We start from the raw sequence: 57671 nt of genomic DNA on the forward strand, positions 1-57671 counted from the left end.
TTGCACGGTACTGCTTGAGAGGATCTTCGCGTGGAAGCAATGACCAAAACACTCAAACTGGTAGAGCCCTAATGCTTTTGTTCTTCCCGCTGCATGTGTTACCGAAAATGTTTCTTCTCTCTTAACGGAGACTGTTTGCGGATGGCCTGAAGGCCATCCCTGACACACAGCCTGACCAATGGTTGCAACGACCGAAATTGCTGTTATGTTTTGTTGTCCTTTATTGGTATCCTTCACAAGAAATGTGGAAACTCCAGCGTCCGCAAAGCGGACTTCGCACGGAGCTATTGTCGTGGCATCCCTACCGGGACGTCCCTTGCGTGACGTTGGCAAACTCTCATGATCTATCAAAGCCCCGATTGTTGCACAGATATTCTCTGATATCTATTTCTGCAATCATGCTCTAAAACGACTGCCTCTACATGTGTTTGAACGCGATCTTTACCTCGATTGGTTTCCCTTCCATATCGATCACGTTGCAGAAGGTGCGATTGCGGTGCCGCAGAAACTCCAGGCTGACCGTGCTCTCTCCGATGCGGAGGTTTCTCAGCACGAGTCGGTTCAGGGATTCGGGCAGCAGCGGATTCACAATTCCAAGCTGATGATTCGGAGCATCCGGGCGTAATCCCAGCAGCCCGGTCAGCATCAGCAGGAAGGTCCCTGAAGCCCAGGCCTGCGGCGAACACGACACGGGATAATGCACCGGCTCGTCATGCTCCTTGCGCTGCACTCCGCAGAAGAGCTCCGGCAGGCGATAGTCGCGGAAGTGCAATGCGGCGTGAAAGAGATTGTCGAAGATCCGCGAAGCGTCGCGCTGGAAGCCATACAGCGACATTCCATAAGCGATCAGTGAATTGTCATGCGGCCAGACCGAGCCGCGATGATAGCTGAGCGGGTTATATCCTCGTTCCAGGCAGGAGAGCGTGCGAATGCCCCAACCCGAATAGAGGCCATCGTCCATCAGATGTTTGACAACGTGATATGCCCGCTCCGAAGAGATAGCTTGAGAGAAGAGTAGATGTCCTGGGTTTGACCCGAATACATCCAACGGCTGCTTGTTCCGGTCCAGGCCCATGGCGAAGTAGTTCATGTCGGAGCGCCAGAATTGGCGGTCAAGCGCCTCGGCTATGCCTGTCGCCTGATGGCGCAACTCTTCGCCTTCCTCCTTTTGCCCCAATGCGTCGCATAGTTTGGCGAAGCTACGGAGGGCATGAATCACATAGCCCTGGACCTCGACCAAAGCTATTGGAGGCTGGGCGATGGCGCCATCCGAGAAGATATTTGCATCTCCGGAATCCTTCCAGCCTTGATTAAAGAGTCCCTTCGGACTCTTGCGCTCGAATTCGATGAGGGAGTCTCCGTCGCGGTCGCCGTAGTTGCGGATCCAATCGAGCGCCTTATGCGCAGCCGGTAACATCTCGCTTACAAATTCTAGGTCGCCCGTCCAATCGTACTGATGCCCAAGAAGGCTCAGAAAGAGCGGGGTCGAGTCGACAGAGCCGTAGTTGAGTCCGAAGGCTACCTCACCCGTTTCCGTCATTTCTCCAGTGCGCACTTCGTGAACAATTTTTCCCGGTTCTTCGTCACGATCCGAATCGAATTGCCGGCCTTGATATTTGGCAAGAACCCGCAGCGTATCCTGCGCCAGGGAGGGATTCAGCATCAGCGCCTGCAAGGAAGCCAGTATCGAGTCGCGTCCAAAGATAGTGGCAAACCACGGAATTCCGGCGGAGACGATGTGGTGGTTCTCGTCGGGAATCTGCAGAGCGTAGAAGTCATTGATCGAAGTCAGGAGCATCCGGTCGAAGAATTCGTCGTCGGACTCAAAGCGGGTGCATTTCTCGAACCATCGATGGTACTCTTCGCGTTTCTCGCGTTCGCATCGGCTGATCTCCTCTATGCCGGTTGCCGCCGGGTGTCTTGGTCCCTTGTAATCGTTGGCCGAGAGATCGACCTGCACGCTCCCTTGCTTCTCCTGGTAATGAGGCAGTATGGAGGTTATGATTCGCGACTGCTCTCCTGGTTGGAGTTGTACTTCCCAGGAAGCGGTGCCTTCATGAACCTCTTTGGCAGGTGTGTGGAAGCGGATCTCCGTCGAACGCAGACGGTTGTCGAGACCTTCGTAGACAAAGAGCAGCCGCTCAGAGCTGTGCAGCGGGCAATAGTAGTGTCCGCTCTTGCCGCGCAGGAGTCCGCGAACCTGGAAGATGTCCATGAAGTCCGCGTTATAGGTGATTTCAACCGTCATCCACGTCGTAGAGTGGTGGAAGCTCTGGAAGCACAGGGTGTCATACAGAATTCCTTCGTTCAGAAGCTGCTCACGATGGATATGGACCGTATGTAGCGGGAAGTCGAGATCGGTCCCCGTGTTCTTGCCTCGAGCCGTCAGCTCGACCTTGGTCCGGAAAGATCTTTCGGTGGTCGACGAGAGGACGGTTGGCGGATTTCCATTAATGGTGAGTTGCAACTGGCTTAGAAAGCGTGTGTCGTGGTGAAAGAATCCTATGTGCGGAGCCCCGGGAGGCATAAGATCGCCTGCCAGGTTCGTCACCAGAAAGGATTTACCCTCAATCAGTGCCAGCTTGTCGGCACTGGAAAGATAGGGTTCCCGATAGATGGTGGTTGGTTCTATGGGAGCCTGCGTACGTTCTAACCCGGTAATTTCTATATTCTCGGAAAAGTTCGTGGAAGAGCTCATGCCGCTCGTAGCTCCACATTTTCTGCGACTTTCGGTTCTGGGTTCTCACCCTCGCCTGTTAGTTCACGGTAGAGTGCGATGTATTTTCTGGTCATCGCGTCTACTGAAAAACTTTGTTCGACGTAATGATGCAGCCAGCGAGGATCAAACTTCTTGAGATTCTTCGCCTTGGTGACGAGCTCCTCGAGATTGAGGGCTATTTCTCCTGAGAGACCGGGACGCACTACCTCCGGCACTGCTCCTCCAGAAAGTGCCAGCACCGGGGTGCCGCAAGCCATTGCTTCAATCATCACCAGGCCGAAGGGTTCATCCCAGAGAATCGGAAAGAGCATGGCCTTGGCATTGCCAAGTAGCTGATTTTTGGCCTCCAGATCAGCTTCGCCAACGTATTCAATGAACTTACCATCGATATGCGGCTTCACCTTGGTTTCAAAGTAATCGCGGAAGACAGGCTGAATTTCTCCTGCCATCTTGAGCGGAATACCACTGCGTTTGGCAACTTCAATGGCAAGGTGCGCTCCTTTTATCGGAGCAAACCTTCCCAGAAAACAGAAGTAGTCCTGCTTCTTTGTTTGCACTCGATACTTCGAAACATCCAGTCCGTGATGAATGGTACGAATCAGGGGAAGCCGTTCTCCTTCCGCCTGGAAACGGCTGATAGCCACGTATTGAATCCCGGGGAAGTGGCGATAGAAGTCGCTTATTTCCGGTAGGTTGGGATGATGGAGTGTGCAAACGAAGTGTGCATGGCTCTTTCGCGAGAAGGCCACTCCCATAGTGCTGTTGACGTGGATGAGATCGCAGCTTCGCTCGGCATCGGCAATGGCCCAAGAAGAGTGGTTCAGGTCTCTCAACTGTCCGGAGGTAGCGTTTTGAATGGGCCACTCTCCGGTGGGGTAGAGCCAGCGATTTTCGACGTTGATCTTCGATTCACCGTTGGAATAGAGTACGACGTCGATACCTTGCTTCCGAAGGCCTTCCGCTAAATGAGCCAAGAACAGTTCCGTGCCACCGTATCTTGGAGGCGGCACAGGAATAAAGGGCGGGGCTACCAAAGCAACTCGCATAGAACCTCCAGCAGGCGCATGCCTCATACGGAAATACTTCATCCATCCAGAAAGAGCGTTACTTATGATCGTATGACCGGAGGCGCAAGATATTTGAAGCTCCTGGTCATCAAGGGCAGAAGTCAATGAGTCCTATGTGATCTTTAGGAGAGCTCTTCCTTACTTGCAAGAAGATGCAGCTACATCGAAGATGGTTTACCTCTTGGGCATGTTATCAATCCCTTGTAGCTGTGCTGCTCTGCAAAATAAGTTCCTGGAATGAGTTGCTATCTGGAGAAAGAAAAAGTGAGAGCAGGCTGGTTAAGGTGGCCTTCTCCCCCGTTTGCTCCGTTCTGGCCAGTACGGAGAGGAGAGATTCAGAGACCTACGTTTTCTTCGAGAGTGGAGTAGCGTGATCGCTGGTTTGCCGGTTGGCCCAGGCTGCTGCTGCGTCGGCAGCAGACAACGTGACGGCGAGCACAGCTGTTTTGTATTGCCGCCCCTATTCTCTATAGAAATTCACCCCAGTACCGATGAACCTATCACGTGAAGTCGTGATCGGGCCTCTCCCTCAAAAGTGTCATGGACGTTACCTTCAAGTCATCTTCCAGCCATTACCTACCGGGACAATCGAAGCTACATCTATAGAGATCAGCTAGAGTTACCCATTTTGTTTATTTTTACTAAAGGCTCTTCCCTTGTTATATCAAGACGATATAAGGCTATGAAAGATTCCCGCATAGGGAGACCTTATATGATGTTTTTCCTCCGTAATCTGCCCATTGCTCGAAAGATGGTAGTTTCTTTCGGCATCGTCTGTCTGCTCTGCATCGGGTACGGCACGATCAATCTTTTTTCGATGTCGACGCTGCATGACTCGACTTCGCAAATCAGCAAAAAGTGGCTGACCGGGGTACAGGTACTGGGTGAGATCCGCTTTGAATTCTCCCAGATCCGAAGAGCGGAAATCGGCGTTCTGCTGTGCGAGGATGATGCCTGCACCGAAAAGTATAAGAAGCAGAAGAGCGACTACATCGAGAGACTGGCGACCGAAGAGCGGCAGTATGAAGCTCTGATTGCAAGCCCGGAAGAGCGTTCCCGCTTCGAAAAGATGAAGAGTGCCCAGGCCGAATACCTGCCTCTCTGCGAACAGGTCATTGCCCTGGTTGGACAAGGGCAGAAAGATCAGGCGCGCCAGCTGCTTCTGGGCAATGGCCGCGTTGTATATGAGAAGTTGGCGGCGATTGTTCAGGAGGGAATCGACCTGAATAACCAAGGCTCGGCCTTGGCCACCAACCAGGCTGACGACACCTTCTCCTCCATGCGCCTGCTCTCGTTCGGTGTGATGGCTGTCGTGGTTCTCCTTAGTATCTGCAATGGCTGGTTGATGACCCGGGTGATCGGACATCCTCTGCGTCTGGCGTCGGCATTGCTGGGTAAGGTTGCGGCGAAGGATCTGACCCAGACTCTCGATCTCGACTCAAAGGACGAGATTGGAGAAATGGTTCGCTCCCTGAACAGTATGGTTCATTCCATGCGCGAGATTGTCGGCTCCATCATGCAGAGTTCCGAGATACTGGCGACGACCAGCAGCGAAATCTCAGAACAGTCCGAGCAGTCGGCAGAAAATATGCGTGAGCAGTCACAGCTGGTAGAAGCTACGGCAGCAGCAGCGCAGGAGATGAGTGCCACTATCTCCGAAATCTCGCAGCATAGCGAGCATGCCGTTATGGTCAGCCGCGACTCTGCCAGGGCTGCAACCAGCGGCGGCCATGTAATGGACAATACCAGCTCGGCGATGAAGAACATCTCCTCTTCGACCGGAGAGATGACGGCGAGTATGGGCTCTCTCGTAAAGCGTTCGGAAGAGATTGGAAAGGTCGTTACCGTAATTCGCGAGATCTCCGAGCAGACAAATCTGTTGGCTCTGAATGCCGCGATTGAGGCGGCCCGGGCCGGGCAGCATGGACGCGGTTTTGCCGTCGTCAGCGAAGAAGTCCGTCGTCTGGCTGAGCGTACAAAGTCGGCAACCGAAGAGATTGCGGCAATGGTTCAGGCTATCCAATCCGAAACCTCCGGAGTGATGACTGTAATGGAACTCGGCAATAAAGGCGTCTCCGATGGCTTGAAGCATGTCGATGATACCCAGGTTGCGTTGAACTCCATTATCGATATGTCACAGAAGACGGAAGAAATGATTGCCATGATTGCGACTGCGGCAACGGAGCAGGCCAGTGCCAGTGAACAGATCAGCAGTCATATCAGTACGGTTGCAAATCTAACGCAGAAGACCACCTTGGCCATTGAGAAGGAATCGGAGTCCTGCAAGAATCTGGCTTCTTTGGCTACAAATCTGCAAAGTGTTGTTCGTCAGTTCCGCCTGGCAGAGGGAGAAGTAAGAACTGACTCTCCTCGTCTGTCGGTAAGGGCGGCAGGTGCCTCCTCGGCGCGTAATCACATGCTCGCAAAAAGGGCATGAAAGGAGGAATGGGGTTCGGGGGGAGTAGTCCCGGGCCCACTCTGAAAGTGTGTTGTCGCGTAGTGTTATCTCCCAATAGGGCCAGGGCTTCAGGTTTCAATCCCGGAGAGCTCCCACCCCAAAGATCAAACCAGGTCTTTGGGTTCTCCCGGACCTGAGGCTCTTGCTCTTTCATTCCCTCTGAACGTTGAAATCCTGCTGGCTCATTCTGTCCGGTTTTCGGCTTCTGCCTGTCTATCGTCGAGTGGAAGAAATGCCTACCATCATTTTCATACTAAGTTCATGGGAGGCATGAAGTGCCCACTACAGCAGATACCGCGTTAATTGTTATCGATGTACAGGAATCTTTTCGTCACCGCTCGTATTGGAATGATTGCGATGTCCCGCAATTTCTCAAGAATCTACAAAAGCTGATCGATGGAGCCAAGGCCCAAGGCATACCGGTTGTTCAGGTCTTTCACGTAGATCCGGAAGGGGTATTCTCCTTGGCCTCGGGTTATGTGAAAACCCTCTCCGGTCTGGCGTTTTCTCCCGATGCTATCTTTCATAAGCGTTGCCATAGTGCGCTGGTCGGCAGCGGACTCGATGTCTGGCTTGTGCAGCAAGGTATCCGCCGAGTGATCGTCTCGGGACTCCGTACGGAACAGTGTTGCGAAACTACAACTCGCCATGCTTCGGATAGCGGCTATCAGGTCGACTATGTAACGGAGGCGACCTTGACCTTTCCCATGATCGATCGTCACGGTAGAGAATGGAGTCCCGAAGAGATCAAGGCAAGAACGGAACTGGTTCTGGATGGACGCTTTGCCAGAATTGTAACTGTCGAGGAAGCATTAGCAGGAAGCAACGTAGAAGTGGTCGCCTAAGCCGCAATCGGGGGTGCCCCATCTTCACGGACGCGAAGCGGGATAAGGTAGGGAACTCAGAGATCTCTATATGGGTAACCTGACATATCTCCGGAAGCTAGTTTTGCCCGATTGCCGATACTTACGCATTCTCTCGTTCCCTTAGCTGAGTGTGTTACAGCAAAGCATCCTGGAGGGATGCTACGACAGTAGCCCCGGGTGTAGCGTAGCGAAACCCGGGGAAACCGATACCAACGCGATCTCCGCCCCGGATGGGGCGGAACGAATCTCACTTCTCTTGATTGGACAAGATTTCGTGCCGCCACCTTCCGGGGCGGGCAATGTTTTATTTGTACGTGACCCCGGGTTTCGCTACGCTACACCCGGGGCTATTGTATTGGCATCCCTCCAGGATGCCTTTTGCGTAACGGCTGCAACTTCCATGATCTATCGAAGCCTTGCTTGTTTCAGATTCGGCAACTCCAGGACGGCGTTACACGCCGTTGCGAAGATGCGGCGCCTCTTGACGATAGTTCCGTTTGGCGGGAATTGTTAGTCCTTTACAACTCTCCTTGAATCGGATATTCACTGCCTATGGCGAGATCGCGTAGGCAGTTCCTCAAGCATTCCTCTCTTGGGTTATTGGGTGCGGCAGTTGGATGCCGCTCGAAGAATCCCTCCGGTGAATCTCCTGCCGGGACACCTCCTGCCTTCGGCACGGCTCCAGCTGTAGGCCCTGAAGTCTCGGCTGCAACCTTTGCCGAGGCCGAGAAGCTGGTCAACATACAACTAAGTGATAGCGAACGCGCCGAAGCAGCAGGGAATTGGCGTAACTCGATGGCCCCTCTTTATGAGCGCCGGGTCGGTCCGCGTAAGGTAGCCCTGGAAGAGAATCTGGCTCCCTGGTCGCGTTGGTATGCTGTCGCTCCCGGTACGCAACCCTTGCCTGCACAAGAGCATTTTGTACGCAGTAATGCTGATCCAGGCCCACTTCCGTCCAAGGACGAGGATATCGCCTATGCTCCAGTGTCAAAGCTCTCTCATTGGATTCAGAGCCGCAAGCTGACCTCGGAGCGGCTGACAAACATCTATCTCGACCGCTTGGCGCGTTTCGATTCCAAGCTCCATTGCGTCATCACGCTTACTCGCGACTCCGCTCTGGCTCAGGCAAGGAAGGCCGATCAGGAGATTGCCGCCGGTAAGTATCGCGGCCCGTTGCACGGCATTCCCTGGGGGGCAAAAGATCTCGTTGACACCGCCGGTATTCCGACGACCTATGGAGCTGAACCCTTTCGCAATCGCATTCCTTCCACCAACGCAGCTGTTGTGCAGCGATTGAACGATGCCGGAGCGGTATTAGTTGCAAAGTTAAGTCTGGGATCGCTGGCCTTGAACGATGTCTGGTTCGGTGGTCAGACGATGAATCCCTGGCTCCCGGAAGAGGGCTCGTCGGGATCGAGTGCCGGGCCGGGCGCGGCGACGGCAGCCGGATTGGTTGGCTTTTCTATTGGCAGTGAGACGGAAGGAAGCATCGTCAGTCCGAGCATGCGTTGCGGCATTACGGGCTTGCGTCCAACCTTCGGACGTGTGCCCAGAACCGGTGCCATGACGCTTTGCTGGTCGCTCGACAAACTGGGTCCGATGACGCGTAGCGTAGAAGACGCTCTGCTCGTCCTGCATGCTATCTCCGGTCCCGATCCGGGCGATCTCTCCAGCGTTCCAAGTAAGCTGGACTTCGATGCAAATGCGGGGGTGAAAGGGCTGCGCGTCGGATACTTCCCGCAGTGGATGAATGAGAGTCCGGCAACGGATGTCGATCGGGAAGCTTTTGAGACGGTAAAGAAGTTAGGCATGATTCCGGTTGAGGTTGCTCTTCCGGATTGGCCTTACGGTTCGTTGAATGTGATTCTCTTCTCGGAGGCGGCAGCAGCTTTTGAGGAGCTCACGCTCAGCCACAAAGATCGCGAGCTGAAGATGCAGGTTCCGGATGCCTGGCCGAACAGCTTCCGTCAAGCCCGTTTTCTGTCAGCCGTCGATTTTGTGCAGACAGATCGCTTCCGCCGCAAAGTTGCTAATGAGATGAGCCGCATCATGTCGCAGGTCGATCTGTTGCTCGTGCCGTCGTTGCGCGATGAGATGTTGACGATTACAAACTTCACAGGCCATCCTTCGCTGACTCTGCGTGCTGGATTTGTCGAGGTAACGAAGGCTCGCAGCGATTGGGCTCCAGATCCGAATCGTCCGCTGCCGGTATTTTCGACTCCAAGAAAAGTGCCTCACGGAGTTACATTAATCGGCAGACTCTTTGACGAAGGGACAATTGGAAGGGTAGGGCTTGCTCTGGAGCGAAGCCTCAATGTCGCCGACAAGAGACCGCCAGGATTTTAGCGCTGCTGGAGCATCTTAATGTACCGCCGGTCTCCAGGCCGGCTGTCGTGTGGGCGTCCTCGCCCACACAGGTGATGCAGCGTTGGAACTTGAAATTGCGTATTGATATCCGGCTTCCCAGGTGGAGGGCCTGGAGACCCTCCACGACAGCCGGCCTGGAGTCCGGCGGTACCAAACCGAGGGTGGCGGTTTCTAACCGCACTAATTTTTTCTTCAGTAGAAACTCGAGAGACCCGTCCCTACGGGACGAGTCTCCCTAATTGCTTATGCTTGCTTATTGGTTCTACTGGCCGGCTTTGACTGCTTCCAGACGGTCGAGCATTTCCTTCTCGAACTCGGCATCGTTTTTCCCGTCGTATCCAAGCTGTTCCCATCGGGAGACGCCGTGTGGATCGATAATCCAGTTTTGTGGAATGCCTTGTTGCGTTGCTTCCATAGAAGAGGCCGGCAGGATCGGGAAGGTAAAGCCCTTCTTCTTTATGAAGGGAGCGACTAAGCCCAGATCGTTGTCAACGTTGAAGCTGAGGATCTGGATATCGGAGCGGTCCTTGATCTGCTCATAGAACTTTTGCAGCCTGGGCAGCTCCGATTGGCAGGGACCGCACCAAGTGGCCCACACATTGATCAGGAGAACCTTTCCTTCCAGCTCTTTCAGCTTCCAGGTCTTTCCTGAAAGGTCCGAGATTTCGAAGGAGGGAATTCCTTTCTTGGGTTTCTCCCAGCGCCCTTCCTGCGCTGCCTTTACATCGACGGGAGCTGGTTTACTCCAAGCGTTCCAGGCTGTCTCTGTTCCACCCTGTGCCGTCCAGAGAGCATGCGCCTCGTCGGTGAGATTGTCTTTCAATCTGCCTTGCCATGCCTTCGGTGGTTCGATTCTGGTTTGCAGCGCCAGTTGGTAGTAAGCGAGAGCATCGACGGTATGCTTTTGGAGCGCTTCAAAGCGTGCACGATTGAGCCAGTAATCCGACTGTAACTTCTTATCTTCGGGTAGAGGTCTTTCAACGGCTGCTTTTAACTGCAAGGCTTCCTGTGGGAGCCCGGCTTGCGCGTAGGCTTGTAGTAATGAGCCGTTTATCTCTTGGTCCTGGCGGGTCTGCCACTCTTTACGCTTTTTCAAGCCCTCTTCGGTTACAGTGTCATCATCCTTGTCTCTGGCTCTTTCTGCTTCTATCTGTGTCTTTGCCTGCTTGAGCAGGTCGATGGCGAGCGTTGGCTGCCATCCCCTGTCGATAAGGAAATTAGCTGCGTAGGGGAAGCTAGAGCATTTTTCGAATTAGTGTAGACTGAGCATGGCGAAACTCAGCGACAAGCAAAGCAATGGCGAAAGCCTACGAAGATGATCTGCGACGTAAGTTCCTAGCAGCCTATGATGATGGGAATGGGACGCTGGAGGAATTGGCAGAGCTATTTGGAGTAAGTGTAGGTTGGGCGAAGAAGGTTTCCAGCCAGCGGAAGCATAGTGGTCAAGCCGAGCGAGTTGTTCATCGTCCCGGGAGAAAACCACACGTCGGAGCCAAAGAGCAAAAGCAGGTAATAGCGTGGGTGGAAGCGGAGCCGGATTTAACGTTGGCTGAAGTGCAAGCAAAGTTGCACAATGAAGCAAGCGTGGAACTGAGCTTGGGGCGGATTTGGTTTCTACTTCGGAAACTGGGTTTACGGCTGAAAAAAAGTCGCTCTATGCCAGTGAACGCGATACCGAAGCGAACCGCCAGCGACGCCAAGAATTTGTCGCCAAGATCCAGGCGACAAGTCTGGAACGGCTGATCTTCCTTGACGAGAGTGGTGTGACAACTTCGATGACGAGGCGTTATGCCCGTTGCCTCGGAGGCACTCGTATACACGAATCTACTCCTGGAGGACAATGGAAAATCATGACCATCCTGGGAGCAATGAGTTTTCGTGGCATGGTAGCAACGATGACCATCGAAGCCGCTACCGATGCGGAGATATTCCTAGCCTATGTCGAACACATACTCTGTCCGGCACTGACAGCTGGCGATGTGGTGGTAATGGACAACTTGAGTTCCCATAAGGTCAACGGCGTACGGAGGCTGATCGAGGCCGCTGGAGCAGAATTGCTATACCTGCCGCCTTACTCGCCCGATCTGAATCCGATCGAAAAGGCTTGGGCTAAGCTCAAACAACTGCTTCGGGCTGCCAAAGCTAGAACCAGAGAATCCCTTGAGCAAGCTATAGCCGACGCTCTCAAGCTTATTTCCCCTGATAATGCTCAGGCTTGGTTCCGTCTCTGTATAAATGGTCTACACTAATTCGAAAAATGCTCTAGACCCATAGCTACCCGGACCCGAATAGTCTTTGACTGTCGGAAGAGACTGGGAAATACTCTTGGCGCTCTTCTTTCTTTCCCTACAAAGTTGATACGAATTGTACCTCGATTCTTCAGTTTTCTTCCGTCCCTTGCCGTAAGAAGTGTATTATCCCTAGATGTATAGGTAACAAGGGAGAATGTTAAAGACATCACTTGGCAGTTAGATCTGTGTTCTTATCTCCATTTGTTCGCTTATTCGGTTTGTATCCGAATCTGAAATGGGTTAGCCCTTATTGGGAGCTTTGAGTGAAACGACCTCTTGTTGTGTTTGCCATGTTAGTCGCTCTGCTTGCGCCTTTGTATTCGCTGGCCGAGCCTGTTCTTAAATTCATTCCGCTTAAGGGGAATGTCTATCTGGTGGAGGAGTCCTTCTACGGTAAGGAGAACTCTGTCGTTTACATTGGCCGTGACCACGTTACCGTGGTAGGGGCGACTATGACGCCGCAGACTGCCGAGATGCTTGCCGCAGAAATTCGTAAGGTGACACAGTTGCCGATTACCGAGGTGATCGATACGAACCACGATCCCGACCGCTTTGGCGGCAATGCATATTTTAAGAAGATCGGTGCCAAGATCGTCTCCACCACGATGACCCGCGATCTACTGCAAAAGGAAGGCGAAGCCCTGATCAAACAGACTCAGGCGTTCTTCCCCAATTATCCGAATGTCCCTATCGTGCTGCCGGATACGACCTATCCGGCTAGTTTCGATTTGCAGAATGGTGCTGTTCGCGCTCTCTATCTGGGGCCGTCGCATAAGCCTGACGACATCTTTGTCTGGTTTCCGAAGGAGCAGGTACTCTATGGCGGTTGTGTCCTGAAGCCTCAGCTTGGCAATATGGATGGAGCCGATCTTGTCGAATATGCCAAGACACTTCAGAAGCTGAAGGATATGCACCTGCCGATCGACATCGTCGTAGCAGGGCATTACTCCTCGCTGCACAAGGCCGACTTGATCGACCGCTATATGGAAATGCTGGCACAGTACAAGAAGTAACAGTGTTTTAGTTCTTCCTGCATAACTCGGTTTTCCCCGGGGAATCGAGTTATGCTCAGCCGGTCAGGACGTCCACGATCGTTGCGGCCATTGGTCAGGCTTTGTGTCAGGGCTGGACTTCAGTCCAGCCGCGGAAATTCTCTTAATAATGGATAGACATTCTCGGTAACGAATGCAGCGGGAAATTGAGCATGCCGAATAGTTGCAAGATACTGTTTGAGAGGATCTTCCCTCGTGGAAGTAATGACCAAAACGCTCAAACTGGTATAGCTTTAATGCCATTGTTCTTCCCGTTGCATATGTTACCGAAAATGTTTCTTCTCTCTTAACGAAGACTGTTTTCGGATGGCCTGAAGGCCATCCCTGACACAAAGCCTGACCAATGGTGGCAACGACCGAAATTGCTGTTATGTTTCGTTGTTTTATTGATATCCCTTGCGAGAAATGTAGAAAGTCCAGGGGCTGGACTTCAGTCCAGCCGCGAGGTCTTGCCGGAAGGGATTTAGACATTCTCGGTAACCTAGGCGAATCGGACAGCTACGGCTTTGGAGTTTAAGGACAGGGCTTGGAGTTCCAATTTATGATTAGTGCTTCAAACTACTTGTCCTGTCATATAGAAATTCTTTTTGACCGCTCCTCTTGATCCATAAAGCAAGTTAACTCCAGGCCATTGTTCTTAACTCCTACTCTTGTTACCGAGAATGCTTCCTCTCTCTCAAAGAAGACTTTTTTCGGCTGGACTGAAGTCCAGCCCTAATAAGAAACATCAAAATCCGACCTCCCGTTTCATTTATCGCGGGTCGGCTACCCCGGTGCAGGACTGACACAGGACAAAAGCCAGTTTGCCTTTGAGATTCTGATTGTGTACACGGATTTTCGGCTATCCTCGGCTCAGCAAATATAGAAACGCGATCGGCGACTAAAGCCCATGCCCTGACACAAGGCCTGACGAATGATTGGAACTCTCGAAATTGCTGTTATATTTTGCTCTTCTCTATGGTTCCCCTTTGCAAAATATGTAGAAACCTCAGCCCCCTAAGGCGGAGAGAGCACGAACCCAGGACTTCGCCCATTGCCCATCATGCTCTATATTGGACGGTAGAGAGCCGTATTCCGGTTGTGACTGCATTAGCAGCGCCTATTCCGTTTGCAAGGGGACGAAAATCTAGTGGAAGTTCATCTGCCTCACAAACCTATCGATAGTTGGCGAGAGTTTTTTGTTCATCTGTTTACCATCACCGTCGGTCTGCTGATTGCTTTAGGGCTTGAAGGGTCGGTGGAGTGGCTGCACCATCGGCATCTGGTCCACGAGGCTCGTGCGAACATCCGGCAGGAGCTTACCGAGAACCAGAGCCTGGTCCAGAAGAATATGAAGTACATCCGGGAGGACGAGGAGCGGATGAAGCACAATCTGGAGCTGATGTCCCAGATTCGCGATACCCACAAGGCTCCTGCGAGTACGACCTTGTCTTATTCGATGAGCTGGTCGGGATTTAACGATTCTGCCTGGCATTCGGCTCGGGATACCGGAGCCCTTGGCTTTATGGAGTACAAGGAGGTTCAGCGCCTCTCCGACGCTTATAGCGAGCAAGATGTGGTCGATAGCGTGGCTGTGAGCCTCTTTCACGATCAGTCGAAGGCAATCTCTCCGATATTTATCTATGGGGAGAAGGCGCCTCCGGATAAGTTGAAGCCGGAGGAGCTGAACATAGTCTTGCAACGGTCGGCGGATCTCCTGATGGGCCTGAAGGAACTGGAACAGGTGTTATCGCAACTGAACGACGACTACACCAAGACCCTTAAAGAAGAGATGTAGTTTCCAAAATGCCTTCCGTAGTGAGGCCCCCTAATCAGCTTGTTTTGTACCGCCGGCGTCCTCGCCGGCTGTCGTGGAGGGTCTCCAGGCCCTCCACCTGGGAAGCCGGATATCAATACGCAATTTCAAGTTCCAACGCTGCATCGCCTGTGTGGGCGAGGACGCCCACACGACAGCCGGTCCTCCACCCCAGCACGCGAAAACCGCGCGTGCCGGGGACCCCGGCCTGGAGTCCGGCGGTACTCCATCCGCGGCGATGCTCCGCGCTGGGGCGAAGTACTAGCATGCTGCGTGAAGGATGACCTGAATGGTTTCGAGGAAGGCGGTTATGGGTGTGCAGCTTGTGTGCAGTAACCCGAGAGACCCATTCACCGTTGCCACTCCGATTGTCTGATGGCCGTCTATCCCGGTCAGAACCCCAGGCCCCCAGAGTTCTTCGATCATGAATTGGCCAAAGCGGCTCTCGGGAATTTTGCCCAGGTTTGTGATCATGATTTCGGAAGCGAATATGTTCGTCACGAATTCAATGGCAGTATCTGTGTCGCCATCCTCGCCGAAGAATTGCTTCACAGCTTCCAGCGTTTGCCTCATTGCCTGAGGCGTTTGTGTGGGGGCTACCGCCGCTTTTGCCTCTTTGGCCAGCTTCCAGAAGTTCTGCGTGGAGGTGGGTTGCATCGCAGCCGTCCCGCCACTGACCAATAGAGAGATGTCTTCAAGGGAAAGATCCAGAGCCCTTCTGGAATCCACCGGCGTGAGGATGCGTATCGGGCGATCTCTCCAGTTACCGGCCTGCCATGCAGCCAGGCTGGCAGCAGCCATCAATGCGCCGTGGACCGTCGTTCCCTCCTCGCGGCAACGCCGGTAGAGACGCGCTGTCAGCTCCGGAGTGAATTGGAGACGGCGTATCGAGGGCGTTAGCTTTGCGGTGTCCCGTAGAGGAGATGGCGGTCCTGCCGGTTCCGGCAGCGGTGCCTGTTCTTCCGTGGTGGGCGAAAGTACTGTGGTCAGCAACTTCTCCAGTGACGGAAGCGGCGAGAGTGGGCTGAAGGATTCGCCCGCGAGGCTGCGGACGATATCGCGGATCGCGAAGGTTAACGACATTCCATCGGCAATCGAGTGATGCGCCGTGAGCAACAATACCGATTGCTCCGGCTGGTACAGAAGAACAGCTCGCAGCAGCGGTGCTTCCGCAGCAGGGAATGGCGTGGCGATTTCTCTTTCCATCTCTGCCATCCACTGCGTCTGATCGCCAGGGATAACACGCAGGGGAATGTGTGCGCTTTCGTTCCGATAGAATTGTGGGCGGTTGTCCTCATCGACATCGATAAAGACAGAAGCGTTGGAGTGGCGCTTTTGAAGCGCACGAAGAGCCATGTGCCAGTCGGCAATCGTTGTGTGTCCTGTGATCTTCGCCGCTACTACAAAATGTACCGGAGTGTGTTGTTCATAGAGCCAGAAGAACTCTTCCATTGCACCCAGAGGGCGAACGGCGGTCGCGAGATTTGGGGAAGCAAGCGTGTAAGTATTCATCATGATCAAAAGTGGGGATGTCCTTTGTCTTTGTCTTCAATATGGATATGTTGAGGTCGCGCGCCTTCATCTCTAGAAACACCTCGAGGCATCGATCTATTCCCACATTGGAGCATTTTCGCTTTCACCGTAGACTAGGAACAAATGACCGCGTGGCCGTTCCGTTAAAGAACGGCCACACTGCACTGAATTTCGCTGGACCATACCAAAAGCGAAAATGCTTTAATGCGATTGCAGGGCTTTTGCTCTCTTCGCGAGAAGCGCGTTAGCGCAAATTTCTGAATCCTGACAACTTGGGGCTTCATCTTATATCGAGAATTCTCGATATATCGAGACGCTCGGGCCAAGGTCCGAGGGAGCGAGGTGCGCCATTCAAACAGCAGCTACAGATGTGGAAGTGCTCTTTCAGCCCTTTGCCTTAGGGCGATGGACGCTTAAGAACCGGATCGTTATGGCTCCGATGACTCGTCAGCATTCTCCTGGAGGTGTTCCGGGAGAGAATGTGGCGCGTTATTACCGCCGGCGGATTGAGGGCGGAGTCGGGCTGATTATTACTGAGGGGACGTACATTAATCATCCCGGTGCGAATGGCTATGCCAATGTTCCGGCCTTCTTTGGCGATAAGGCTCTTGCAGGCTGGCGGCGTGTCGTGGACGAAGTTCACGAAGCAGGCGGCAAGATTATTCCGCAGATCTGGCATGTTGGTCCGGTGCGCAGGCCCGGTATGGAACCTGATCCGCAGGCTCCTGGGTTTGGTCCGATGCAGATAGCCAGCGAGGGAAAGACCGTTGTTAAGCAGATGACGCATCAGGATATCGCCGACACGGTGAAGGCCTTTGCTCATGCGGCTCGCGATGCCGAGCGAGTTGGCTTCGATGGCGTTGAGCTCCATGGTGCTCACGGTTATCTGATTGACGCTTTCTTGTGGGAAGGATCGAATCAGCGAACGGATGAGTACGGCGGATCGCTTGAGAATCGTGCTCGCTTTGCCGTTGAGGTTGTGAAGGCCGTACGCGCGGAAGTAAGCCACGATTTCCCGATTGTCTTCCGCTTCTCGCAATGGAAGCAGAAGGATTATGACGCTCGCATCGCAAATAGCCCCGAAGAGTTGAAGGTAATTCTTCAACTATTGTCTGAGGCTGGAGTCAATATCTTCCACGTAAGCACTCGTCGCTTCTGGGAGCCTGCCTTTGCCGGGTCGGAGGAGACGTTAGCAGGATTGACGCGTCGTTTGAGTGGCAAGCCTGTGATTACGGTCGGCAGTGTTGGCCTGGATAAGGCCTTTACTCCAGGGAATGCTGACTGGCATGCCGGCGTGGCGGATATCCGCACGCTGGTGGAGAAGTTGCAGCAGGGCGAATTCGATCTGGTTGCGCTTGGCCGCGCACTTTTGTCGGAACCGGATTGGGCGAAGAAGATCGCCGAGGGCCGCGAGGGAGAGATCAAGGAATTCGATAAGGAGTCCTTGACTACGCTGGTCGTCTAAAGCGTTTCCCGTAAAGATGTAGATCGAGTCACAGAGGCATACGCAGCTTTCCGCCAGAGAAAGCTGCTCTTCGCCATCGTTGGCAAGTCGATACCTATGCGGGAAATGCTCTAAAGAGGGACGTTGTCGAGATAACGTCCCTCTTTCCGTTGTGTGTTCCGGGGCTTCCATGTTGAGAGGAGGAAAACCGCTCCTGCTGTAGACTCTGGGAGGAAGACCGGCGTTGCCTTGTGAAGTCGTGTGCCAATCTTTTACTTTGATCTGGTAGGTTAGGAAGAGGGAACTGTGATCGACGTCGACGAAATCATAAAAGCTCTTTCTAATCCTGTCCGCCGTGAGATTTTGCAGTGGCTGAAGGAGCCGGAGAAGAACTTCGAAGGGCAGCCGCATTGTCCTTTGCGTGAAGGAGTCTGTGTCTCCCGCATCTTCGAAAAGAGCAATCTCTGTCAGTCGACCGTCTCGACGTATCTCGCTATGTTACAGCGGGCGGGACTGGTAAAGGCCAAGCGCATTGGGCAATGGACCTTCTATCAGCGGGACGAAAAGACGATTGAGCAGTTTCTTAAGCAACTCGATCGCGACATTTAGTTAGAAAGAGATCTGTAAGAATGGCAAACACGAAGACCGACGTCATTGATATTGGTAAACGATGCAGTTGGGTAACTGCCGATCCGTTGTATCTCGCCTATCACGATGAAGAGTGGGGAGTGCCCTCGCACGATGATCGTCATCTCTTTGAGATGCTGGTTCTGGAAGGCGCTCAAGCCGGATTGAGCTGGATAACGGTGCTTCGTAAACGCGAAGCCTATCGGCGGGCCTTTGCCAACTTCGATCCTGTTCGCGTGGCAGCCTTCAAGGATAAAGATGTTGAGAAGTTGATGGCGAATGAGGGGATTATTCGTAATCGTGCAAAGATCCTGGCCACGATTCAACTCGCCGGAGCGGTGTTGAAGATTCAGAAGGAACACGGATCGCTGGATAAGTTCCTGTGGTCGTTTACTGGGAATAAGGTTATACGGAACAGCTGGAAGACTCTAAGAGATGCTCCTACTTCGACTGAAGTGTCGGATGCCATGAGCAAAGCCCTGAAAGGGTATGGTTGTAAGTTTGTCGGTACAACGATTCTGTACGCCTTTATGCAAGCCGTCGGCATGGTCAACGACCATGTAACCACCTGCCCGAGATATAAAGAGCTGAAGAAGTAACTATAGCCTGTGGCCCATTCAGGCCGTGCAGCTGAATAGGCGAAGCATCGGAAGTGAGAGCACCAATGTCTGTAGTCTAGAGCAAAACCAGCGTTACTATGTCCTATCCAAATTCGGCGATGCGCAGGTTTTCTTGACGGAAAACCTGCGTAGGGAGTTGTGGTTCGGGATACACCTACGCTGGTTTTGCTCTAGGTCGCGGAGTTAATCTTGTTCCGCGAGTAGGTTTTTCTCCCGGAGGGAGCAGGCGACAATAGCCCAGGGTGAAGCGTAGCGGAACCCTGGGGCACTGGCATAAAAGATGGTTAGCCCCGTAGGGGCGCGCGATCTTTTCCTTTTTATCTATCGTGCATTGCTTCTAGATAAGCATCACAAGATGTTCCAATTCTGGGAACAACGATATTGCAGCATTCCTATGAGATAGTGCAAAACGAAGTAATGAAGAACTATCAACCAGTCTTCGCCCCGGCCCTCCGGGACGGGTATCTCTCTTTATGAACTCACCCAGGATTCCGCTCGCTTACGCTTTGCTTCATCCTGGGCTACTCTCGCCTTCTCCCTGCCGGGAGAATATGTACAAACTTCTTCGATATGTCCAGTAGCATTTGGGTTAGGCGTTGCCGTAGCGGATTAAAGTCCATGCCTTGGCACAAACCAACATCACATCTTCAAGACAGTTCCTTCAGGTTATTTCCTTGATTGTTCTCTCAAGATGTAGAAGCGCCATACCCTGGTTGTGGCTCTTCCTCTTTAGAAAACGTAGAGACTCACTATCTATGTTTTCAGTGACTAAGCTCTCCTGATCGCAACTGGTCTCTATCTCTCGATTATGCAGCATTGGCAAAGAGAATCGTGCTACACTTCGCGGTGTCAAAAATCGGACGCCAAGGAGGCGCGGATCATGAGGAGCTACCGCGATATTCCCCGACATAAACAATCTGCACGATAACAGCATTCCGAATTGCGTGAGGTAGTCATGTATTCCCTCGACTGGGCTTTTCCGCTTCTGCCACGCACGATTGCCAGTCTCATTCGAAACCTAGTCCTTTTTCTCCTGGTAGCGTTCTTTATTCATATAAGTTCCTTGTGTGCCACAAAAGTTACGACTACGACGACGCTGAATCTCTCTCCCGGTTCTAACACCTTCAATTCACAAAATCCTGTGGCCCTTACCGCCTCGGTATCGGCAGGAGCGACGAAGGGGCTTCGAGGACAAGTACTGTTTTGTGATGGATCGGCCCAGTATTGTGAAGATTTGGCTGTATTAGGTTCTGCCCAGCTCAAACCCGATGGTACAGTCTCTCTCAAGGTTTTATTAAGTGTTGGGACCCATAAGGTGTATGCACGGTTTCAAGGAACAGACTCACTAGCATCGAGTGAATCCGGCATGCAAAATATAACTGTCCTTAGGATGTCTCCCACGAAGACAACTATTGCCACATCAGCTAAAGGGAATAAATACAATCTGACCGCGACAGTAACGGGCGAGGGCAAGCAGGGCATATCAGGCCTGGTAAGGTTTGCAGAAGTGCTGAGCAATCAACATATTTTAGGCACTCGTCCGATGGGAAAGTCTACCGAGAGCCACAGCTTTTTGCATTCTGTCACTTCTCCTACGACCGATTTGGTTCCCGTGCATATGGTTTCGGCCGACTTCAACCTCGATGGTTTCCCGGATCTTGCAGCAGCCAATTATCATGATCGTACTGTAAGCATCTTTCTTGCAGATCCGAACCATCCAGGTCAATTCCAACCGCGAACGGATTATAGAGCTAACGGCGGCTTGACGTACCTTGCGACCGGGGACTTCAATATTGACGGAGTCCCTGACTTAGTAGCGTTAGCGATGGATGAAGATACTGCTTACGTATTTCTAGGAGATCCGCAGCATCCAGGCCAGTCCTTCAGTCCGGATGTGTACCAAGTGAGAGGCATTCCTGCTGGAGCGGCAGTTGGCGACTTCAACGGCGATGGCCTGCTGGACATCGCTGTTTCCGTGGCACAGGGAGAATTGGACTCAGCAACTGGTATACGCATCCTTTACAACAACCTCAATGAGCCCGGAAGGTTCTCGGTTGCAGACATCATACCGATTGACGACTCGCCACGAGAATCCATCGCAATGGATTTCAATCGGGACGGAACTACCGATTTGCTCGTATCCGGTTGGAGGTATTTGCATCTATTACTCAGGGACCCAACTTCGGGAGGACAGTTCCTGCATGAACAAATATCGACTACATCGGGATATCTTCCCCTTAAGCCTGTAACCGCTGACTTTAATCAGGATGGCTATCCCGATGTGGCCGTCGGCCTATACGAATCGGGAGTTAGCTTGCGCGGCTTCGATGTCTTTTTGAGCGATGCCTCTCACCCTGGACAATTTCTTCTTCCGGAAAACTACTGCTGCTCCGCAGACGATCTATCCATTAGCGCCTCTGTGGTGGGCGATTTTGACGGAGATGGAATCCTAGATTTGGGAGCGGGAATTTCACAGAATGCAATTGCTATCCGCTCAAGCGATCCCAGCCATCCGGGTAAGTTCCTGGATGTTGTCCATTATCCAATTACTGGAGCTCCATTGGAGAGCGGATTCTTCTCCCTCTTGGCTGCAGATCTCGATGGAAACGGAATTACCGATCTGGCTACGACGAATTATCCCGACAGCAACTATTCTATTAGCGTCTTCCGTGCACAATCGATTCAGACTGCGGGAGCCACGCTCACGAATGTTTCGCCCGGCCCTGGCCCCCATTATGTGTCTGCATATTACTCGGGTAGTAGTCTCTACGAAGGCGGCCATTCTTGTGCCATTCCTCTGAATGCTGAAAGTCCTTCATCGCCCAAGATCGGCAATGTTCAGGTTACAGGTATTACAGCAACGGCTGCAATCGTGAGCTGGTTAACGAATGTACCCAGCTATGGGGTAGTCGAGTACGGGATTGCGCCACTCTTGAATCAACAAACTCCATGGTTGGATCAACTGAAGACAAATCATTCGTTTGTATTGCGTGGGCTATCTCCCAATACGACTTATAGTCTGCGGGCGCGTTCCGTTTCTTTCTTCGATGACTGTACACATTGGACCACCTTCTCGCAGCCTATGACCTTCCAGACCGGCGCCACACAATAGAGCTGTGACTACACAGGGGGGCGGGAGTTTGCCTTCCTGGTCCAGATTATTCTTGATCGAGAACAACCGGATAGCCTTCCATGGTAAGGCTTCCGGTTGTTACGTGTAGAGAGGTGTTGTTACTGGCTATCGCCGTCGCTGTCTTTGTCGCCAGCCGAAGCTGCGGCTCTGCCTTGTGTGCTGATGCTGACGGTGTCCGGTTTGAGGCTCGCAGACTGCGAAGAAGAAGTGGGAGCGGCTGGCTGAGACTGTGATTGTATCTGTGCCGGTGCAGCTGAAACCGATGCTGAGATGGGGCTAATCATTCGTATCCCTCCTTTAGTGAATCAGCGATTGTGCGTTTCAGCGCGAACTGCAGGCTATTGCCATATCATGCGTCTCGCGTGAAAAATGCGCGATGCCGATGATTGCTTCGCCTTGTTCTGAATACTTAAACGCTATTGCTGATGGGCTCAACATAACATGATCAGCCGGTGTTCACAGGCGTCTGTCATTTAGGGAAATCTGGTTGAGATAGTACTGTATTAGGATCTCTTTATGTTTGCGGTATGGGTTTGTGAAATAAGAGCAGAGAGTGAAACTTTTATTAGCTTCCCGCTGTTTCTCGCGAGCTCTGTCTCAGAACAGGTCATTGAAAATATGAAAAGAGTAACTACCCAATCTGGGAATTACGAGTTTGTCATAGAGTCGTCATGGACAAATTTATAGGAATCGTGACGAAAGTTCTTGCTTGGTCCTCAACAATCGCACAGGTTGGCGCGACTCCTACTCAAACCTCGATAACAGATGAGAATTCGTCTAAAGCATTTCCCGAAATACTGTGAACTTTCCAAGATAGGTGAAGAGCGGCTTGCTTTCCACCCCAGCAAACCAAAGACAGGTTTGCTAGGGCCCCCGGTCTTTGGCGGAAAGCTACGCCAACTTCTATTGCTTCGGTCTGCATCTTTTCGGTAAAGGCTCTAGATAGAACGGAGTTCGGAGAAATGAAAGATTGTTTGGGGCTTCACGCAGTACGACGCTTGCGCGCCTCGAATTCTGCATGAATAAGATCGTACTTTTCAGTCAGACGTTGCAGCTCTGCATCGGATAGCTTTTCAATGCTGATCATCTCATTGTGTGCAGCCCGTACCGAGCGTATCAGTTCGTCCAGCTTCAGGTGGATCGCACGGGCATCGCGATTCTGTGTGTTCTGGATCAGAAAGACCATCAGAAACGTGACAATGGTTGTTCCGGTGTTGATTACCAGTTGCCATGTATCCGAGTAGTGGTACCGCGGGCCGGAGACGATCCACAAGAAGACGATGAGTACCGCCGCGATGAATGCCGAAGGCGATCCAACCCATGCCGCCGCCTTAGCTGCTGTTTTCCCAAATAGATCAAGAAAGGTACTCTTCTGCTGCTCTGCCATCGCATATCACCTCATAATCTCGTGTCGCTGCATCTATTTGGATGCAGGCAGAGCTGTTTCAAGGTGATTCAACGGGTGTTCAAATCATCGTTACTCCTCCGCCCTACAGGACCGGGGCAAGGAGTTGGAAATAGATGTGACATGTGTTTTCACTCCAGGGCGTGTTTGGAATACATTTTTATGGTTTCAAATCCCAAAGACATGGTTGTCAATTGAATCGGGTGGAGCAAACTTCGGCCAAGTTCGATCTTTCCTCTGCTTTAATAGCCACACGTCGCAGGCGGTTGAATATTGCGTTGAAACCTTCGAGATATAAGCTAAAGAAAGCCTTTGCATAAAGATATCTTTCGTCCGACCGGTTATCTCTAACAAACATCTAGAACTTAATGAAAACTTCTCCTGCATGGCTTCCTTATTCAAGGATGAAAGCTTTCAATAAGTCTTGACAGAGCTATTTCCAACACCCTAGTATCCGATGCCGTTGAAGAGAGTTCAGACAGTAGGGACCGATCCGGTCAACGGTGGAAATGGAGTTATCACTACAACCAGCTCCGCCGTTACAGCCCGCATCGTGCAGATCAGCGGACGGCTAAGCTGCAACAGAAAATTGCCACGGTACAGCGTCTAGCGAGATGAAAGAAACAAAGCCCCCTCTCCTTTAATGAACGAAACTTTCGCGAATGTATTTCACCTGCTCGATTTGGATCTGTGTGTTTCTGAGGAGATAAGGAATGATTCGACCGATAAACCTCTTCCGAAATGCTCAATCGATTTCACTTTTGCTCTTGCTGCTTCTTGGATTCGCAAGCATATCCAGAGCCTTCGGGCAGCAGACGCAGAGCCAACCCGGTACTTCTTCGAAAGTGCCGATGTCCGTCGCTCGTTTTTATTCGCATTTTCTGATGCATCAGAGCGTCCTCGATGCCACAGCAGCTAAGCTCCAGTCCGATGGCAGAGACGGAAATCCTCTTCGTAACGACCTGCAAACCAGGCTCGGTTTCTCCGATGCGGATTATGAGCCCATCCGCACCTCGTCGCAGAGGCTGGTTCTCTCATTGAAGGCGATCGATACACATCTAAATGCCTTACAGCACACTTCGGCTAACGTCGAACAGGCGCAAGCGCTCCTGGCCCAGCGGGAGACGCTGATCTACAAAGAGATCTGCAACCTGGCTCTCCAACTTTCGCCGCGGAATAAGGCAACGCTGGAGAAGTTTATAGTGCAGTTCTTCTCACCTAAGCCGCTAACGTTCCATGCCTCGCAGCTTGCTGTTCAACCAACCGGAGTAACCGCCCAATCCAGTGGTCCCATCGACGAGTGCTCCAGCCATGATTACCCATACGGAATTCAGGGTACCGCCTGTCTGGTAGGAAACACCACTTACCTGAAAGCTTATGAGGAGAGTGGCTTAGTCAGCCCAGGGGTCTATGCTGTAGTTGGGCAGGCGTCAGAGGCAAAACTTTACGACGGGAACACTCTTCTAGCTGACTCCAATGCGCCCGGCAATTCCTATTCATCTTGCGATAATAGTTATTCACAATTTAGTGGAAGCTGTGGGTCGGTGGTTGTGATCGAATCGATCAATATTGGTCACACTTATACCGTTGTAGGAGATATCCAGGTGCTATTCGATCCTTCATGGACAGGCACCTATTCCGATGCGTATTGGATCGATGAGGGGGGAGACACTGTATCCGTGCAAGTAGGTCCCTAGCTAGAAGCACTTTCACAAATAATGCTTGTAGCAGTAATGGCTTCCGTATTGAGGATGCTCTTGATGAAACGCCAAGAGCGCCTCATCGCGGAGCGGCTCCAGCCCATATGCAACGTGGTGCTCCGACTCAATCAAGAATCGGCTCATGCGGTCTGACGGGAGAAAATTCTACATTTGTCATTGTGGTATGGCAAAGAGGAACAAGGTGCGAAGTGGGTGGCGGTCAGAAACCGCCACCTTCCTGTGCTGATTCCTTCCTCTTCATCGTTTCGTCCGCAACTTGCGTCCTCTTCTTGGGGTTTTAGAAATCAGCGGCTTTCTGCTTGTGGTTGCATTTCAATGCTATGAATCGGACAGCTCGCAGTAGTGTCACCTGTGATCGAGGTATCGGAATGCTTATCTTCTCAAGCAGGCGAAGATTATTCGAGCAGTTAGTCACGATTGCAATTCTGGGAGCAGCATTCATTGGAAATACTTCGGGGATACAAGCGCAGAGCCAGCGTGTGGGCCCGGTAACGGGTGTTATCGATACTGTCCAGTTCAGCGGTGATCAATATTATGTTTCAGGCTGGGCCTGCCAAGAAGGTCAGCGTGGTTCTATCGCCGTTCATGTTTATGCTGGTCATGCTGCAGATAGCAAGCCTGCTGGGTCTTTTGTTACTGCGGGTACGGCAGATTTAGCGAATGAGGCAGCTGTGGATCGGGAATGCCAGGACGCGAATGGTGGCAAGCACCGGTTTCGCATAGCCCTTCCCAATCAGTTGTTGAGAACCTTTCAGCATCAGAGGCTTTATGTTCACGGAATCGCGATTGCCGGAAATGTTGCGAACAGTGCAATTGCGGGTTCGGGTAACTTTCTGTTTCCCGCGCCGAAGTGGCCGCCCGATCCGCCTACGCCCAACCTCCTGGAGGGCGCACCCGTAGCGGCGTTTGATACCCGGCGGGATGCTTGTGAGCAAATCGATATTCCCGATGCTGCGGCTCGATCCTTCCGTGACTACAAGGGAGTTGTTCATCTGATTGCTTCACATTATGTGACCCGAGCAGGACTCGGCCCAACCTTGGACACTGCAAAACATAATTGTCAGATCGTTTATCAAACACCGCACGATGGCAACATTGCGGATTTCAACGACTATACCTGGCTCAATGCGTTTTACAACATCGACGGCAGACGGATCGTGGCGCTGGGGCACATGGAATATCACGGTTGGGAGCATGGTCAATGCGCAACTAAGACGGACAATGTAGCTTGCTGGTATAACGTGCAGACATACAATCTGTCAGACGATGGAGGCTATCATTTCTACCGGCCGCAACCACCGGCAAATTACTTTGTAAGTCTTCCTTACCGGTATGTTGTAAACCAAGGTCCCGAAGGCTATAGCGTCGATGCCAATATCGTAAAGGTCGGAGAGTGGTACTACGGTGCCGTGAATGGATGGAGCTGGCCACCGAATTGCGGAAGCGGCAAAGGTCAGCATCCCTGCTTGAATCCCGGCGGCACGTGCCCTATTCGTACGTCGAATATTCTTGATCCGTCGTCATGGCGCGGATGGGATGGTAAAGGTTTCGATGTTGCCTTTGCCGATCCCTATCGCGCACCAATCAATGATCCGGCATCACATGTCTGCGTAGCGGTGCCCAATATAGAGTTCCTGACCGGGTTCAATTATCATCCCGCTTCTCACCTGTTTATTGGAACGCAGTTTACGCCAGGGGAAACCGCCTATGGACCGGCGGGCGTGTACTTCACGACGTCTCCGGATTTTGTGCACTGGAGCAAGCCTGCCTTGGCGATGACTTTGAATCAGATGTTGCGGCGGGAACCTGAAGGGAGTTGGTCGTACGCGTACTTCTCTTTGATCGATCCGAAATCGGCAGATCCGAATTTTGTAACGATTACCGATTCGCCTTACCTCTACTACGTGCGAATGGATGACAATCACGGTCCCTTTCAACGTGTTTTGTTTCGTCAGAAGATCAATCTGAACTGGCTGCTAGCGAAGCAGAGTAGGGTGGCAGGTTCTTTGCGAGTTTCCAATTAATCTTTGCGCAAGGTGTTTTGCCGCACTGAATCTCCAGGTTCCGCGATTGGGTCAGCGCTCTAAGATAAGTCCATGGCTCATCGAAAAGATTGCCGTGGACGGAGTACCGCCGGACTCCAGGCCGGCTGTCGTGTGGGCGTCCTCGCCCACACAGGCGATGCAGCATAGGAAAAGGGAAGTGTCGTTCTATTCCTCTCATCCCTGGTGGAGGGCCTGGAGACCCTCCACGACAGCCGGCGAGGACGCCGGCGGTACAAAACAAGCTGAACCACGAGACAGCTCATCTTTCTTACTTCTTCTTCCTCTAGATGTAGAAACTCGAAAGCGCCGGGAGACCGGCATAGCGTAGTGAATGAAAGAGTCACGCAGTGAAGGAGTAGCAAACCACACTGGCCCCAAGTCATGCGGCGAGGCCCGAGAGGGACTGGCTGAAGCGTTGGACAGGGGAAAATGCGGGCCGGGCAATAGAGCCGCGAAATTACATTCAACTTCGGGACGCCGACGAATTGAGTTTGTTCGGAAGGCAACATCTGAGGTGCCGCTAAGCGAGGTACGGAAGAGTCCCGCGAGGTCGAAGACCCTGGCACGTATGGACGCGCTAAGCACGGGAACCGGGAGATCCCGGGTTCGCCCGAGAGAAGCAACACGGGCCGCATCTGGAAGTCCAAGGACAGAAGCAGATGATGAACGAACACGGGAAGTCGGACAGATCCAAGGTACCAGGGAAGTCTCCGAACAAAGACGGGAAACCGGCAGCGGAGGGGATGGAGGGACGGGATCTGGCCAAGGGCAATCCGCAACAGCAAAACACGTACCGGACGCAGAGCCGGGGAAACGTGCAAAGAGAGCTGGAGCGGGTACGGCAAGCGGCAAGAAAGGACAAAGAGACCAGATTTACGGCGCTGTTCCACTACGTCTATAAGCTGGAGATGCTGGAGTGGGCCTATTTACAACTGAAGAAAGAGGCCTCACCCGGCGTGGATGGGGAGACGTGGCAGCACTACGGCGAGAACTTGGGAGAAAAGCTCCAGGACTTGTCCCATAGACTGCAGCGAGGAGCGTATCGAGCGAAGCCAGTACGGAGAACGTATATCCCGAAAGCCGACGGGCGACAACGAGCGCTCGGGGTGACAGCGCTGGAGGACAAGATAGTCCAACGAGCCGTTGTAGAGGTGATGAATGCGATCTACGAACAGGACTTTGCAGAGTTCTCGTATGGATTCCGAGCAGGGCGAAGCCAACACCAAGCGTTGGATCAGCTCTATGTAGGGATCATGGAGAAACCAGTGAACTGGGTGTTAGATCTGGACATACGAGCCTTTTTCGACAGTGTGTCGAAGAACTGGCTGGTCCAGTTTATCGAGCACCGGATAGGAGACCGGCGCGTGGTGCGACTAATCCAGAAATGGTTAAACGCAGGCGTGCTGGAAGACGGAAAGCTGACGGTGAGTGAGCGGGGGACGCCACAAGGAGGCAGTGCATCGCCATTGCTGGCAAATGTCTACCTGCACTACGTCTTTGACCTTTGGATCCAGGTGTGGCGGAGGAAGAACGCACGCGGAGAAATGATGGTGGTGCGATTCGCCGACGACATAGTCGTAGGATTCGAGGAGAAGATGGAGGCCGAGCGGTTCCGGAAAGAACTGGAAGAACGGATGAAGAAGTTCAATCTAGAACTGCACCCGGGCAAAACGCGGTTGCTGGAGTTTGGACGTTATGCGGCCAGAAATCGGGAACAAAGCGGCGAAGGGAAGCCGGAGACGTTCAATTATCTGGGCTTCACGCATATCTGCGGAAAGACCAGGAAAGGAAAGTTTACGGTGTTGCGGCAGACAAACCGAAAGCGCATGCGTGCGAAGCTGAGGGCCATCAAAGAGGAACTACGGAGACGCATGCATGATCCGATGGAAACGGTAGGGCGATGGTTGCAGGCGGTAGTTAGAGGGCACATGCGCTATTACGGAGTGCCTACTAACAGTCCATCGCTGCAGGTCTTTCGCAATCAAGTTAGTCGATACTGGCACCGGATGTTATGCCGGCGCAGCCAACTCGGCTACGTGATCTGGGAACGAATGCAGCGGCTCATCCATCGCTGGCTACCTCCAGTCCGTATCTGTCACCCTTATCCTTCGTGTCGCGTGCGCGTTAGGACCTAAGGCAGGAGCCGGATGAGGGAAATCCTCACGTCCGGATCTGTGCGGGGGGTGCGAAGTAATTCGCATCCCTACCGCGACCAGCGACACGGCTACAGCCATGCCCTAACACAAATCGATACCACCTCGTCATGATCGTTTTCCGTAGTTATCCCCTGATGTGTCACTTCTGCGCCGATTCGGTACGAATCATCTCTTCCGGTAAAGCCTTTGCTTGTTTCTTTCGTCAGAAAGAGAGAGACTGCTAGCGAGTCCACCGGAGAAAAGCTGAAATGTTAACGACCTCCTACCAGGATCTCGCACGACATGGTGTCCTTTTTGTTCTGCCTGAAGATTCTCGCTTCTCCTCCATGCTGGAGAGCATACGGGCCTGTGAGCTGAGACTATTGCCGGACGAGGGCCTCGATTTCGCTGCAATCCTTTGTAATCAAAGCAATAAGGCTATTGTTGCGCTTGCCTACATCTGGGAATTTACTGCCCTGGATGGCAGGAAGCATCAGGTAGCTTTCAACAATCTTGGTTCCAGCGGTCAATTCGACGTGTTGCGCGGAACGGCAGGCGTTATACCGGAACGCTATGGAGCCATTCTTCCCGGATCCAGACGTTTGATTACCGAACACGATCTTTACGGCGACAACTCCGATGTGCTGCCGGAAGAAGAGGCTGCGCCGCGCGATCTGCTGACTCGTCGCGTCAGGCCGATCTCCGTGCAATCAAAATGGAGAGAAGTGGAACTGCAGCTGGACGCGGTTTTCTTTGAAGATGGACTTTGCGCCGGTCCCGATCAACTGGGGTGGATCAAGCGCGTTATCAAAGGTCTCGACGAAGAGCGCGCGGCTGCTCACGATTGTGCTCAGGCTTTGCGACGCGGTGCGACCAGAGGCGTTCTCTTCGACCGGGTGCGCGAGATGGCAGGGAATTCAAAGGAGCAGCCGATTCAGCATCTCTTTGCCATCATGGCAATCGATAATCTGATTCGCCAACAGACAGATCGAGAATTGATTGCCTGGTTTGAGCGATTCGAAGCTTCGCGCCCTATAGCATTTCCCGAAAAGATGTAGACCGAAGTAATAGAAGTTGGCGCGGCTTTCCGCCAAAGAAAGCCGCTCTTCATCTAACTTGGAAAGTTTACAGTATTTCGGGAAATGCTTTAAGTTGCGTCATGTAGAGGAGTGAAGCGGCAAGCGACGCTTCTGCTGGAGCTTACGATACGGGCATGACCACGGACAGCCATGGATAGACCGCCATAGAACAGCGGCTATTCATGGCCGTTCGTTTTAGACTAAGAAGCTGCTGCTAAGCGTGTTTGTACCGCTTGTGCGTTGGGAACAGCCCAAGCCGTAGTCAAGGTAAGACCTATCGGGCCTTCTCCGTTATAAGTCATGGTGCCGTTCAGGTTAGCACCGTCAGTGCTTTGAGCATTCACGGCTACTACGCCTTGTGCATCGCCGCGGCAGCCAATAACAAATTGTCCGCCCGGATGCCAGGGAGCTGTTGAGCCTCCCCACTGATTCTCGACCTGATAGGTGTTCGCCATCGTGCGAGTGCCACGGAAGCCGATGGGGCCTTCTCCCGCGTAAGTCATTGTGCCCGTGAGGGTCTGGCCATTGTCATTGCTCGATATTGCGAGTGCGATGACGGGTTGATTGGCACGGCAGCCGAGAACCCACTGTCCGCCCGGATGAGTTGGAGTATTGGCACCTCCCCACTGGTTTGCTGCATTGTAGGCATAGCCATCGGCAAAGGAGCCCTGGAAGCCGATCGGTCCCTCGCCAGCGTAGGTCATGGTTCCGGTAAAGGTCTTGCCGTTGTCAGTGGAGCGGACGTCGAAGGCAATCGCATTCTGTCCATTGCGTCCACCGAGCAGGAAGAATCCCGCGTCATGCCAGGGAGCTGTCGAGCCACCCCACTGGTTTTCTACGTGGTAGGTATTCATCGTAACCAGAGTTGCTCGAACTCCGATAGGGCCTTCGCCTGTGTAGGTCATGGTTCCGGAAAAGGTTGTGCCGCCGTCGTTTGAGTTAATCTGCAGGGCGACTGGTAATTGAGAGCCACGGTTGCCAATGTTAAAAATGCCACCGGGGTGCCAGGGAGCAACAGAGCCGCCCCATTGGTTCTGAATGTTATAGAGAGACATATTTCCCCTTCCGTGGTTTGTTAAAGGTTAAAAATATTCTGGCAACACTCCTATATGTAACAGCTATCGGCCACAACTTATCGTGACGGATATCCATTGGGAGTGCTGTCCACAATGAGTAACGGAGAATCGATAGTTTCCCTTTCGAGATGACTGAAGTGAGATCGAAAATATCTTCCTTCTGCGTAACTTCTTCGATCCTGAGTTACTGCAATCGATCTTCCAGTCTTGCCAATAAAGAACAGGATCAAAACGCCGGGGATAGCTTACCGGCTGGGGATCATCTCATACCTGCGTTGTTTCTGCAAATCAATGTTAGAGGAATATAGATAAGACAGAGTTTGGTGGATTTTGCTGTTTGTAAGCCAAAGTGTCTGGTGCCTGGGCCGCTCTCCGTCGAGTTGTGTAACGAAGAAAAACTACATCCGATGGTGAATGAAAGTGTCGGATGCGTGGACTGTGGCCTTATGTTTTCGCGGTCTTACACGCAAGTGATTCAAACTCCTGTCGTTATATAGAAGGCAGGAAATTGCCGTAAGATTAGCTCGTTTCGTGCTACCATTCGCGACAAATGCAAGAGTGCTTGTATGCCTTTTCGATTTGGAAGCAAGGTTTTCAGTTTATTGCACATCATTGGCCCTCGCTCGACCAATGGGACAAGATCCTGAAGCTTGTCGCTGTTATAGTTGGCGGTGCCTGGGCGTGGATGAACTATTTGCGCGGCCGCACCTTTAAGTCAAGACTGGAGCTTTCCGTTACCGGCAAACTTAGAAAAGTTGAAGGATCGCTTCACGTTACAACTACTGTGGTTGCTAAGAATGTAGGGCTTTCCAAAGTGATTCTGGAGCAGATGGGAAGCGGTATTACATATGCGTTGTACAGCGAAGACAGCAACAGCGCCGATGGTGTAAGCCTGAAGGAACTGGAGCTTACATCGTCGATCTTTACCGAACATGATTGGATTGAACCAGGAGAGCCTATCAGCACGGAAGTCTTCGCAATTCTGCCGGTAGACGATTCTGCGACCGCATTAAGAATTGGTGTGGCCCAACTGGGCAGATCGAATTTCTGGCAGTTCTTCAGCCATAGAGTTCCTGCGCATGCGCAGAGCGCAGAAGAGGCTGCACGCAAGAATACACAATGGTCAGCGAATGCGGTACTGTCCATTGAGGATGAGCACGAGACGAAAGCGAAAGAGCCAATTCTCAAACGGATTACCGATTTTCTTCGAGGAGAAAGAAATGATCAATAGTGACGATTTGAATCTTGACGATCAGAGTGCTCCCGATCTTGAGCAGCTGGAGAAGATAGAAGATCGCAAGCGGATCATCATTCCCAAAGATATAGAGCCGGCCTATCAGAAGGCTCCCGATCCGGAGCAGATCAAGAAGAGGGAAAAGGGCAAGAAGAAACAAGCTGTGGCAGGGTAGGAACAGTCCTTTTCACGTTGTCGCCGATTTGCGTATCGCCGACTCCCGAGACTATCAATAGACAGGCAGTTTATTGCGGATGGCTTCGAGGGATGGTGAAGGATGCAGTTGCGCGGCCGGATTCTGTGTTGCTGGTTGTTTCTTGCGATTCTTGCAGTGCGTAGTGGGAAATCGGCGGCGGGGCAAGATGCCGCTCCTGCCAAGAATGCGGCTCCTGACATTCGGGCCCGCTCGAATCTGGTGCTTGTGCCTGCCCTGGTGCAGGATGCGCAGGGAGAGCTCGTCTATTCTTTGACTGCTGGCGACTTCATCGTTACGGATAACGGCGTTGAGCAGAAGATTCGTCTTGATGAGGGTCTGTCTACGCCTCCGCTTGCCTTGGTTGTCGTTCTTGAGAACGGTCGTTCCGGTCCCCGGCAGTTTGAGTATCTTCGCGGTCTGAGCACCATGATGGAAAGCATCGTGGGGGAAGCTTCTGTTCGCGCTGCGCTGGTTACCTTTGACAGCAAACCAAAGCTTGTTACGAACTTTGCTGCAAGCCTCGATCCTGTTCGCGAGGCCATGAAGCGGCCGACCTATGGGGACAACGACGGCGCTGTTTTCGATGCTGTCGCCTTTGCGCTGAAGATGCTCGATCGGCAACCGTCCCAGTATCGTCGCGCTATTCTGCTGGTAAGCGAGACGCGCGATCACGGCAGCCATGTCACTCATGAAGAATTGGTTCGTGCCATCGGCGCGAGCAACACCGCTGTCTATAGCCTGGCCTTTTCTCCGGCAAAGACGCAGCTCAAGGACGAGCTGGCCCACGGTGGGCATACGAATAAGCCATATAATCTCTCGGTTTTTCTTCCTCCCGTGGTCGCGTACTTTAATCTCACTCCGGTGCTCAACATGGCCATCAATGGGATGAAAGAGAATGCGGCAGAAGAGATAGCGGATCTCTCGGGTGGCGAGTACATCCGCTTCGATAATCAAAAAGAGTTCGATAGAAGCTTGAACACGATAGCCAACCACTTCCCGAATCGTTATCTGCTGAGCTTCCAGCCCGTCGTGCCGCAGACAGGGCTGCATCCTCTGACCGTGCGGGTGAAGAATCATCCTGACTACCTGGTGAAAGCAAGAACGGGATATTGGGCCGAAGAGGATATGCAGGGTCCGCCTTCCCGGTAATCGTGTAAACGCAACGTTTTCAATGGAATACAGGTAAATTCAAGCCCGTTGCTCGAAGATTTATCCCGAGAAGCTTCTGTCTTGCCGTCACCTGCTTCTACCGGCGAATGGCGATTCATTTTCTGCGATTGCGGACTTTCCTGGTGGTGAATTCGAGATCGATTGGTCCGGCCATCCTTGAGGCTGTTAGATTAATGATTAAACAGAAGAGAAAGGATCAAGTTCTTTCCGGGGCCAGGCACCGGTATGCTCCGTCCCAGCAGAATCATAAAGACCAATGTTCTACCCCACAGACGACCTCCGCATTAAATGGACGAAAGTTGTTCTCCCTCCGGTATTTCTCGAAGAAGAGTTGCCGATCACCGATAAGGCATCGTCGACGGTTTATCAATGCCGCGAGGAGATCTGCAACATTCTGAAAGGGAAGGACCAGCGCCTGGTTGTGGTTGTTGGCCCCTGCTCCATTCACGACACCAAGGCTGCGCGCGAGTATGCGGCCCTGCTGCGCGATGTGAAGGAGGAGTTTGAAAAAGAGCTGCTGCTCGTCATGCGGGTCTACTTTGAGAAGCCGCGTACGACAATTGGCTGGAAGGGCCTGATCAACGATCCTCATCTCGACCAATCGTTCAAGATCAACGATGGCTTGCGGATTGCGCGCCATCTGCTGCTGGATCTTGCCGAGATGGGTGTGCCTGCCGGAAATGAGTTCCTCGACATGATCTCTCCGCAGTATGTCGCTGGCTTGGTTAGTTGGGGCGCAATCGGTGCGAGAACGACGGAGAGCCAGATTCACCGCCAGCTGGTCTCTGGACTCTCTTGTCCTGTGGGCTTTAAGAATGCTACGTCGGGCGATGTGCAGATTGCCATCGACGCGATTCTTTCCTCTGCGCAGCCGCATACCTTCCTTGGACATACGAAGCATGGGCAGACAGCGATCTTCGAGACCCTTGGGAATCCCGATTGCCACGTGATTCTGCGCGGCGGTAAGAAGATGGTGAACTATACGGCTGAAGCAGTCGATGAGGTTTGCAAGCGTTTGGAGGGCGCGGGGCTTCCTCCTCACGTGATGATCGATTGCAGCCACGCGAACAGCAGCAAGGATTACACCAGACAAGGAATAGTCTGCCGCGATGTTGCCGGACAAGTTGCGCGCGGCGATAAGCGCATCATCGGCGTCATGCTGGAGAGCAATCTGGTCGCCGGTGCACAGAAGCTGGTTCCTGGTCAGTGTCCCACCTATGGGCAGAGCATCACCGATGCCTGCATCGATTGGAAGGAAACCGTCGGACTGCTGAAGGATTTAGCCGCAGCCGTTTGCGCTGGACGATAAATAGGCCTGGAAGGCCGCTGGCTAAACATGAGCCCAGTCCGTCAGGACTGGGTCGATAGACGACAACATATCCGAGCGCTAGCGGCGCGGCACCTGATCTCGAGTGTCGCGCCTCCAGCGCTCGGATATTGTTTTGTATTTCCTACCCAGTCCTGGCAGACTGGGCTGACGTTTGGTACCGGCCCCTTGGGCCTATTCCGTTCAAAGACGTCTTATCTGTGAGAAGTAATGAACAGCATGACAAACAGATAGGCTGCGATTGCAAAGGCAATCGGCCAGGCTACAGGCTTTCCGTAATTGAGTGAGTAGCCTGTTCCACAGCGGCTTTGCACGAAAAGAACTGGATCGGAGCGATCGACATAGAACAGCCCCCAACGCCAGCGGTCGTCACCACCCAGTTCTGCTGAAGGCGGAACAGGTGGAGGGCATGGAGACCGGAGGTTACCCACATATGGTGCAAGGTATGAGGGAGTGCGAGCGTGGTTGAAGCATTGTATGGATCATTAACAGCAAGGGAACAATACCCTCCCGGAGGGAGCGAACGAAAATAGCCCCGTGTGGAGCGTAGCGGAACGCGGGGTTAGTAATCCTATTCAATTGATCCGCCCCGGTAGGGGCGGAACGAATCCTAATCTCCTTACTTAAGATTTGTGGAGAATTTCGTGCCGCCACCATACGGGGCGGCGGGGTTTTGGGTTGAGCTAACCCAGCGCTTTCGTCCGCAAAGCGGACTCCGCACTGGGCTATTACCGATTCGCCCCGCTGGGGCGAAGTGCTGCTTCATTGCGGTAGATGGAAGACGCTTAAGAAATTAGATTCTTCACGGTTACCGAAATCTTCCTGCGCGATTATGGTATCTGAAAAAGTTACTCTTTGGGCAGCGCGAAATAGAAGGTTGCGCCCTGGTTTACGGCGGCGTTGGCCCAGACTCTGCCGCCGTGGCGCTGTATGATGCGCTGGACGATGGCCAGGCCCATGCCTGTTCCTTCGAACTGTTGAGATTGGTGCAGTCGCTGGAAGGTTCCGAATAGTTTGGTGGCGTGTTCCATGGAGAATCCGACGCCATTATCCTTAACCGAATAAATGATTTCGCTGTTGCTCTGTTCTGCGCTGACCTGAACCGCAGGGTCCTTCTGCTTCGAAGAGTACTTAAAGGCATTGGAGAGCAGATTGATCCAGACCTGCTTGAGAAGGCTCGAATCGCCATGAGCAACGGGAAGATCCGCTACCGTGACCTCTACCTGCCGTTGCGGATCTTGAAGCCTCAGGCCCTCCAGCGACTCCTTGACCAGCCGGTTCATATCGACTGTTTCCTTAGCGACAGACTGTCTGCCTAAACGGGAGAAGGCGAGCAGGTCGTCAATCAAGGTATACATGCGATTGGTCTGGCCCTTGATGGACTGCAGATGGTAATTCACTTCATCGGGCGAGAGGGAAGCGATGTCTTCTTCGAGAGCCTCGGCAAATCCAGCCATGATGCGGAGCGGGGCGCGGAGGTCGTGTGTAACGGAAGCGGTAAAGGCTTCCAGTTCTTCATTCGCAAGAGCAAGGGCTTTGCCCTTTTCGATTAATTCCTGTTTCTGCCTGTAGTCGGCGGTGACATCCTGAAAGACCCAAAGCTGTCCGATGCGGCCTTCTACATTGAGCCTGCGTGTCTCGACGGCTATCACCTTCGCAAGTGGATCGCCAAAGGTCCATACCCAGCTGCCTCGAACGGGTGTGTGCTGATCGGAGTTTGTGCCCTGAATGTTATGTGCCGATTCCCGGAGACGTTGCATTGCCCTCGAAAGAGAAGAGGCCGTAGTGATGATCGACGGCAGATCGAGCAATTCTCGAGCCGGGGCATTCATCCACGCTTCGGCTGTATCGAAGTCGACAAAGATTACACCCTGGGGAATGGTCTCCAGAATCGATGAGAGCCGGTCCTGGGTAATCTTCAGCTGGTAATCCAGATCTCGTTGCGGAATCAGTGCCTGAAAGCAGATCTGTAGTTGTTGAAACTGCTTATTCATGACGCCGAGGGGACGAGGTTGTTTCCATGCCAAAAGCACTACGGCTGAAATCTCTTCCGATTGAACGGGAAGAAAGGCGACGGAGCGGGCTCCCCAGTGGACGAGCAGCCGGTTGGCTCGCGGATCGCTTGGATAATCTTCCATGACAACGGGATCGTAGACGCCGCATGCAAAGTCGCAGACGGATGACATGGTCAGGATCGAGCAGAGCCCTTCCTGAGGATCTTCCGCCGTGCATTCGATGGTGAGCGGATCAAGGACTTTCAAAACACAGGCAAGGTCTGCCGAGGTTTCTTTTCTTGCCAGCATGAGAGTGGCAAGGACGCTGAAGTCTGAATGGCCGGCAAATTGGGCCAATCTTTCGAAAGGAGATTTCTCCTGGCCTTCCTGCTGCCGCATTGAACTTGGCGTGGTCATCATCATTCGAAAGTGGCCTCGATAGCGTCTATTACCAGGTTAGGAGCTGTAAGATGCGGCAAATGACCTGAGATGTCGAACTCGCGATACCGGCTACCCGGAATCTGCCGGTGGAGGTACTGGCCGACGAAGACCGGCACGGCTGCGTCGGAGCGGGATTGAAGGATGGAAACGGGAATCTGTACCTGCGGAAGTTCGCTGCGATGATCGGACTCGAACATGATGCGCAGCATGGAGAGAGCAATGTCCGGCCGAATCTGTTTGAGCGTTTGCGTAAGATAGACGGCAAGTTCCGGATTCTCCTCGCCGATCATCGCCGGAGCAAAGCCGCCGGCCCAGGAGGCATAATCTTCCGAGGCCAATTCATAGATCTTTTCGATATCCTGTTTTGAGAAGCCTCCCTCATAATCTACGTCGTTCAGGAAGCGGGGAGAGGCGCCAACGAGGATCAGGCGGTGAAAGAACTCAGGAGCCATCAGGGAAGCAAGTAGTGCGATCATTCCTCCCATCGAGTGAGCAACGAAGGTGCACTTCTTTAGTTCGAGTGCCGTGCATATTTCCAGCATGTCGTTGGCATAACTGTAAAGGGAACGATAGCGTTTTGGCGTGTAGGCCGAAACGTCGGAGTGACCACAGCCTACATGATCGAAGCGCATAATCCGGAAACGGTCGCGGAAGGCGTTGACCTGAGAGTCCCAAACACTCTGGTTTGTCCCAAAGCCATGCACGAAGACAATCGTGTGGTTGCCTCTTCCTTCTTCTGCAACCACGTTTCGACGTCGAATTGCGTCGGAAGATAATCCTATGACCGTCATACGAATCGTCTTGCTGAAAATATCTCCAATAGTATCTTCGGCCAAAATAGGAAATTTGATTAACGCATACTTAAGCCTGAAGATGTTGCAAGCAGTAAATTTCTACCGGTTCAAAGTCCTGCGAGTAATTTTTGCATCGCATAAAAGTTCTCAGTATTTCGATGCTGGAGTAACTTCGGGAGTAAATCGCTATTATCTATAGACAGAATTACTTGATCTCTCCAGCGCCGGATCGAATTCAATGGCGAGTGAGAGTGAAAGCTCTGCCATCCTCCTCAGATCTACCTCTTTTTTCTAGTGTTTAGGTAATCCTAAATCCTGTCGAGGTGATTGCGGGAATTGAATTCATAACGAGCATGGTATTAACTCGAAATGGAACAGTTTGCCTAAATAGATCCATGGAGAAGGGTCAGAAATTCTGATTCGTTCTATGTTGCTTGAAGTGGTTTAATATAAAGGTCTCAAAACCAGCAGGCCGCCTGATTGCTGCCTGTCCTTCAGGTTTGAGTGGTGAGAGTGAGGGCCCCGGGAATGCTGGAGAATACCGGATCTGTTGAGCAGCGGGTTGTGCATCATCTTTTGTTGGTAGACGATGAGCCTCCACAAGTGTGGCTGTTAACACGTATTCTCAAGAAGGTGGGCTATGAAGTTACTGGTTTTCATGATGCGAATCAAGCTCTGGAAGCCTTTAGGCAAAACCCTTGCGCTTACGATGCCGTAATCAGCGATCTTTGTATGCCGGGATTCTCCGGCTTCGATCTGGCCAGATCTATTCTCGAAGTGCGGGCCGATATTCCTGTCGTTTTGACCACCGGCTATGTTAGAGAAGAAGATCAGGCCCTGGCTGTCGAAATCGGTGTACGACAATTGTTACTGAAGGGCCACACCATCAGTGAATTAGGTACCGCGCTGCAAAGCATTCTTGAGAAACCTCAATGCTGAATCGGATTCGGTTTCTTGAGTCTCCGCCTGTAATCTAGCTCTGCTTCAACGCGTCATCTTTTCGATGGCACCAGTCGTTATGCCGCTGCCGAGGATCTGGCGTATGGCTTCCTCCAGAACTTCATCCCGTTGGTTGCGAATCCCTTCAATTGTCGGCATCACTGTTTTATCCGGGACAATCCCTATCCGTTGTGTCGGCCTGCTGTCTGGGTAAAAGACTCCGATACCGCTGATGGCTGAACGCAGAGATCCAGGTAAGGGAACCTCCGATACATTACCGTCGGCACCGGCCGTGGTGCTTCCAATTACGACAGCGTTCGGAGAAGCTCGAAGTGCCATGGCTGTGTATTCGGCTTGGCTTACCGTTAATTCATCGACGAGGATAACCACTTTGCCTGCGTAGTGAGGTGTTTCCGGCTCGAGGGCGATGCTGGCTATCCAGTGGAAGGCTCCGGGATTCGATAAGTCTGCAGCTGTCAATTTCGCGAAGCTTGTGGGCTTTTCTACCAAATGCGAGCCTAGTGAGAAGACGGAGAAGGTAGAGGGATAGTTACGGATATCGACGATGAGCCCCTTCGCATTTGCTGCTTGCCGGAGGTATTGATCGACACTGTCGCTCTTCAGTGTGGACAACTTGAGATACGCCACCTGATCGGAGAGCATGCGGAAGCTTTCTCCCGGCATGTCATGCGTATGTCGGCTAGCTGAAATCTGGGCGGAGGGAAGCCGGTTTCCTTTAATGCTAAGGTTCTTAGTTCCGCGAAGAATGCCTACGGATACAGATCCGCAGGGTCCATTCGTCATCGAGTTTGCTATGTCGCGTAACTGGGTAGCCTCATTGGAGTCGGCATAATAAGGCGACCATGATTTCAGCAGCTTGTCGATTGGTTCTCCATCGAGCGAGGTAATGATGTCGCCTACCTTGAAGTCCGGCGGAGAGGTCGTAAATGCGGTGACCAGACGCGTGATGACGGCCTTATGGTCGATAAACCGAATTGAGAGCGGCATCCAGCAGTCGCCACCCGGCGGGCGTACTGACAGAGAACTCCACAGGTTTGCATGAGTATCGTGAACCTTGGCGATAAGTGCCATCATCTCCCGCTGATACTCAACCGAGGATGGGGCCAGCGCGATTCTCGGCAGGAAGTCATGTAGAACGCTGTCCCAGTCTTCCCCTACAACGTTCCGGTTCGGATACCAATATTCAATGATGTTCCAAAAGCGATACACTGCCAGGATCTGGAAGCCTGCATCGGGGAACCTTACACGCTCATAGCTTTGCTCGTGATCGAAGGAAGGATTCTCTATCTCCGAAACCAGCGAAAGATAGAATTGCTGGTGCGGTACACGATTTTGATAGATGAACTGCAGCATTCGGGCGAGGTCCCGTCCGAGTAGAGCTTCGTTCGAGATCCAGGCTAGATTCGGTTTGAGCTGAAGGTCTGCTTCTTCCAGTTTTGCGCAGTGGGAACACGGAAGCACTCCGTCCATTCCCTGAATCCAGTGGAGCAAGGCAGCTTGAGCCGCAGAGTGATCCGGCGCTGCAAGGATCGAGGGCAGAATGCCGAGCAATTCATAATCCCATTGCAGCTTGCCCGCTGTAACTTGGGGGTGGTGATACTTCAGGAATCCCCAGACCTTTCCGAGCAGCACCAGGTTATCGATCTGAGTCGGCGTAAGATCTGCAACCACAAGTTTGGAACTCTTATCGAAACGATGAGCGCTTACAGAGTCGGCCTGGAACTCTTGTGTCTCCTGAGGGCGTGCTCGATCGAAGGGAGAAGCGTGGTTCTGTCCGAATGGAAAGGCATAGAGAGTATGAACCGCTAAGGAAAGGAATCCGCAGACTGCCACTAGCCGCATCTTACGCATGGCACAACATTATATACACATGGATTGCTTCTACTTGCTACAGCGGCTCCGAAAACTTGATCTGATTTCCGTAGCTGTCTTCGATGCGGAATTCCCGATTTCCCCAGGGCTTGCGGGTGATCGGCTGCGAAATGCGCGCGCCGCGGTCATGTAGTTCGCTATGCAGCATCTCAAGGTCTTCCGTGAAGATGTGCATGGAAACGGGAGGATGTTTCTCGGGCTCGTTACGGAAGAGATGAATGGCAATGCCGTCTCGTTCGACGATGGCATAGTCGCCGCTCGGCATCTGCATTGCAACCTGAAAGCCCAGCTTGTGACGATAATACTCAACCGCGTCCGGCAGGTTCGAGACGGGTATTTCGGGAGCAATTCGTGTGAGCTTCGCCGCCTTCAGCTTCATCTGGACTCGTCCTCCGAGCTTAGCCTCGAATCTTGAGCGCGGGAAGAGAGCAAAGTCAACAACTGTATTCCCGGAAGCGGAAATGCTGTTCTCCGGGGTGTCGCCCCTGCAGAAGTTTGAACCTGCCGTCCGTGCTGGAGCATCAGTATTCATGAGCCATAAGATTTCGATCCTGACGGTCGATGTCACATTCCGGCGGGTGATCTGTTGCATTCTCTTTTGCCCCGAAGCTGTTGATTCTACAGATGTACGCCGACGCCTCGAGAGTTTGAGCAACCGGGTATCCTTTGTTGCGGAAGTTGTACCGGGAACAAACACTGAGGCTGGCTCGTAAATATTAAGTAGACCGACAGGAGAGACCAAAGACTCAATGCCGTTGACCCGACTGTCCAAACAGGGCCGAAAACTCCTTCTACTGCCATTCCTGATGACAATGGGACCTATGGTCCTCGCTCAGTCTGCCGTGCCGGTTCACCGGCTCGACGGCAGCGTACTCCAGCCGCAGGAGATTGATTCGGAAGTCCAGCGTCTGATGGAGACCGGACAGGTTCCCGGTCTCGCGATTGCGTTTATCGAGAAGGGCAAGCCTGTCTATGTGAAGGCCTATGGCCTGCGCGACGTTGAGCAAAACAAGGCGCTCAACACGGACACCGTAATGTATGGGGCCTCTCTGACTAAATTGGCCTTCGCCTATATGGTTATGCAGTTGAAAGAGGAATCGGTAGTCGATCTAGACCGTTCAATTGCTTCTTATCTCAAGAAGCCTCTTTCCGAATATCCAAAATATGCGGATTTAGCAAATGATCCTCGCTGGCAGAAGCTGACGATTCGCATGTTGCTGGACCACTCTTCCGGCTTTCCGAACTTCCGCTCCTTGAATGACGATGGCAAGCTTGATATCAAGTTCGATCCTGGCACTCGCTATGCCTATTCCGGAGAAGGAATCAATCTGGTTCAATTTGTTCTGGAAGAGGGCCTGGGGCTCGACGTTGGCAAGGAGATGCAGCGGCGGGTCTTCGACCGTTTTGGCATGACGCGAACCAGCATGATTTGGCGCGAAGATTTCGGCAGTAACATATCGACCGGCTACGACGAACACGGCAAGAGGGAAGCACATCATCAGCGTACGAGCGTTCGTGCCGCTGGTTCGATGGATACGACGATCTCCGATTACGCGAAGTTCCTCTCCGGTTTTCTTCGTGGAGAGGGAATCTCCGCTGCCTCCAGGGCGGAGATGTTGAAGCCTCAGCTTTCTATCGTTTCGGCTCATCAGTTCCCGACGCTTCGCAAGGATACCGATCCCGAGAATCAGAAGATCGGATTATCTGCGGGTCTGGGGATGGTCCTCTTTCATGGCCCTTATGGAGAGGTCTTCTATAAAGGCGGCCATGACGATTGGACGGATAATCTCGCTGTCTGTGCCGAGAAGAAGCAGCAGTGTATCTTGCTTCTCTCGAATAGCGTGCGAGGTGAGACGATCTTTCCTGCACTGGTCGAAAGTCTTTTGGGAGATAGCGGCCTGCCGTGGAAGTGGGAATACAATCCTCAAGGCTCCTTGCCTCCAGTGGCATGGATGCAGACCGAAATTCTGGACGATGTGTTGTTCTAGAGTGAAAGCTTCAGTATCGGTAACCGTGCTTCCTAAAGCATCCTGGAGGGATGCTATGACAGTAGCCCCGGGTGTAGCGTAGCGGAACCCGGGGTAACGAGCAAAACATTGCCCGCCCCGGAAGGTGGCGGGGCGAAATCTTTCCCAGTCCATCGAATTCGGATTCGTTCCGCCCCTGCCGGGGCGGATAAATTTATGTGGTTCCTAACCCCGCGTTCCGCTACGCTCCACACTGGGCTATTTTTGTGCGCTCCCTCCGGGAGGCTATTGTTCCATTACTGTTACAGATAATCCCCCATGTCGATTAAGGGAAATTGTCGTCAGCTTACAGAGCCAGAAAGACAATGCAGGATGGGCTCCCAATCGGAGTGTACTGTCCTGTTGGAGTCAGTAGTCCCGAGCTGTGATCGATCTGGAAGCTTGTAATGGCATCGCTCTTCTGGTTGCAGGAATAGAGATAATTCCCCGAAGGATCGATATTCAGATGCCGAGGGAAGTCGCCCAACGTCGATTGATATCCGGTGTATGCCAGCTTCCCGGTTGCGCTGATCGTGAAGATCGATATCGAGTCATGCAGGCGGTTTGCGGCATACAGATATCTTCCATCCGGAGAGACCAGCACCTCTGAGGTAAAGTTCGATCCGGTAAAGCCTGGCGGCAGACTCGATACCGTCTGTTGCGGATCGAGCGCTCCTGAGCCCGAATTAAAGAGGAAGAATGTTAATGTCGAGGATTCTTCCTGCAGAGAGTACATCCACTGTCCATTCGGATGGAAGGCAAAGTGGCGAGGTCCGTCTCCTGCAGGGATAGCGCGAATCGGCATGCTGGCAGGCGTGAGCTTACCCGAGCCGCTATCGAAGCTATTGATATAGATTCGATCCTGTCCAAGGTCGGTATAGAGTACATAGCGATTTCCTGGAGCAGCCTGAATCATATGTGGATGCGGCGCGTCGTGTCCGCTAATCGCGAAATTTCCCGGAGGTCCATCGATTGCGTGAGTAGAGCCGATGGAGCCTGCGTCCTGATGTACATCGGTTGCTTCTCCCAGTGCTCCCGATGCCTGGACCGGAAGTACCGCGATATTGCCACCCATGTAGTTGGCGACGAAGACGTACTTCCCGGAGGGATCGACGCTCAGGTGGGCAGGACCGGCACCCTGAGAACTGACAACGTTGATCAGCTTGAGTGCTCCGCTGGAGCGATCGATAGCAAAGGCGCTTACCGAACCATTCTTGCCGTTGAAGTTTGCGACCTCGTTGGCTGCGTAGAGATATTGTCCGGAGGGGGAGATCGCGAGCCATGTCGGGCTGGCGGATTCTGCTGCGAGCTTGCTCTTCGACAATACCCCGGTCTGCGGATTCATTTCGAGAAGATAGATGCCCTCTCCATTGCCTCCATTTCCAACTGCTCCGGTGTAAGTGCCGACATAGGCCAATATGCGCTGTGAGTAGGAGTTCTGCGCAAATCCACGCGCAATAGCCGTCTGAGCGATGGCGAGAGCCGCAGCTCCCTTTAGGAATCCACGGCGAGAGAGGTTGTTTGGAAGGCTCTGCTCTTGCGTCACTTCGTTCGTCTCCGATCCGATAAGCCGATGGGAAGTTTGATAACGCATTCAGTGTACGAGCTTGGAGGCCAGAGGCCAAATCAAGGCTTCGGAAATTTGGTCGGTGTTGCATATACACTAGCTCCATTGGGCTATACCTATGGCAGACACAACTGAATTCTCCTCGATAGCTTCTACACACTTTCGTTATCATCGTTGGGCTCAGAGTCGGATGCTGGAGCTCCTGCGGACGCTTACTCCCGAGCAACTACAGAAGGATCTCAACACCTCGTACAGGTCGATGTACGGAATGCTGGGACACATGTATCAGGCCGAGAGTACCTGGTCGGCGCGATTGAAAGGGGATGTTGCGCATTCGCTCCTTTCTTCGAATCCTGTGCCGGAAACTTATGCTGCATTGGAAGAGCGATGGAAGCCGCTCCTAGATGAGCTGGTTACTTGTGCTTCAGGCGAAAGCAATTGGGACGAAGAGATCGTCTATCGGACTTCTAAAGGGGATGAGCTTCAGTCGCCGAGATGGCAGGTGGCACTACATCTGGTAAATCATGCTTCGCAACATCGCGGCCAGGTGATGGGAATGCTTCGGCAACTGGGCGGAACACCCGTGAATACAGATCTGATTATCTACTATCGCCAGGAGCAGCAGTGATGAAAGCGGGTGGCGGTGAGTTGGTTTCACTCCCGGAGGGAGCAGTCGATAATAGCCCCGGGTGAAGCGTAGCGAAACCCGGGGTAGCATACAAAATAAATATTGCCCGCGCCGTAGGTGCGGGACGAATGCTTGCTCAATCCAGTGAAGTGAGATTCGTTCCGCCCCATACGGGGCGGAGGTCCATTAAGATTGGGTTACCCCGGGTTGCGCTACGCTTCACCCGGGGCTAGTACCGCAGCATCCCTACGGGACGCTTTTGAGTTGCGATAGCTGGACGGCAATTTAGAGCTCAGCTTTGTCCGGTCACCGATGCCGCGATATTTATGGACCTTTCGGTATAAGTAGCAGCAACAGGAACATTACGGTAAACAGGAGCCGGGCTAGACCAGGATTCGGTCAAAGAATCCTCCATGGACAAGGTTCTTAACCATATCCCGACGATAAAATTCGTGAGGGAAGTCAAGCTCGATGGCGCTGGCGTCATTCAATAGGAGCAGCAGTGATGAAAACGGGTGGCGGTGAGCTGGTTTTACTCCCGGAGGGAGCAGCCGATAATAGCCCCGGGTGAAGCGTAGCGAAACCCGGGGTAACGTACAAAATAAATATTGCCCGCGCCGTAGGTGCGGGACGAATGCTTGCTCAACCCAGTGAAGTGAGATTCGTTCCGCCCCTAACGGGGCGGAGGTCTATTAAGATTGGGATACCCCGGGTTGCGCTACGCTACACCCGGGGCTAGTACCGCAGCATCCCTACGGGACGCTTTTGAGTTGCGATAGCTGAACGGCGTTCTAGAATTTATCTCTGTCCTGTTGCCGAGACCGAGATATTTATGGATCTTTCGCTATAAGTAACAGAAACATTACACAGAGCAAGATTCGATGCTAGACCAGGATGCGGTCGCGGAATCCTCCATGGACAAGATTCTTAACCATATCCTGACGGTAAAAGTCGTGAGGGAAGCCAAGCTCGATGGCGCTGGCTTCGTTCAGTGCCGTAACTTGTTCTGGAGTGAGTTCCAAGGTCAAGCTGGCCAGATTATCTTCAATCTGCGACAGCTTACGCGCTCCGATAATTGGAATTACCGGGATATCACGATAGCGTAACCAGGCGAGAGCGACTTGAGCTAAGGATCGGCCGGTCTGGGATGCGATTTCCTGCAGAGTTTTGACGGTCTTGTCTACGCGCTCCTGCGTGGGCATGAATTGCTTCATCATATCCGCTTGATAGCGCCCATCGCCGTTGTTCCCTGAAGCATATTTACCGCTCAGAACACCGCCTGCGAGAGGAGACCACGCAACGAGTCCCAGGTTGAAGGCTTTCGCCATGGGAATTAGTTCTCGCTCGACGGTACGTTCTACGAGAGAGTATTCGATCTGCAGTCCGGCAAACTTAGACCATCCTCTAAGCTCGGCCAGAGTGTTTGCCTGAGAAACCCACCAGGCCGGTGCGTCTGAGACTCCGACATAAAGAATCTTGCCTTGGCGTACAAGATCGTCGAAGGCACGCATGACCTCTTCAACCGGAGTGACGGAATCCCATATGTGGAGCCAGTAAAGATCGATGTAGTCCGTCTTTAGCCGTTTGAGCGAGGCCTCGACAGAGCGCATCATGTTCTTGCGATGATTGCCCGCGCCGTTCGGGTCTGCAGCGGCGAAGGCATTGGTGTACTTGGTGGCGATGACTACTTCATCGCGATGTTCTTGTGTAAACTCCCCAAGAATGATTTCGCTGGTGCCGTTTGTATACATGTTTGCCGTGTCGAGGAAATTTCCTCCGGCGCTGCGGTAGGCATCGTAGATTTTACGAGCCTCTTCTTTGGGCGCTCCCCAGCCCCAATCTTCTCCAAAGGTCATGGTTCCCAGCGACATCTCCGAAACACGAAGACCGCTATTGCCAAGAAGTCGATAATTCATGGTCATCTCCTAGGTGTCTCGAAATTTAGACGCTGCGACCAGGGGTGTGGTTCCACGGAGTTTGTTAAAGATTGAAGAGGGAACTGCACAATACGCCATACCCCTCTACACCTGGGGATAGTATGGAGGGTCTGTATTGGAAGACTCAGACAGGCGTCCTGGGAAGAGACACCTGTCTGAGCTCGATATATGGATAATGGCGTTCAGCGGATACTGTCGGCCGATGCTCGTTTTATCGGGAAGGGTTGAGCTCGATGGTTATTGTCCCAACACTTCGACAGTATCGACGTTTGACTTACTCGGCGCATAAGTAAAGGTTCCTTCGTAAATGGCGTAGACACCATATTGGCCGGGGGGAAGAAGCAGCGTCATGGATACATCGGGGCTATTAAGGGCGACTCTGCCAAGCAAAGAGGATCCTTCGCATGGGTTACCGTCGTTTTTGCATAACCTGACTGCGCCCTCGGTAACATATCCCAGTATCGAGTTCACAAGTCCAGTCATATGAACAGGCTGTCCTGCGGAGACTATTTGAGGATACAGAAACATGTATATAGTCGTTTCGACGTTGTGAGGGATAGCCGTCGTAAAGGTCTTGGTTGGCGATGTTGCGGTCCAGTGCCCACAGCCATTTGAAAAAGCGATGTTACGAACTCGGAAGGTATATTGAGTGTGTGGCGACAAGTCAGACAGTGTAATGGAGTGATCTGTAGAAGGAACTCTTGTCCATGGACTGGAGAATTGTAAGCCTCCGATGCCGTAATCTACCACTCCTTGCGTGGGAATATCTGTCTTCCAGTTAAATGTTGCGAAGATTGGGGTGAGGACCGGCATGGTAATAGGTCCAATGACAGGTGTGGAGTTTACAGTCGAATCTACATTGAGGATGCAGGATTGGCTGGCTGCATAGAAGCCATCCGAGTTGTATCGGGCCTGTACATAACCTCCCGGCAGGTTTGCAACCGTTGCTGTGTCTTTACGTGTTTGGGTGTACTGAACCAAAACGCCACTGATGGTGTGATTGGTTGAAGAGCTTAGAGCTAGATCAGTCATATCGTTGAAATTCAGATCGGCAGGTTGAATGGCGTCAAATGGTCCGGAGCCAGGAGAATACTTTGTCAAGGGCAGGAGCGTTCCTGGGTTCTTCTCGTCTGTGCGCATGATGCCGACATTTGTTCCATTGTCGATCAGGAGTGCAACATCGAGAATTCCATCCCCGTTATAGTCACCCAAGGCTATAGAGCGGGCACTGCTGGGCAGACTATAGTCCTTCTCCTGCAGGAAATTTCCGGGATGTGCCGGATCATTGAAGAGAAGAGCCAGGCTGCTGGCCTTGGCAAACGCGAGATCCGGGAGTCCATCTTGGTTGAGGTCTCCTGTTGTCAACGAGATGGCTGACGCGGAAAGCAGATAGTTGCCTCCAGACAAGAACTGGCCGGGATGTGCAGCATCGTTTAATAGAACTTCAACTCGGTTTTGTCCTGAGGTAGAGGAAGAAAAGGCAAGATCGGGAAGCCCATCCCCATTGAAGTCCGAGGAGACCAAATCTGTTGGTATAGCACTTAGAGTACGGGTTACCGGAGGTTGAAAGCTTCCAGGATTATTGGGGTCACCAAATAGAAGGCTAATGCTCTGATTGTCATTGCGTATGGCAAAGTCCTGAATCCCGTCGTAATTGAAATCTCCTAGTATTGCCGAATTGACGTTCGGTCCCACAGGGAAAGTTCCACTAGGAATATACGCTCTGCCCTGGGTCGGACGATTGAGGAGGAGATATATACTTCCCGGACTTGTGTCCGTAGGATTATCCGGCCCGAGAAGGACTGCCATATCTGAGTTTCCGTCTCGGTCGAAATCTCCAACTACAATATCGTAGGGACGACCGGGGAGATCGACTTTAAGCGTGAAAGCCGGCCCTGAGACACTATAGAAATAGGGATTTTGGGTGAAATAGATGGTTAAGGTCCCTCCTCCTCCGGACTTCGGTGCAGCCGCAATCAAGTCAGGGAATCCATCGGTATCTATATCGGCTGCTCTCATGACAGCTCCCGTTGGTACTGAATAGGTGAATTGGGGAATAAGTGAGTGTGTCCGAACGGAAGTCCCCTGAACTACTGAACCAATGCTCTGATTTCCTCCCGCGACGGCACTAAATTCGAGGAATCCTTCAAGAGGATTACGTTCGGAGCCATTAATTGTGGCCGTTATCGTATAACCCGCGGAGCTTTTCGTTGTCTCCAATGTCGTTGTGCTTGGAATTGTTCCTATGGTCTTTGCGAGTTGAATGGACGACTTACTCGGGGCATAAGTTGATGTGCCGCTATAGACGGCATATAGTTGTATATCGGATTCGGGGAAATAGCGCAGTAATTCTGCTGTTCCATCACTCTTCAGTTGCGCCACGCCTAATATGGCATTTCCTTCACAGTACTTTGCTCCAGCAAAGCAGAAGGTGACTTGCCCTGTGGTTACTACAGCTCCGCCTGTTGTGACAGAAGCAAAGAGGCGAGCTCCAGTTCCCAAGGATACGGGGCTGGCGGCTACGACCAAGGTTGTTGTCGTTGCCGCGGGGGCCGCATAGAGCGGCAAGGGTGCGATATACAAAAGATACAAAATAAGAACAGCGATTGTAGTAGAAGAAAGGCTATTTAAACGCTGATTGTGATTGCGAGGATCTGAGGATGCGAGGGGGATGGCAGACATGTCGCGACTCCATAGGTTGAGGGCATGACCAGTGGTATTCCAGGTCTTCCCGGGCTTTCGTCTGTCTTGCTATAGGCGGCAGAAAAGTGAGGGGAGAGAACGGCTCGGCTGTGATTCAGCTCTGCGGACAAACGGCGGTATCTACCATTCAAGCTGAGTGCGTGATGTATACCCCTCCACGTGCGCCATAACCATACCACACAAAAGATAGTCGCGATAATTACAAAATGTGTGTAACTGTTAACTCTCATGTAAATAGCGGAGAATAAATGTCTTCATGACAGAAGAGAAATATAGGTGCTCTGAATCTTTTCCATTCCGCAAAAAAGAGACAGGCGGTTCGAAGCGTACCCGCCTGTCTGGGGATAGAAAATCAGAGATAGACTATTGAGCCGTGTTGAAGCTGGCTGTCGGAGAAAGTGTTGTCCAGTGATTGCAACCGCTGAAGAAACCGATAGCGGTTATTTGGTATTGATAAGTTTTCCCGGAGGTAAGACCGGTCAAAGTCACAGTATGGGTTGTCGATGCGTTTTCCCACGGGCTTTGATTTTCACCCGTGGAGGTTAATCCGTATTTTACGTATCCATTGGTAGGGATATTTGTTGTCCAATGAATAGTAACTGAGTTCGATGTGACGTTAGAGACGGTAACTCCACTGATTACAGGGGAGCTTGCCGTTGTACTCGACAAATCAATAGAGCAGGAACTGCTTCCGGAATAGGTATCGTCTCCGGAGTAGTTCGCATGAACAAGGACGTCGCTTCCCTGGCTGCTGACCGTTACGGGAGTGGTGGTCGCACTGATCGTCTCTGTGGTACTGATCGTTACGATCTGCGGGGATGTGGAGGTGAAGAACAGGAATGAGGGCAGAGCACCCGAAGAGAGAGAGGCTGTATACGCGGAGTCGAAGCTGCTCGGTGCGCCGGATAAGGGTTGAGTTGTTTGTGGAAGGAACTGGCCGGGGTGTGCCGGATCGCCGTGGAATATCGTGAGTGACGTATTGTTCAGGGTGGAAAGGTCAAGGAGACCGTCCTCATTGAGGTCACTTACAAAGAGCTGCAATGTGTTTAAGCTGAACGAGGCTGGATAAGTTGTCTGTGATAGGAACTGTCCGGGATGTGCGGAATCTCCGAGCAAGATGCTTACAGTTGTCGGTCCAGTGACTGATAGGGTGTCATTTGCTGTTGCCAGGTCGAGCACTCCATCATTATTGAAGTCGGCGGTGACAACGTTGCGCGGTCGACCACCGGTGGCCAGAGTCGTATGCGGAAGGAATTGCCCAGGATGCGTCGGATCCGCCAGATAGAGCCATAGGTCGTTATTGACCCCATCGATAGCGGCTATATCGGTGATTCCATCTTTGTTAAAGTCGGCGGCGACGAGGGTAAACGGGGTATTAAGAGGATTGGTGCTTCCAGTGATGAACTGGCCTGGATGGGTTACATCATTTAGAAAAACGATAAGCTGGTCATTACCTGATTCTGCGATAACTGCCACGGCGACATCGGGGTATCCATCTCCATTGAAGTCGCCGTGGACCACAGAGTAGCTTCCTCTCGGAAGAGAATAGCTGGGACCCTGGGTGAAATAGCCTGCGTTAGCTGGGTTCCCATAGGAGAGCTGCAGGATTGCATTTCCTCCGGAAGAATTCACTGTAATAAGATCCAGGGTTCCGTCACCATTGAGGTCGACGAGGTCGTAGGGAACTCCGCTATTCGTAAATGGTCCGTATGCAAGATGAAAGTGGCCCGGTAATGAAGGTGTTCCGAGGAAGGTGTAGAAGCCACCGGTTGTGCCGGAAGGAGTTACGAAGGCGGCGACAATGTCCGTTGCTCCATCGTTGTTGAGGTCTCCCGTGACGATGTTACTGTAGAGATCTGCCGGGGCAGAGCTGGTAGCCGGTGAAGAGAAAGCGGTTGTAGCGCTACTGCTGTTGTTAAAGTTTGCAGTTCCCAGTTGTGCTCCGGAGGCATCGGCGATGAACATGACACTTCCGGTTGGGGCATGATTTCCGCTTCCTGATACTGAAGCGGTGAGGGTATATTGCGGTCCATTGCCTGACTTGCTGATGGTCGGCGTGGTCGAGAGCTTCGAAAATTGCGAGCCGAAGCTCTGGACTGCAGAGGAACTGGAGTTGTATGCCCGATCGCCCGTGAAGAGTGCGTAGACAGAGGACGTGAGAGGATAAGCCACCTTCAGTAAAGCAGTACCGTTGCTTTGTAGTTGTGCGGACCCCAGCAGGGCATTCCCTTGACAGAGTTTTGAGGCGCCATCGCAAAACTCCACTAATCCACTCCTGACGCTCTGCCCGCCAGAGGTAACGGTTGCTGTTAAGGGTATAGGCCAGTACCCGCCATCGATCTTTAATGTGGTTTGGGTGGGTGCGTGAGAAGGAAGCGATGTAGTGAAGGTGCTAATCGGTGAGGTCGTTGTCCAATGATTGCAACCATTGGAGAAAGCAACACTCTTGACTTGGTAGTTGTAGCTCGTTCCAGGTGTCAGATTGGTGAGGGTGAAGGAGTGGCTGGTCGATGGAAGCACAGCCCAGGGAGTTGCGTTTCCCAGAGAGGTCGTAACACCATAATCGACCTCTCCATTGGCGACGATGTTTGTAGTCCACTGAATCGTTAACGATGTCGGAGTGATATTTGTAACAGTTAGTCCGCTAATTGCGGGAGCTGCGGCTGCTGGCGCTGAGGCGTTCAGATCGCAGGAGTTTTGTCCTTGGTAATTGTTGTCACCGGAATAAACTGCCTGAGCTATGTTGCCAGGGGTACTGGCAACGGTAATACTTGCGGAGCCGCTCTCGAAGATAGAACCAAGAGCAACCTGGACGGTGTTACTGGACGGAGACCAGAGAACTAAGTCGGAGATGCCGTCTCCATTAAAGTCAATCGAAGGGGTCATTTGGGCTGAAGTGGGCAGGTTGAGGGCATAAGTCACCGGTGCGGAAAGCGTTCCGGGATGAGCGGAACTTCCGTATTGCACCTGAAGGCCATTCGGCGTTGTCTCCGCCACGTCGAGTATGCCATCTCCGTTGAAGTCGCCAAGTGCTGTAGATATCAGTGAATTGGAAAAGGCATAATTCTGTTGGGGTAAGAGTGTGCCGGGGGCAGCAGGATTACTCAACAGGACGGCCATTGACTGGGATTCCGGCACTACGACATCGGGCAAACCATCTCCATTCATGTCGCCGAGGAAGATCGTGCTATTTGTAGTGGAGGATTGTGTTGTAACAGGATAGTTGACGAGTGGCAGGAACTTTCCCGGGTTATTGGGGTCGGCAAGAATAATTGTGACCTGGCCTCCGTCTATCAATCCAAGGGCAAAGTCCAGAAAGCCGTCCCCATTGAAGTCGGCAGTTTTGAGCACATCGGGGAAGTAGTTGCCGAGTGGAACGCTGGTTGGTGCTTGGAAATTTCCAGGTTGAGCAGGATCTCCGAACATGAGCCCGATCGAGCCGGAATCTCCGCCATTGAGGAGTGCCACATCGAGAACTCCATCGCGATTGAAGTCTCCTGCTACGATGCTGCTATTGAACGGTTCGTTACTATCCCAGATCGTGCCTGCAGAGAAAATGCTTCCGGTATGAAGTTGGCCTGGTTGTGCGGGATCGCCCAGAAAGACCTCTATCTTCCCTTGGTCCAGTCCACTGGGATAGCCAGAGCCCAGGAGAAAGACAAGATCGGGGACACCGTCGTTATTAAAGTCTCCGGTAACAACTCCGAAGGGAGATCCAGCGAGGTTATAAGTCACCGGAGGCAGGAATCTTCCTGAATGTGCGGGATCGGCGAGTTGGACATTGAAGGTCCCATTCGCGGCATAGAGTGCCGAGGCGGAAATGAAATCCGGAATGCCGTCATTGTTGAGGTCGACAGTAGTTGCAAAGTCAAATTGTCCCGTGGAAGAGACTGGCAAAGGAGTGAATCCGTAGCTTTTCGTAGAAGCACCCAGACTGCCGGTACCCAACGGCTGGTTTCCACTTGCCGCTACGAAGCGGACATCGCCGGTAATCGCCGGCCTACCTTGTCCGACTACTGTAGCTGTCAATTTCTGGTTTTGGCTTCCTCCGGAGGAGGAGATGCTTGTTGTGCTCGGAAGCTTTCCCTGTATGGTAATAGTCCGAGTGGACGATGTGCTGCCTGCATCGGTTGTAGTTCCACGAAAGATGGCATAAGTACTGTGGCTGCCTGGTGCAAAGGTCTGTGTCAGGGTTGCCGTTCCATTACTGGTCAGCTGTGCCGTTCCAAGAACAGCGGTATCGAGGCAGTGGGGTGCGGCGGCGTTGCAGAATACCACTTGACCGGCTTTGACAGGTGCGCCAGCCGCGGTGACAGTAGCGCGTAAGGTCACAGACGTTGCTGGCGAGCCCGAATTAGAGGCTACATCCAATGTCGTCGTGCTAGCAGTGGCTGCGTGTAGGTCTTGAATAGCCACACAAGAGAGAATCACAAAGACGAGCATGGTTGTGATTCGTTGTAATCCAATTCTTGCCGAGATGGCTCTGCGAGTGATCGAACGAACGGTGCTGGGGGATAACATGAAACATCTCCATTCGAGTTAAGGTTTAGGTTGTACCCAAAAAAATTGGTAAGGCCGGAAAGAGATCTACGGAGGTTTCTTTCCGGCATGGAGTTGGAGTTATCTCGCCGCGGTACTAAAAGTGGCCGTCGGAGAGAGTGTAGTCCAGTGGCTGCAGCCGCTGAAGAAACCGATAGCGGTTATCTGGTATTGATAAGTGTTCCCGGAGGTAAGGCCGGTTAAAGTCACTGTATGGGTTGTCGATGCGTTTTCCCATGGGCTTTGATGTTCACTCGTGGAGGCTAATCCGTATTTTACGTATCCATTGGTGGGAATGTTCGTTGTCCAATGGATGGTGACCGAGTTGGATGTAATGTTAGAGACAGTTACTCCGCTGATTACCGGAGCGCTTGCGGTTGTACTCGACAAATCAATAGAGCAGGAACTGCTTCCGCTGTAGGTATCGTCTCCGGAGTAGTTCGCATGAACAAGAACGTTACTTCCCTGGCTGCTGACCTTGACAGGAGTGGTAGTTGCACTGATCGTCTCTGTGGTATTGATCGTTACGATCTGCGGGGAGGTGGAGTTGAAGAACAGGATTGAGGGCAGAGCACCCGAAGAGAGAGAGGCTGTATACGAGGTATCGGAGCTGCTCGGCGCGCCGGATAAGGGTTGAGTTGTTGGTGGAAGGAACTGGCCGGGGTGTGCCGGATCGCCGTGGTATATCGCGAACGACGTATTGTTCCAGGTGAAAAGGTCAAGGAGACCGTCCTCATTGAGGTCACTTACAAAGAGGTCCTCTACTTCGAAGTTGGACGGGGCTGGATAAGTTGTCTGTGGAAGGAACTGTCCTGGATGTGCGGAATCTCCGAGCAAGATGCTTACATTTGTCGAATTTATCGATCCAGTTCCTGTTTGGATGTAATTTGCTGTGGCCAGGTCGAGCACTCCATCATTATTGAAGTCGGCGGTAACAACGTTGGTCGGTCGACCACCGATGGCCAGAGGCGTATACGAAAGGAATTGCCCGGGATGCGCCGGATCCGCCAGATAGAGCCATAGTTCGTTACGGGTACCATTGATAGCTGCTATATCGGTGATTCCATCTTTGTTAAAGTCGGCGGCGACGAGGGAAAACGGGGAACTAAGAGGATTGGTGCTTCCAGTGATGAGCTGGCCTGGATGGGTTACATCATTTAGAAAAACGATAACCTGGTCAGCCCCTGATTCTGCACTAACTGCCACGGCGACATCGGGGTATCCATCTCCATTGAAGTCGCCGTGGACCACAGAGTAGCTTCCTATCAGAAGAGGATAGCTGGGACCCTGGGTGAAAGAGCCTGCGTTAGCAGGGTTTCCATAGGAGAGCTGAAGGGTTGAATTTTCATAATTTCCTCTGGAAAACTTGATTGCAATAAGATCCAGGGTTCCGTCACCATTGAGGTCGACGAGGTCGAAGGGAGTTCCGCTGTTCGTAAATGGTCCGTAGGCAAGTTGAAAGTGGCCCGGTGAGGAAGGTATTCCGAGCAAGGTGTAGAAGCCATCGGCTACGCCGGAAGGAGCTACGGAGTCGGCGACAATGTCCGTTGCTCCATCGTTGTTGAGGTCTCCCATGACCTTTCTAAAGTAGGTAACTGCAGGGGCAGAGTTGGTAACCGGTGAAGAGAGAGTGATTGTAGCGCTACTGTTGTTGTTAAAGTTTGCTGTTCCCAGTTGTGCTCCGGACGCATCGGCGATGAACATGACACTTCCGGTTGGGGCATAATTTCCGCTTCCCGATACTGAAGCGGTGAGGGTATATTGCGGTCCATTGCCTGACTTGCTGATGGTCGGCGTGGTCGAGAGCTTCGAAAATTGCGAGCCGAAGCTCTGGACTGCAGAGGTACTGGAGTTGTATGCCCGATCGCCCGTGAAGAGTGCGTAGACAGAGGACGTGCGAGGATAAGGCACCTTTAGAAAAGCAGTACCGTTGCTTTGCAGTTGTGCGGACCCCAACAGGGAATTCCCTTGACAGAGTTTTGAGGCGCCATCGCAAAACTCCACTAATCCACTCCTGACGCTCTGCCCGCCAGAGGTAACGGTTGCTGTTAAGGGTATAGGCCAGTACCCGTTCTCGATCTTTAATGTGGTTTGGGTGGATGCGTGAGAAGGAAGCGATGTAGTGAAGATGCTAATCGATGAGGTCGCTGTCCAATGATTGCAGCCATTGGAGAAAGCAACACTCCTGACTTGGTAGTTGTAGCTGGTTCCCGGAGTCAGATTTGTAATGGTGAAGGAGTGGCTGGTCGATGGAAGCGCAGCCCAGGGAGTAGTGCTACCCAGAGAGGTCGTAACTCCATAATCGACCTCTCCATCGGTAACGATGTTTGTAGTCCACTGAATCGTTGCCGATGTTGGAGTGATATTTGTAACAGTTAGTCCGCTAATCGCGGGAGCCACGGCTCCTGGGGCTGAGGCGTTCAGATCGCAGGAGCCTTGTCCCTGGTAATTGTTGTCACCGGAATAAATTGCCTGAGCTATGTTGCCAGGGGTGCTGGCAACGGTAATACTTGCGGTGCCGCTCTCGAAGATAGAACCAAGAGCGACCTGAGCGGTGTTCTTGAGATATGACCAGACAATTAAATCGGAGATCCCGTCGCCATTAAAGTCAATCGAAGGGAAAATTTGGTCCGGAGTGGACAGGTTGAGGGCATACGTGACCGGTGCGGAAAGCGTTCCGGGATGAGCGGAACTTCCGTATTGCACCCGAAGGCCATTCGGCGTTGTCTCCGCCACATCGAGTATGCCATCTCCGTTGAAGTCGCCAAGTGCTGTAGATATCAGTGAATTGGAAAAGGCATAATTCTGTTGGGGTAAAAGTGTGCCGGGGGCAGCAGGATTATTCAACAGGACGGCCATTGACTGGGATT

37 protein-coding genes (1 of these 37 cut by a window edge) are annotated in these 57671 nt (G+C 52.5%); 21 read left to right on the forward strand and 16 right to left on the reverse strand.

The genetic code is table 11. From position 1 onward, the window contains the following. Positions 1-418 precede the first annotated feature (418 nt). On the reverse strand, positions 419-2698 hold the full coding sequence (locus AC6I7T_RS27885) for an amylo-alpha-1,6-glucosidase (protein ID WP_497791095.1): 2280 nt from the start codon (positions 2696-2698) through the stop codon (positions 419-421). After that, positions 2695-3765, reverse strand: coding sequence for a glycosyltransferase family 4 protein (locus AC6I7T_RS27890; RefSeq protein ID WP_497791096.1), 1071 nt, complete (start codon positions 3763-3765; stop codon positions 2695-2697). The genes AC6I7T_RS27885 and AC6I7T_RS27890 overlap by 4 nt, the downstream gene beginning before the upstream one ends. A gap of 733 nt (positions 3766-4498) precedes the next feature. Here AC6I7T_RS27890 and AC6I7T_RS27895 point away from each other — a divergent pair. From AC6I7T_RS27895 to AC6I7T_RS27905, 3 genes are all read left to right on the forward strand, one after another. Further along, positions 4499-6223 carry a methyl-accepting chemotaxis protein gene (locus AC6I7T_RS27895; RefSeq protein WP_497791097.1) on the forward strand — a complete coding sequence of 575 codons (1725 nt, stop codon included), beginning with the start codon at positions 4499-4501 and terminating at the stop codon, positions 6221-6223. A 296-nt stretch (positions 6224-6519) separates the two neighbouring features. After that, positions 6520-7089 (forward strand): isochorismatase family protein, encoded by a 570-nt coding sequence (locus AC6I7T_RS27900; RefSeq protein WP_497791098.1) that lies wholly within the window; start codon positions 6520-6522, stop codon positions 7087-7089. Between the two features lie 573 nt (positions 7090-7662). Continuing rightward, positions 7663-9456 carry an amidase gene (locus AC6I7T_RS27905; protein ID WP_497791099.1) on the forward strand — a complete coding sequence of 598 codons (1794 nt, stop codon included), beginning with the start codon at positions 7663-7665 and terminating at the stop codon, positions 9454-9456. 283 nt (positions 9457-9739) lie between these two features. On the opposite strand, the gene AC6I7T_RS27910 is transcribed toward AC6I7T_RS27905, so the two are convergent. Continuing rightward, complete coding sequence (locus AC6I7T_RS27910; protein WP_497791100.1) at positions 9740-10573, reverse strand: TlpA family protein disulfide reductase; 834 nt, start codon at positions 10571-10573, stop codon at positions 9740-9742. Between the two features lie 511 nt (positions 10574-11084). Here AC6I7T_RS27910 and AC6I7T_RS27915 point away from each other — a divergent pair. From AC6I7T_RS27915 to AC6I7T_RS27925, 3 genes are all read left to right on the forward strand, one after another. Next, positions 11085-11726, forward strand: a complete 642-nt coding sequence (locus AC6I7T_RS27915) for an IS630 family transposase (RefSeq protein ID WP_497788089.1) — start codon at positions 11085-11087, stop codon at positions 11724-11726. A 305-nt stretch (positions 11727-12031) separates the two neighbouring features. Further along, positions 12032-12781 (forward strand): subclass B2 metallo-beta-lactamase, encoded by a 750-nt coding sequence (bla, locus tag AC6I7T_RS27920; protein ID WP_497791101.1) that lies wholly within the window; start codon positions 12032-12034, stop codon positions 12779-12781. Positions 12782-13949: 1168 nt separating this feature from the next. Further along, complete coding sequence (locus AC6I7T_RS27925) at positions 13950-14597, forward strand: hypothetical protein (protein WP_497791102.1); 648 nt, start codon at positions 13950-13952, stop codon at positions 14595-14597. Between the two features lie 279 nt (positions 14598-14876). Here AC6I7T_RS27925 and AC6I7T_RS27930 read toward each other — a convergent pair whose 3' ends face one another. Continuing rightward, complete coding sequence (locus AC6I7T_RS27930) at positions 14877-16130, reverse strand: phthiocerol/phthiodiolone dimycocerosyl transferase family protein (RefSeq protein WP_497791103.1); 1254 nt, start codon at positions 16128-16130, stop codon at positions 14877-14879. Positions 16131-16518: 388 nt separating this feature from the next. On the opposite strand from AC6I7T_RS27930, the gene AC6I7T_RS27935 reads away from it, so the two are divergent. The 4 genes from AC6I7T_RS27935 to AC6I7T_RS27950 all read left to right on the forward strand — a co-directional run bounded on the left by AC6I7T_RS27935 (position 16519) and on the right by AC6I7T_RS27950 (position 21951). Further along, a complete protein-coding gene (locus AC6I7T_RS27935) occupies positions 16519-17613 on the forward strand; it encodes an NADH:flavin oxidoreductase (protein WP_497791104.1) in 1095 nt (364 codons plus the stop codon). Between the two features lie 285 nt (positions 17614-17898). Then, complete coding sequence (locus AC6I7T_RS27940) at positions 17899-18201, forward strand: ArsR/SmtB family transcription factor (RefSeq protein WP_497791105.1); 303 nt, start codon at positions 17899-17901, stop codon at positions 18199-18201. A gap of 20 nt (positions 18202-18221) precedes the next feature. Continuing rightward, a complete protein-coding gene (locus AC6I7T_RS27945) occupies positions 18222-18818 on the forward strand; it encodes a DNA-3-methyladenine glycosylase I (protein WP_497791106.1) in 597 nt (198 codons plus the stop codon). Between the two features lie 976 nt (positions 18819-19794). Beyond that, positions 19795-21951 (forward strand): FG-GAP-like repeat-containing protein, encoded by a 2157-nt coding sequence (locus AC6I7T_RS27950; RefSeq protein WP_497791107.1) that lies wholly within the window; start codon positions 19795-19797, stop codon positions 21949-21951. A 119-nt stretch (positions 21952-22070) separates the two neighbouring features. On the opposite strand, the gene AC6I7T_RS27955 is transcribed toward AC6I7T_RS27950, so the two are convergent. Both AC6I7T_RS27955 and AC6I7T_RS27960 read right to left on the reverse strand, forming a co-directional pair. Further along, positions 22071-22256 (reverse strand): hypothetical protein, encoded by a 186-nt coding sequence (locus AC6I7T_RS27955; protein ID WP_497791108.1) that lies wholly within the window; start codon positions 22254-22256, stop codon positions 22071-22073. A 698-nt stretch (positions 22257-22954) separates the two neighbouring features. Next, positions 22955-23359, reverse strand: coding sequence for a low affinity iron permease family protein (locus AC6I7T_RS27960; protein WP_497791109.1), 405 nt, complete (start codon positions 23357-23359; stop codon positions 22955-22957). A 731-nt stretch (positions 23360-24090) separates the two neighbouring features. On the opposite strand from AC6I7T_RS27960, the gene AC6I7T_RS27965 reads away from it, so the two are divergent. The 4 genes from AC6I7T_RS27965 to AC6I7T_RS27980 all read left to right on the forward strand — a co-directional run bounded on the left by AC6I7T_RS27965 (position 24091) and on the right by AC6I7T_RS27980 (position 30336). Continuing rightward, positions 24091-25074 (forward strand): hypothetical protein, encoded by a 984-nt coding sequence (locus AC6I7T_RS27965; RefSeq protein WP_497791110.1) that lies wholly within the window; start codon positions 24091-24093, stop codon positions 25072-25074. A gap of 392 nt (positions 25075-25466) precedes the next feature. After that, complete coding sequence (locus AC6I7T_RS27970) at positions 25467-27122, forward strand: hypothetical protein (protein ID WP_497791111.1); 1656 nt, start codon at positions 25467-25469, stop codon at positions 27120-27122. Positions 27123-27802: 680 nt separating this feature from the next. After that, positions 27803-29278 (forward strand): group II intron reverse transcriptase/maturase, encoded by a 1476-nt coding sequence (gene ltrA / locus AC6I7T_RS27975; RefSeq protein ID WP_497791112.1) that lies wholly within the window; start codon positions 27803-27805, stop codon positions 29276-29278. A 269-nt stretch (positions 29279-29547) separates the two neighbouring features. After that, on the forward strand, positions 29548-30336 hold the full coding sequence (locus AC6I7T_RS27980) for a hypothetical protein (RefSeq protein WP_497791113.1): 789 nt from the start codon (positions 29548-29550) through the stop codon (positions 30334-30336). A gap of 221 nt (positions 30337-30557) precedes the next feature. On the opposite strand, the gene AC6I7T_RS27985 is transcribed toward AC6I7T_RS27980, so the two are convergent. After that, the gene (locus tag AC6I7T_RS27985) at positions 30558-31412 is read right to left on the reverse strand and encodes a lectin OAA family protein (protein WP_497791114.1); all 855 of its coding nucleotides are present in this window, start codon (positions 31410-31412) and stop codon (positions 30558-30560) included. Between the two features lie 571 nt (positions 31413-31983). On the opposite strand from AC6I7T_RS27985, the gene AC6I7T_RS27990 reads away from it, so the two are divergent. The 4 genes from AC6I7T_RS27990 (at position 31984) to AC6I7T_RS28005 (ending at position 35342) form a co-directional block, all read left to right on the forward strand. Further along, on the forward strand, positions 31984-32664 hold the full coding sequence (locus tag AC6I7T_RS27990) for a hypothetical protein (protein WP_497791116.1): 681 nt from the start codon (positions 31984-31986) through the stop codon (positions 32662-32664). Next, complete coding sequence (locus tag AC6I7T_RS27995) at positions 32654-32842, forward strand: hypothetical protein (RefSeq protein WP_497791117.1); 189 nt, start codon at positions 32654-32656, stop codon at positions 32840-32842. Before AC6I7T_RS27990 ends, AC6I7T_RS27995 begins: the two co-directional genes overlap by 11 nt. Before the next feature lie 102 nt (positions 32843-32944). Then, complete coding sequence (locus AC6I7T_RS28000; protein WP_497791118.1) at positions 32945-34012, forward strand: VWA domain-containing protein; 1068 nt, start codon at positions 32945-32947, stop codon at positions 34010-34012. A gap of 277 nt (positions 34013-34289) precedes the next feature. Then, positions 34290-35342 carry a 3-deoxy-7-phosphoheptulonate synthase gene (locus AC6I7T_RS28005; protein WP_497791119.1) on the forward strand — a complete coding sequence of 351 codons (1053 nt, stop codon included), beginning with the start codon at positions 34290-34292 and terminating at the stop codon, positions 35340-35342. 866 nt (positions 35343-36208) lie between these two features. Here the strand turns inward: AC6I7T_RS28005 and AC6I7T_RS28010 are convergent. Together AC6I7T_RS28010 and AC6I7T_RS28015 are read right to left on the reverse strand one after the other, a co-directional pair. Beyond that, the gene (locus AC6I7T_RS28010) at positions 36209-37777 is read right to left on the reverse strand and encodes a sensor histidine kinase (RefSeq protein ID WP_497791120.1); all 1569 of its coding nucleotides are present in this window, start codon (positions 37775-37777) and stop codon (positions 36209-36211) included. Then, positions 37774-38631 carry an alpha/beta fold hydrolase gene (locus AC6I7T_RS28015; protein ID WP_497791121.1) on the reverse strand — a complete coding sequence of 286 codons (858 nt, stop codon included), beginning with the start codon at positions 38629-38631 and terminating at the stop codon, positions 37774-37776. Before AC6I7T_RS28015 ends, AC6I7T_RS28010 begins: the two co-directional genes overlap by 4 nt. Positions 38632-39117: 486 nt before the next feature. Here AC6I7T_RS28015 and AC6I7T_RS28020 point away from each other — a divergent pair, with 486 nt between their 5' ends. Further along, positions 39118-39528 carry a response regulator gene (locus tag AC6I7T_RS28020; RefSeq protein ID WP_497791122.1) on the forward strand — a complete coding sequence of 137 codons (411 nt, stop codon included), beginning with the start codon at positions 39118-39120 and terminating at the stop codon, positions 39526-39528. A gap of 45 nt (positions 39529-39573) precedes the next feature. Here AC6I7T_RS28020 and AC6I7T_RS28025 read toward each other — a convergent pair whose 3' ends face one another. Together AC6I7T_RS28025 and AC6I7T_RS28030 are read right to left on the reverse strand one after the other, a co-directional pair. Further along, positions 39574-41400: a S41 family peptidase gene (locus AC6I7T_RS28025; protein ID WP_497791123.1), complete on the reverse strand. Its 1827-nt coding sequence runs from the start codon at positions 41398-41400 to the stop codon at positions 39574-39576. A gap of 37 nt (positions 41401-41437) precedes the next feature. Then, on the reverse strand, positions 41438-42013 hold the full coding sequence (locus tag AC6I7T_RS28030) for a VOC family protein (RefSeq protein WP_497791124.1): 576 nt from the start codon (positions 42011-42013) through the stop codon (positions 41438-41440). A 157-nt stretch (positions 42014-42170) separates the two neighbouring features. Here AC6I7T_RS28030 and AC6I7T_RS28035 point away from each other — a divergent pair, with 157 nt between their 5' ends. After that, the gene (locus AC6I7T_RS28035; RefSeq protein ID WP_497791125.1) at positions 42171-43409 is read left to right on the forward strand and encodes a serine hydrolase domain-containing protein; all 1239 of its coding nucleotides are present in this window, start codon (positions 42171-42173) and stop codon (positions 43407-43409) included. Between the two features lie 325 nt (positions 43410-43734). On the opposite strand, the gene AC6I7T_RS28040 is transcribed toward AC6I7T_RS28035, so the two are convergent. Next, positions 43735-44973, reverse strand: coding sequence for a lactonase family protein (locus AC6I7T_RS28040; RefSeq protein WP_497791126.1), 1239 nt, complete (start codon positions 44971-44973; stop codon positions 43735-43737). Between the two features lie 139 nt (positions 44974-45112). Here AC6I7T_RS28040 and AC6I7T_RS28045 point away from each other — a divergent pair, with 139 nt between their 5' ends. Next, positions 45113-45622 carry a DinB family protein gene (locus tag AC6I7T_RS28045; RefSeq protein WP_497791127.1) on the forward strand — a complete coding sequence of 170 codons (510 nt, stop codon included), beginning with the start codon at positions 45113-45115 and terminating at the stop codon, positions 45620-45622. An 884-nt stretch (positions 45623-46506) separates the two neighbouring features. On the opposite strand, the gene AC6I7T_RS28050 is transcribed toward AC6I7T_RS28045, so the two are convergent. From AC6I7T_RS28050 to AC6I7T_RS28065, 4 genes are all read right to left on the reverse strand, one after another. Then, positions 46507-47538 carry an aldo/keto reductase gene (locus tag AC6I7T_RS28050; RefSeq protein WP_497791128.1) on the reverse strand — a complete coding sequence of 344 codons (1032 nt, stop codon included), beginning with the start codon at positions 47536-47538 and terminating at the stop codon, positions 46507-46509. A 258-nt stretch (positions 47539-47796) separates the two neighbouring features. Further along, on the reverse strand, positions 47797-50241 hold the full coding sequence (locus tag AC6I7T_RS28055) for an FG-GAP-like repeat-containing protein (RefSeq protein WP_497791129.1): 2445 nt from the start codon (positions 50239-50241) through the stop codon (positions 47797-47799). A gap of 384 nt (positions 50242-50625) precedes the next feature. Continuing rightward, positions 50626-54783, reverse strand: coding sequence for an FG-GAP-like repeat-containing protein (locus AC6I7T_RS28060; RefSeq protein WP_497791130.1), 4158 nt, complete (start codon positions 54781-54783; stop codon positions 50626-50628). Between the two features lie 99 nt (positions 54784-54882). Further along, positions 54883-57671: the 3' portion of an FG-GAP-like repeat-containing protein gene (locus AC6I7T_RS28065; protein ID WP_497791131.1), read on the reverse strand. The gene runs 1390 nt beyond the window's last position; the window shows 2789 of its 4179 coding nt (coding positions 1391-4179); the start codon falls outside the window, past its right edge; it ends in the stop codon at positions 54883-54885.

Source organism: Humiphilus diazotrophicus (assembly GCF_059726315.1).

Excerpts from the sequence above, each read along its gene's own strand:
- AC6I7T_RS27905 (WP_497791099.1), top strand. The coding sequence starts at position 7,663 with ATGGCGAGATCGCGTAGGCAGTTCCTCAAGCATTCCTCTCTTGGGTTA.
- AC6I7T_RS28025 (WP_497791123.1), bottom strand. The coding sequence starts at position 41,400 with ATGCGTAAGATGCGGCTAGTGGCAGTCTGCGGATTCCTTTCCTTAGCG.
- AC6I7T_RS27890 (WP_497791096.1), bottom strand. The coding sequence starts at position 3,765 with ATGCGAGTTGCTTTGGTAGCCCCGCCCTTTATTCCTGTGCCGCCTCCA.
- AC6I7T_RS28030 (WP_497791124.1), bottom strand. The coding sequence starts at position 42,013 with ATGCAACAGATCACCCGCCGGAATGTGACATCGACCGTCAGGATCGAA.
- AC6I7T_RS27895 (WP_497791097.1), top strand. The coding sequence starts at position 4,499 with ATGATGTTTTTCCTCCGTAATCTGCCCATTGCTCGAAAGATGGTAGTT.
- AC6I7T_RS28045 (WP_497791127.1), top strand. The coding sequence starts at position 45,113 with ATGGCAGACACAACTGAATTCTCCTCGATAGCTTCTACACACTTTCGT.
- AC6I7T_RS27980 (WP_497791113.1), top strand. The coding sequence starts at position 29,548 with ATGTTAACGACCTCCTACCAGGATCTCGCACGACATGGTGTCCTTTTT.
- AC6I7T_RS28060 (WP_497791130.1), bottom strand. The coding sequence starts at position 54,783 with ATGTTATCCCCCAGCACCGTTCGTTCGATCACTCGCAGAGCCATCTCG.
- AC6I7T_RS27930 (WP_497791103.1), bottom strand. The coding sequence starts at position 16,130 with ATGATGAATACTTACACGCTTGCTTCCCCAAATCTCGCGACCGCCGTT.
- AC6I7T_RS27965 (WP_497791110.1), top strand. The coding sequence starts at position 24,091 with ATGATTCGACCGATAAACCTCTTCCGAAATGCTCAATCGATTTCACTT.
- AC6I7T_RS28035 (WP_497791125.1), top strand. The coding sequence starts at position 42,171 with ATGCCGTTGACCCGACTGTCCAAACAGGGCCGAAAACTCCTTCTACTG.
- AC6I7T_RS28005 (WP_497791119.1), top strand. The coding sequence starts at position 34,290 with ATGTTCTACCCCACAGACGACCTCCGCATTAAATGGACGAAAGTTGTT.
- AC6I7T_RS27885 (WP_497791095.1), bottom strand. The coding sequence starts at position 2,698 with ATGAGCTCTTCCACGAACTTTTCCGAGAATATAGAAATTACCGGGTTA.
- AC6I7T_RS28010 (WP_497791120.1), bottom strand. The coding sequence starts at position 37,777 with ATGATGATGACCACGCCAAGTTCAATGCGGCAGCAGGAAGGCCAGGAG.
- ltrA (WP_497791112.1), top strand. The coding sequence starts at position 27,803 with ATGATGAACGAACACGGGAAGTCGGACAGATCCAAGGTACCAGGGAAG.
- AC6I7T_RS28000 (WP_497791118.1), top strand. The coding sequence starts at position 32,945 with ATGCAGTTGCGCGGCCGGATTCTGTGTTGCTGGTTGTTTCTTGCGATT.
- AC6I7T_RS27970 (WP_497791111.1), top strand. The coding sequence starts at position 25,467 with ATGCTTATCTTCTCAAGCAGGCGAAGATTATTCGAGCAGTTAGTCACG.
- AC6I7T_RS27955 (WP_497791108.1), bottom strand. The coding sequence starts at position 22,256 with ATGATTAGCCCCATCTCAGCATCGGTTTCAGCTGCACCGGCACAGATA.
- AC6I7T_RS28050 (WP_497791128.1), bottom strand. The coding sequence starts at position 47,538 with ATGAATTATCGACTTCTTGGCAATAGCGGTCTTCGTGTTTCGGAGATG.
- AC6I7T_RS28020 (WP_497791122.1), top strand. The coding sequence starts at position 39,118 with ATGCTGGAGAATACCGGATCTGTTGAGCAGCGGGTTGTGCATCATCTT.
- AC6I7T_RS27960 (WP_497791109.1), bottom strand. The coding sequence starts at position 23,359 with ATGGCAGAGCAGCAGAAGAGTACCTTTCTTGATCTATTTGGGAAAACA.
- AC6I7T_RS27990 (WP_497791116.1), top strand. The coding sequence starts at position 31,984 with ATGCAAGAGTGCTTGTATGCCTTTTCGATTTGGAAGCAAGGTTTTCAG.
- AC6I7T_RS27995 (WP_497791117.1), top strand. The coding sequence starts at position 32,654 with ATGATCAATAGTGACGATTTGAATCTTGACGATCAGAGTGCTCCCGAT.
- AC6I7T_RS27945 (WP_497791106.1), top strand. The coding sequence starts at position 18,222 with ATGGCAAACACGAAGACCGACGTCATTGATATTGGTAAACGATGCAGT.
- AC6I7T_RS27950 (WP_497791107.1), top strand. The coding sequence starts at position 19,795 with ATGTATTCCCTCGACTGGGCTTTTCCGCTTCTGCCACGCACGATTGCC.
- AC6I7T_RS27985 (WP_497791114.1), bottom strand. The coding sequence starts at position 31,412 with ATGTCTCTCTATAACATTCAGAACCAATGGGGCGGCTCTGTTGCTCCC.
- AC6I7T_RS28055 (WP_497791129.1), bottom strand. The coding sequence starts at position 50,241 with ATGTCTGCCATCCCCCTCGCATCCTCAGATCCTCGCAATCACAATCAG.